Annotated in this window: 56 protein-coding genes, 7 tRNA genes, 1 rRNA gene and 2 riboswitches (1 of these 66 cut by a window edge); of the genes, 23 read left to right on the top strand and 41 right to left on the bottom strand. The window is 50.1% G+C overall.

Translation table 11 applies throughout. The features are described from left to right. Both leuC and leuD read left to right on the top strand, forming a co-directional pair. A protein-coding gene (gene leuC / locus I8U21_RS00320; protein ID WP_198053027.1) for a 3-isopropylmalate dehydratase large subunit crosses the window boundary here: on the top strand, positions 1 to 753 show its 3' portion. 687 nt of this gene lie to the left of the window's left edge; only the last 753 of its 1,440 coding nucleotides appear in the window; its start codon lies off the left edge, out of view; it ends in the stop codon at positions 751 to 753. Continuing rightward, positions 740 to 1,348: a 3-isopropylmalate dehydratase small subunit gene (gene leuD, locus I8U21_RS00315; protein ID WP_181731155.1), complete on the top strand. Its 609-nt coding sequence runs from the start codon at positions 740 to 742 to the stop codon at positions 1,346 to 1,348. Before leuC ends, leuD begins: the two co-directional genes overlap by 14 nt. A 46-nt stretch (positions 1,349 to 1,394) precedes the next feature. Here leuD and I8U21_RS00310 read toward each other — a convergent pair whose 3' ends face one another. Next, entirely contained in the window at positions 1,395 to 1,604 is a 210-nt protein-coding gene (locus tag I8U21_RS00310) for a YqgQ family protein (protein WP_181731156.1), read from the bottom strand. Between the two features lie 63 nt (positions 1,605 to 1,667). On the opposite strand from I8U21_RS00310, the gene I8U21_RS00305 reads away from it, so the two are divergent. Next, the gene (locus tag I8U21_RS00305) at positions 1,668 to 2,048 is read left to right on the top strand and encodes a hypothetical protein (protein ID WP_181731157.1); all 381 of its coding nucleotides are present in this window, start codon (positions 1,668 to 1,670) and stop codon (positions 2,046 to 2,048) included. Between the two features lie 15 nt (positions 2,049 to 2,063). Here the strand turns inward: I8U21_RS00305 and I8U21_RS00300 are convergent, their stop codons facing one another. Further along, the gene (locus tag I8U21_RS00300) at positions 2,064 to 2,642 is read right to left on the bottom strand and encodes a biotin transporter BioY (protein ID WP_181731158.1); all 579 of its coding nucleotides are present in this window, start codon (positions 2,640 to 2,642) and stop codon (positions 2,064 to 2,066) included. A 189-nt stretch (positions 2,643 to 2,831) separates the two neighbouring features. Between I8U21_RS00300 and I8U21_RS00295 the strand changes: the two genes are divergently transcribed. After that, positions 2,832 to 3,560 (top strand): S1C family serine protease, encoded by a 729-nt coding sequence (locus I8U21_RS00295; RefSeq protein ID WP_037994062.1) that lies wholly within the window; start codon positions 2,832 to 2,834, stop codon positions 3,558 to 3,560. An 8-nt stretch (positions 3,561 to 3,568) separates the two neighbouring features. Here the strand turns inward: I8U21_RS00295 and I8U21_RS00290 are convergent, their stop codons facing one another. The 5 genes from I8U21_RS00290 to I8U21_RS00270 all read right to left on the bottom strand — a co-directional run bounded on the left by I8U21_RS00290 (position 3,569) and on the right by I8U21_RS00270 (position 8,417). Further along, positions 3,569 to 4,441: a sulfite exporter TauE/SafE family protein gene (locus I8U21_RS00290; RefSeq protein ID WP_181731159.1), complete on the bottom strand. Its 873-nt coding sequence runs from the start codon at positions 4,439 to 4,441 to the stop codon at positions 3,569 to 3,571. A gap of 80 nt (positions 4,442 to 4,521) precedes the next feature. Further along, positions 4,522 to 5,688 (bottom strand): sulfate adenylyltransferase, encoded by a 1,167-nt coding sequence (gene sat, locus I8U21_RS00285; RefSeq protein ID WP_181731160.1) that lies wholly within the window; start codon positions 5,686 to 5,688, stop codon positions 4,522 to 4,524. A 124-nt stretch (positions 5,689 to 5,812) separates the two neighbouring features. Next, a complete protein-coding gene (locus tag I8U21_RS00280) occupies positions 5,813 to 6,556 on the bottom strand; it encodes a phosphoadenylyl-sulfate reductase (RefSeq protein ID WP_049720487.1) in 744 nt (247 codons plus the stop codon). Then, entirely contained in the window at positions 6,553 to 6,792 is a 240-nt protein-coding gene (locus I8U21_RS00275) for a DUF3906 family protein (RefSeq protein ID WP_037994066.1), read from the bottom strand. The genes I8U21_RS00280 and I8U21_RS00275 overlap by 4 nt, the downstream gene beginning before the upstream one ends. Continuing rightward, on the bottom strand, positions 6,789 to 8,417 hold the full coding sequence (locus I8U21_RS00270) for a nitrite/sulfite reductase (RefSeq protein ID WP_198053026.1): 1,629 nt from the start codon (positions 8,415 to 8,417) through the stop codon (positions 6,789 to 6,791). Before I8U21_RS00270 ends, I8U21_RS00275 begins: the two co-directional genes overlap by 4 nt. An 87-nt stretch (positions 8,418 to 8,504) precedes the next feature. Next, positions 8,505 to 8,607: riboswitch (SAM riboswitch) on the bottom strand. A gap of 237 nt (positions 8,608 to 8,844) precedes the next feature. Here I8U21_RS00270 and I8U21_RS00265 point away from each other — a divergent pair. After that, complete coding sequence (locus I8U21_RS00265) at positions 8,845 to 9,288, top strand: YtoQ family protein (protein ID WP_049720489.1); 444 nt, start codon at positions 8,845 to 8,847, stop codon at positions 9,286 to 9,288. A gap of 65 nt (positions 9,289 to 9,353) precedes the next feature. Here I8U21_RS00265 and I8U21_RS00260 read toward each other — a convergent pair whose 3' ends face one another. Then, on the bottom strand, positions 9,354 to 9,695 hold the full coding sequence (locus I8U21_RS00260) for a spore coat protein GerQ (RefSeq protein WP_049720490.1): 342 nt from the start codon (positions 9,693 to 9,695) through the stop codon (positions 9,354 to 9,356). Positions 9,696 to 9,712: 17 nt separating this feature from the next. Then, positions 9,713 to 10,141 carry a cell wall hydrolase gene (locus I8U21_RS00255; RefSeq protein WP_049720491.1) on the bottom strand — a complete coding sequence of 143 codons (429 nt, stop codon included), beginning with the start codon at positions 10,139 to 10,141 and terminating at the stop codon, positions 9,713 to 9,715. A 130-nt stretch (positions 10,142 to 10,271) separates the two neighbouring features. Between I8U21_RS00255 and I8U21_RS00250 the strand changes: the two genes are divergently transcribed. The 3 genes from I8U21_RS00250 to I8U21_RS00240 all read left to right on the top strand — a co-directional run bounded on the left by I8U21_RS00250 (position 10,272) and on the right by I8U21_RS00240 (position 12,794). Beyond that, on the top strand, positions 10,272 to 10,778 hold the full coding sequence (locus I8U21_RS00250; protein ID WP_198053025.1) for a DUF559 domain-containing protein: 507 nt from the start codon (positions 10,272 to 10,274) through the stop codon (positions 10,776 to 10,778). Positions 10,779 to 10,845: 67 nt separating this feature from the next. Beyond that, a complete protein-coding gene (locus I8U21_RS00245; RefSeq protein WP_181731162.1) occupies positions 10,846 to 11,292 on the top strand; it encodes a VOC family protein in 447 nt (148 codons plus the stop codon). Positions 11,293 to 11,402: 110 nt separating this feature from the next. Beyond that, positions 11,403 to 12,794, top strand: a complete 1,392-nt coding sequence (locus tag I8U21_RS00240) for an NAD-dependent succinate-semialdehyde dehydrogenase (RefSeq protein WP_198053024.1) — start codon at positions 11,403 to 11,405, stop codon at positions 12,792 to 12,794. 137 nt (positions 12,795 to 12,931) lie between these two features. On the opposite strand, the gene hxlB is transcribed toward I8U21_RS00240, so the two are convergent. Genes hxlB through I8U21_RS00210 form a run of 6 tightly spaced genes read right to left on the bottom strand, consistent with a single transcriptional unit; the run spans position 12,932 to position 18,164 of the window. Further along, positions 12,932 to 13,483: a 6-phospho-3-hexuloisomerase gene (gene hxlB, locus I8U21_RS00235; protein ID WP_049720495.1), complete on the bottom strand. Its 552-nt coding sequence runs from the start codon at positions 13,481 to 13,483 to the stop codon at positions 12,932 to 12,934. 3 nt (positions 13,484 to 13,486) lie between these two features. Further along, the gene (hxlA, locus tag I8U21_RS00230) at positions 13,487 to 14,119 is read right to left on the bottom strand and encodes a 3-hexulose-6-phosphate synthase (protein ID WP_181731164.1); all 633 of its coding nucleotides are present in this window, start codon (positions 14,117 to 14,119) and stop codon (positions 13,487 to 13,489) included. A gap of 31 nt (positions 14,120 to 14,150) precedes the next feature. Continuing rightward, entirely contained in the window at positions 14,151 to 15,188 is a 1,038-nt protein-coding gene (locus I8U21_RS00225; protein ID WP_049720497.1) for a LacI family DNA-binding transcriptional regulator, read from the bottom strand. A gap of 31 nt (positions 15,189 to 15,219) precedes the next feature. Further along, entirely contained in the window at positions 15,220 to 15,888 is a 669-nt protein-coding gene (locus I8U21_RS00220; RefSeq protein ID WP_049720498.1) for a bifunctional 4-hydroxy-2-oxoglutarate aldolase/2-dehydro-3-deoxy-phosphogluconate aldolase, read from the bottom strand. A gap of 13 nt (positions 15,889 to 15,901) precedes the next feature. Continuing rightward, entirely contained in the window at positions 15,902 to 17,197 is a 1,296-nt protein-coding gene (locus tag I8U21_RS00215; RefSeq protein ID WP_049720499.1) for an MFS transporter, read from the bottom strand. A 4-nt stretch (positions 17,198 to 17,201) separates the two neighbouring features. Continuing rightward, positions 17,202 to 18,164, bottom strand: a complete 963-nt coding sequence (locus I8U21_RS00210; protein ID WP_181731165.1) for a sugar kinase — start codon at positions 18,162 to 18,164, stop codon at positions 17,202 to 17,204. A gap of 425 nt (positions 18,165 to 18,589) precedes the next feature. Here I8U21_RS00210 and I8U21_RS00205 point away from each other — a divergent pair, with 425 nt between their 5' ends. Together I8U21_RS00205 and I8U21_RS00200 are read left to right on the top strand one after the other, a co-directional pair. Continuing rightward, the gene (locus tag I8U21_RS00205; protein WP_181731166.1) at positions 18,590 to 19,525 is read left to right on the top strand and encodes an AEC family transporter; all 936 of its coding nucleotides are present in this window, start codon (positions 18,590 to 18,592) and stop codon (positions 19,523 to 19,525) included. Between the two features lie 15 nt (positions 19,526 to 19,540). Further along, positions 19,541 to 20,839 carry a CitMHS family transporter gene (locus I8U21_RS00200; protein ID WP_181731167.1) on the top strand — a complete coding sequence of 433 codons (1,299 nt, stop codon included), beginning with the start codon at positions 19,541 to 19,543 and terminating at the stop codon, positions 20,837 to 20,839. 24 nt (positions 20,840 to 20,863) lie between these two features. Here I8U21_RS00200 and I8U21_RS00195 read toward each other — a convergent pair whose 3' ends face one another. Next, on the bottom strand, positions 20,864 to 22,168 hold the full coding sequence (locus I8U21_RS00195; protein WP_370527005.1) for a sigma-54 interaction domain-containing protein: 1,305 nt from the start codon (positions 22,166 to 22,168) through the stop codon (positions 20,864 to 20,866). A gap of 338 nt (positions 22,169 to 22,506) precedes the next feature. Between I8U21_RS00195 and pruA the strand changes: the two genes are divergently transcribed. Beyond that, a complete protein-coding gene (gene pruA / locus I8U21_RS00190; protein ID WP_181731168.1) occupies positions 22,507 to 24,054 on the top strand; it encodes an L-glutamate gamma-semialdehyde dehydrogenase in 1,548 nt (515 codons plus the stop codon). A gap of 35 nt (positions 24,055 to 24,089) precedes the next feature. Continuing rightward, entirely contained in the window at positions 24,090 to 25,010 is a 921-nt protein-coding gene (locus I8U21_RS00185; RefSeq protein ID WP_181731169.1) for a proline dehydrogenase family protein, read from the top strand. Between the two features lie 58 nt (positions 25,011 to 25,068). Here the strand turns inward: I8U21_RS00185 and I8U21_RS00180 are convergent, their stop codons facing one another. After that, positions 25,069 to 26,676 (bottom strand): amidohydrolase, encoded by a 1,608-nt coding sequence (locus I8U21_RS00180; RefSeq protein ID WP_198053023.1) that lies wholly within the window; start codon positions 26,674 to 26,676, stop codon positions 25,069 to 25,071. A 178-nt stretch (positions 26,677 to 26,854) separates the two neighbouring features. On the opposite strand from I8U21_RS00180, the gene I8U21_RS00175 reads away from it, so the two are divergent. Both I8U21_RS00175 and I8U21_RS00170 read left to right on the top strand, forming a co-directional pair. Continuing rightward, positions 26,855 to 28,084, top strand: coding sequence for a DNA polymerase IV (locus I8U21_RS00175; protein WP_181731171.1), 1,230 nt, complete (start codon positions 26,855 to 26,857; stop codon positions 28,082 to 28,084). Continuing rightward, a complete protein-coding gene (locus I8U21_RS00170; RefSeq protein ID WP_198053022.1) occupies positions 28,081 to 28,431 on the top strand; it encodes a YolD-like family protein in 351 nt (116 codons plus the stop codon). The genes I8U21_RS00175 and I8U21_RS00170 overlap by 4 nt, the downstream gene beginning before the upstream one ends. On the opposite strand, the gene I8U21_RS00165 is transcribed toward I8U21_RS00170, so the two are convergent. Next, entirely contained in the window at positions 28,422 to 29,363 is a 942-nt protein-coding gene (locus tag I8U21_RS00165; protein WP_181731173.1) for a nucleoside recognition domain-containing protein, read from the bottom strand. The two genes, I8U21_RS00170 and I8U21_RS00165, sit on opposite strands and share 10 nt — an antisense overlap. Positions 29,364 to 29,816: 453 nt before the next feature. On the opposite strand from I8U21_RS00165, the gene I8U21_RS00160 reads away from it, so the two are divergent. Beyond that, on the top strand, positions 29,817 to 30,407 hold the full coding sequence (locus I8U21_RS00160) for a helix-turn-helix domain-containing protein (RefSeq protein ID WP_181731174.1): 591 nt from the start codon (positions 29,817 to 29,819) through the stop codon (positions 30,405 to 30,407). Positions 30,408 to 30,480: 73 nt separating this feature from the next. On the opposite strand, the gene I8U21_RS00155 is transcribed toward I8U21_RS00160, so the two are convergent. The 3 genes from I8U21_RS00155 to I8U21_RS00145 form a co-directional block, all read right to left on the bottom strand. Continuing rightward, positions 30,481 to 31,773 carry a homoserine dehydrogenase gene (locus tag I8U21_RS00155; protein WP_181731175.1) on the bottom strand — a complete coding sequence of 431 codons (1,293 nt, stop codon included), beginning with the start codon at positions 31,771 to 31,773 and terminating at the stop codon, positions 30,481 to 30,483. A 76-nt stretch (positions 31,774 to 31,849) separates the two neighbouring features. Next, positions 31,850 to 31,964: riboswitch (SAM riboswitch) on the bottom strand. A gap of 79 nt (positions 31,965 to 32,043) precedes the next feature. Next, positions 32,044 to 33,051, bottom strand: coding sequence for a fumarylacetoacetate hydrolase family protein (locus I8U21_RS00150; RefSeq protein ID WP_309544801.1), 1,008 nt, complete (start codon positions 33,049 to 33,051; stop codon positions 32,044 to 32,046). A 54-nt stretch (positions 33,052 to 33,105) separates the two neighbouring features. Continuing rightward, a complete protein-coding gene (locus I8U21_RS00145) occupies positions 33,106 to 34,206 on the bottom strand; it encodes an MGDG synthase family glycosyltransferase (RefSeq protein WP_255516910.1) in 1,101 nt (366 codons plus the stop codon). Positions 34,207 to 34,357: 151 nt separating this feature from the next. Between I8U21_RS00145 and I8U21_RS00140 the strand changes: the two genes are divergently transcribed. Then, entirely contained in the window at positions 34,358 to 34,573 is a 216-nt protein-coding gene (locus tag I8U21_RS00140) for a hypothetical protein (RefSeq protein WP_181731177.1), read from the top strand. A 62-nt stretch (positions 34,574 to 34,635) separates the two neighbouring features. Here the strand turns inward: I8U21_RS00140 and I8U21_RS00135 are convergent, their stop codons facing one another. From I8U21_RS00135 to I8U21_RS00125, 3 genes are all read right to left on the bottom strand, one after another. Continuing rightward, positions 34,636 to 35,358, bottom strand: a complete 723-nt coding sequence (locus tag I8U21_RS00135; protein WP_198053020.1) for a cell wall hydrolase — start codon at positions 35,356 to 35,358, stop codon at positions 34,636 to 34,638. Positions 35,359 to 35,500: 142 nt separating this feature from the next. Continuing rightward, the gene (locus I8U21_RS00130; protein WP_037995878.1) at positions 35,501 to 36,112 is read right to left on the bottom strand and encodes a superoxide dismutase; all 612 of its coding nucleotides are present in this window, start codon (positions 36,110 to 36,112) and stop codon (positions 35,501 to 35,503) included. Positions 36,113 to 36,210: 98 nt separating this feature from the next. Next, positions 36,211 to 37,347, bottom strand: a complete 1,137-nt coding sequence (locus tag I8U21_RS00125; protein ID WP_198053019.1) for an HAD family hydrolase — start codon at positions 37,345 to 37,347, stop codon at positions 36,211 to 36,213. 225 nt (positions 37,348 to 37,572) lie between these two features. Here I8U21_RS00125 and I8U21_RS00120 point away from each other — a divergent pair, with 225 nt between their 5' ends. Together I8U21_RS00120 and I8U21_RS00115 are read left to right on the top strand one after the other, a co-directional pair. Beyond that, positions 37,573 to 38,469 (top strand): SH3 domain-containing protein, encoded by an 897-nt coding sequence (locus I8U21_RS00120; protein ID WP_181731180.1) that lies wholly within the window; start codon positions 37,573 to 37,575, stop codon positions 38,467 to 38,469. Between the two features lie 218 nt (positions 38,470 to 38,687). Then, positions 38,688 to 39,821, top strand: coding sequence for an SH3 domain-containing protein (locus I8U21_RS00115; protein WP_181731181.1), 1,134 nt, complete (start codon positions 38,688 to 38,690; stop codon positions 39,819 to 39,821). A gap of 38 nt (positions 39,822 to 39,859) precedes the next feature. On the opposite strand, the gene nadA is transcribed toward I8U21_RS00115, so the two are convergent. From nadA to I8U21_RS00100, 3 genes are read right to left on the bottom strand one after another with little or no spacing between them, the layout of a single operon-like run. Then, positions 39,860 to 40,972: a quinolinate synthase NadA gene (gene nadA, locus I8U21_RS00110; protein WP_198053184.1), complete on the bottom strand. Its 1,113-nt coding sequence runs from the start codon at positions 40,970 to 40,972 to the stop codon at positions 39,860 to 39,862. Next, entirely contained in the window at positions 40,963 to 41,850 is an 888-nt protein-coding gene (nadC, locus tag I8U21_RS00105) for a carboxylating nicotinate-nucleotide diphosphorylase (protein ID WP_198053018.1), read from the bottom strand. Before nadC ends, nadA begins: the two co-directional genes overlap by 10 nt. Further along, positions 41,805 to 43,343, bottom strand: coding sequence for an L-aspartate oxidase (locus I8U21_RS00100; RefSeq protein ID WP_181731183.1), 1,539 nt, complete (start codon positions 43,341 to 43,343; stop codon positions 41,805 to 41,807). The genes nadC and I8U21_RS00100 overlap by 46 nt, the downstream gene beginning before the upstream one ends. A gap of 180 nt (positions 43,344 to 43,523) precedes the next feature. Here I8U21_RS00100 and I8U21_RS00095 point away from each other — a divergent pair, with 180 nt between their 5' ends. Continuing rightward, positions 43,524 to 44,684: a cysteine desulfurase family protein gene (locus I8U21_RS00095; protein ID WP_181731184.1), complete on the top strand. Its 1,161-nt coding sequence runs from the start codon at positions 43,524 to 43,526 to the stop codon at positions 44,682 to 44,684. A 19-nt stretch (positions 44,685 to 44,703) separates the two neighbouring features. Then, positions 44,704 to 45,348: a hypothetical protein gene (locus I8U21_RS00090; RefSeq protein WP_181731185.1), complete on the top strand. Its 645-nt coding sequence runs from the start codon at positions 44,704 to 44,706 to the stop codon at positions 45,346 to 45,348. Between the two features lie 43 nt (positions 45,349 to 45,391). On the opposite strand, the gene pepV is transcribed toward I8U21_RS00090, so the two are convergent. The 6 genes from pepV to I8U21_RS00060 form a co-directional block, all read right to left on the bottom strand. Next, positions 45,392 to 46,807: a dipeptidase PepV gene (pepV, locus tag I8U21_RS00085; protein WP_198053017.1), complete on the bottom strand. Its 1,416-nt coding sequence runs from the start codon at positions 46,805 to 46,807 to the stop codon at positions 45,392 to 45,394. Positions 46,808 to 47,064: 257 nt separating this feature from the next. After that, a complete protein-coding gene (locus I8U21_RS00080; protein ID WP_181731187.1) occupies positions 47,065 to 48,060 on the bottom strand; it encodes an inorganic phosphate transporter in 996 nt (331 codons plus the stop codon). Next, positions 48,053 to 48,673, bottom strand: a complete 621-nt coding sequence (locus I8U21_RS00075) for a DUF47 domain-containing protein (protein WP_181731188.1) — start codon at positions 48,671 to 48,673, stop codon at positions 48,053 to 48,055. The genes I8U21_RS00080 and I8U21_RS00075 overlap by 8 nt, the downstream gene beginning before the upstream one ends. Before the next feature lie 427 nt (positions 48,674 to 49,100). After that, positions 49,101 to 49,430, bottom strand: coding sequence for a hypothetical protein (locus I8U21_RS00070; RefSeq protein ID WP_181731189.1), 330 nt, complete (start codon positions 49,428 to 49,430; stop codon positions 49,101 to 49,103). A 19-nt stretch (positions 49,431 to 49,449) separates the two neighbouring features. Further along, complete coding sequence (locus I8U21_RS00065) at positions 49,450 to 50,994, bottom strand: vWA domain-containing protein (RefSeq protein ID WP_198053016.1); 1,545 nt, start codon at positions 50,992 to 50,994, stop codon at positions 49,450 to 49,452. Positions 50,995 to 51,139: 145 nt separating this feature from the next. Then, the gene (locus I8U21_RS00060) at positions 51,140 to 52,498 is read right to left on the bottom strand and encodes a TrkH family potassium uptake protein (RefSeq protein WP_370527004.1); all 1,359 of its coding nucleotides are present in this window, start codon (positions 52,496 to 52,498) and stop codon (positions 51,140 to 51,142) included. A gap of 114 nt (positions 52,499 to 52,612) precedes the next feature. On the opposite strand from I8U21_RS00060, the gene mnmA reads away from it, so the two are divergent. Both mnmA and I8U21_RS00050 read left to right on the top strand, forming a co-directional pair. Further along, positions 52,613 to 53,698: a tRNA 2-thiouridine(34) synthase MnmA gene (gene mnmA / locus I8U21_RS00055; protein ID WP_198053015.1), complete on the top strand. Its 1,086-nt coding sequence runs from the start codon at positions 52,613 to 52,615 to the stop codon at positions 53,696 to 53,698. 191 nt (positions 53,699 to 53,889) lie between these two features. Next, complete coding sequence (locus tag I8U21_RS00050; protein WP_198053014.1) at positions 53,890 to 54,825, top strand: hypothetical protein; 936 nt, start codon at positions 53,890 to 53,892, stop codon at positions 54,823 to 54,825. 16 nt (positions 54,826 to 54,841) lie between these two features. Here I8U21_RS00050 and I8U21_RS00045 read toward each other — a convergent pair. The 3 genes from I8U21_RS00045 to I8U21_RS00035 all read right to left on the bottom strand — a co-directional run bounded on the left by I8U21_RS00045 (position 54,842) and on the right by I8U21_RS00035 (position 55,098). After that, positions 54,842 to 54,918: transfer RNA gene (locus tag I8U21_RS00045), tRNA-Arg, on the bottom strand. A gap of 9 nt (positions 54,919 to 54,927) precedes the next feature. Then, positions 54,928 to 55,015: transfer RNA gene (locus I8U21_RS00040), tRNA-Leu, on the bottom strand. 9 nt (positions 55,016 to 55,024) lie between these two features. After that, a tRNA-Cys gene (locus I8U21_RS00035) sits at positions 55,025 to 55,098 on the bottom strand. 54 nt (positions 55,099 to 55,152) lie between these two features. Between I8U21_RS00035 and I8U21_RS00030 the strand changes: the two genes are divergently transcribed. Continuing rightward, positions 55,153 to 55,578 carry a YugN family protein gene (locus I8U21_RS00030; RefSeq protein WP_198053013.1) on the top strand — a complete coding sequence of 142 codons (426 nt, stop codon included), beginning with the start codon at positions 55,153 to 55,155 and terminating at the stop codon, positions 55,576 to 55,578. Between the two features lie 3 nt (positions 55,579 to 55,581). Here the strand turns inward: I8U21_RS00030 and I8U21_RS00025 are convergent. From I8U21_RS00025 to rrf, 5 genes are all read right to left on the bottom strand, one after another. Next, a tRNA-Trp gene (locus I8U21_RS00025) sits at positions 55,582 to 55,655 on the bottom strand. A gap of 4 nt (positions 55,656 to 55,659) precedes the next feature. Beyond that, a tRNA-Thr gene (locus tag I8U21_RS00020) sits at positions 55,660 to 55,735 on the bottom strand. A 3-nt stretch (positions 55,736 to 55,738) separates the two neighbouring features. Next, positions 55,739 to 55,814, bottom strand: a tRNA-Phe gene (locus I8U21_RS00015). Between the two features lie 8 nt (positions 55,815 to 55,822). Beyond that, positions 55,823 to 55,915 (bottom strand) — tRNA-Ser (locus I8U21_RS00010). 277 nt (positions 55,916 to 56,192) lie between these two features. After that, positions 56,193 to 56,290: ribosomal RNA gene (gene rrf, locus I8U21_RS00005) — 5S ribosomal RNA — on the bottom strand; the annotation flags it as partial.

Raw genomic sequence — 56,290 nt, 5'->3', positions numbered from 1 at the left:
CGTGCCGGCATGATCGCTCCGGATGAAACCACTTTTGAATATTTGAAAGGCCGCCCTTACGCCCCCAAAGGGGAAGCCTTTGAAAAAGCGGTCCGAGAATGGCGGCAGCTGTCCAGCGATCCGGGTGCGATGTATGATGCGTACATCGAAATCGACGCCTCTTCCATCGCACCACAGGTGACCTGGGGAACCAGCCCCGGAATGGGGACGGATATCACCGAAGCCGTGCCGGATCCTTCCTCTTTCCCGACAGAGACCGAAGCCAAATCGGCCCGCCGGGCGTTGGAGTACATGGGATTGAAGCCGGGCACGCCGATGACGGAAATTGAGATTGACCAAGTATTCATCGGTTCCTGCACCAATTCACGCATTGAAGATTTGCGGGCGGCGGCCAAAGTGGTCAGAGGGTACAAAGTGGCCCCACAAGTGAAGGCCATGGTGGTTCCCGGTTCCCAACAAGTGAAACTGCAGGCAGAAAAGGAAGGATTGGACAAAATCTTTTTGGAAGCCGGGTTCGAGTGGCGCGAGTCGGGTTGCAGCATGTGCCTGGGAATGAATCCGGATATTTTGAAACCCGGCGAACGATGCGCCTCCACTTCCAACCGGAACTTCGAAGGCCGGCAGGGCCGCGGTGGCAGAACCCATTTGGTCTCCCCGGTCATGGCGGCCGCGGCAGCCATCGCCGGTCATTTTGTCGATGTGCGCAACTGGCAATACCGGGATGAGGAGGGAAAAGTCCATGCAACCACTTAAACAACACAAGGGAATCGTTTGCCCGTTGGACCGGGCCAATGTGGATACCGATGCCATCATTCCCAAACAGTTTTTAAAACGGATCGAACGGACCGGATTTGGCCGGTTCCTGTTCCACGATTGGCGGTTTACCGGTGACGGAAACCCGGATCCGGATTTTGTCCTCAACCGGCCGGAATACAAAGAATCCAGTGTACTATTGGCACGGAAAAACTTCGGATGCGGTTCTTCCCGCGAGCATGCCCCCTGGGCTCTTCAGGATTACGGGTTTCGTGTGATCATCGCGTCCAGTTTTGCGGATATTTTTTACAACAATTGTTTTAAAAACGGAATGCTTCCCGTTTCGCTTCCGGAAGAACAGGTGGACCGGCTCTTTCAAAACACCCTGGAAACAGACGGTTACACCTTGACCATCGATTTGGAAAAACAAGAAGTGCGGGATGATGCGGGGCTTTGCTTCCGCTTTGAAATTGATCCCTATCGCCGCTTCTGTTTAATGAACGGGTTGGACGACATCGGCATCACGCTGCAATATGAAAACCAAATCGCTCAATACGAAAATGAGCTTCCCTCTTATTACAGCGTGAAATCATAAGGGATTGCAAAAGGCATAGGCCGCTTGAACCAGTGGCACTATGCCTTTACTTTTCGGATTGCCGGCGCGAGAAGCGGGCGGATTGTTGAAGGAGCACCGCCATCGCTTTCTGAAACGTTTGCGGATCAATCAGGCCCATCGCCTTTAATTCCCGGACCTCTTCCATCATCAACTCCACATCCCCCAGCTGGTCCCCTGTATAAATGATGGTTCCAAATTGTTTTAACAACTGACGAACCTCAGTCATGCCACGCATCGGATGTATCCTTTCCTCTCTTGTGTTATACTGGATATAACCTCACTGAAAGAGGTGTTCTTTTTGCCTTATACAAACTTTATTCCCGTCAAACGAATGATCGGGCATTTGATCATATCCCAAAAACGGAATCATTGGGCAAGTACACTGACCACCAAAGAACTGATTTTCCAAAAACCACATTTATCCTATCACATCCTTTTAAATGATGTCATCGGCATCATTCCCTGTGAGATAAAAGGACTGCATCCGCAACCGGATCACGATGTATGGATGTCTGTGAAAAATCCGTCCCGTTACTATAAAATCTCGGTCCACAAATTGTTTGTCATCAACCGGAACGGTGTGTTCACCAACGGAGCAACGGATTTGATCGTTCCGTTAAACCATCGTTTCTTAAAACATATAGAGAAATATACAAATTTGACGATGTTATCTTCATAAAAAAAGAGCCTTTTGTCAGGCTCTTTTTTGTTGCACACTGCTTAATTGGGGCAGTGCTTTTCTCACCGCCATCACCACCGGCACGGCCAGGATCGCTTTCATCAAATCTCCCGGCATAAAAACCAACAGGGAAGAGATCCATGTAGTTTGGTTCAGTGGAAGATCAAGCACCGTAACCAGCCACGGAAACCCAATCAAATGAATCAAAATCACTCCACCGACAAGATGGGCCAATCCGATCTTCCAAGCATTGAGTGTGCCCTTTCGGATCCATCTTTCCACCATCCAACCGGTCAATCCGGCCGCAAACACCCAGCTGATGATGTAACCTCCCGTCGGGCCGGCCAAAGCGGCGATTCCGCTTTTACCCCCGCTTAAAACCGGCGCTCCGGCGATGACCAGGGCAATAAAGACAATCATGGAAATCATTCCCCGCCGGGCCCCCAGCACGGACCCCGCCAGCATCACCACAAGGGTTTGCAAGGTAATCGGAGCCGGGCCGATATGAATCGCAAAGGCCCCGCTGACCGCCAGCATGGCAACAAACATGGCCATCCATGTCATATCCCGCACCTTCAAAGCAGATCGACGCATCAGCAAACCTCATTTCGATAAATGATTTTCTACTCATTACAATAGCGATCCCTGCATTTATTGTCAACTTCATTTATCAATAAGGTTTACAATTGGCTTTTGACCGGCACTTGAGTCATCCGCCCTTCCTCCTTCCCGGCTGCAGCCATATGATATACAACCTGGCTTCGCGGATGGGGAGTGAAATGGATGCCTGATGGAAAGTTAAAAAAACAACGTCTGTCGGTCGTTTCGCCTGCACCACACCCGGCGAACATCTTTGTGCCGGTCTACCGCCGTGTCCGGAGAGGGGTGGTTTCCATCATCACCCAGGAAAAAAGCCCGGGGACTTATCTGTCGCTTCCCAGAAATTTGCTTCACCTGTTTGTCCCCGAACTGAACGATCCTCCGGCCCCTCCCAAAAACCATTTTGGTTCCGGGTTTATCATTCACCCGCAAGGCTACATTTTAACCAATGCCCATGTCATCAAAAATGCTTCACGCATTGATGTAAAGTTGGATCACTTCCAAACACCTTTCACCGGAATGCCGGTTTGGACCGATGACAAACGCGATTTGGCCGTCGTCAAAATCAAATCCCCGCGTCCGTTACCCGCATTGTCCCTGGGAACTTCCCGGGATGCCGACATCGGGGAATGGGTATTGGCGGTCGGCAACCCTTTCGGCTTGGAACACACGGTCACGGTTGGGATCATCAGCGGCAAAAACCGGCCGCTTAAAGTCGGGCGGCGTTATTATAAAAACGTGATCCAGACCGATGCCGCCATCAATCCGGGAAACAGCGGCGGCCCTTTGATCAACCTCCAGGGAAAAGTGATCGGAATGAACACACTGATCATTTATCCATCCCAATGTCTCGGATTCGCCATCCCCATGGAAGAGATCCGCCCGCATATCAAGCGCTATTTGCCCCAATGATGCCAGAGTCAAACACTGAGGGTTTGCTCCTTTTTCCCTTTGTTTTTCATATTCCAAAGCACCGAACCGGCCCACAAGACCAAAATGATTGCGTAAACCCCCCATTGTCCGGTGGAGGGAACCTTCAAAAATTTCAACACCGGGCCCACATTGACCAGAACAATGAAACCGCCGACCAACACGCCCAGCAAATGGGACGGGATCACCCGCACCAGCCATGCCGCAATCGGGGCCGCCACGACTCCGCCAATCACGATGGCTGCCACCCAGTAGGCATGAAAGGTTTCCCAACCGAGGAAGAGGAAAAATCCCAAGGAGGCGGAAACAGCCACAATAAATTCGCTGGTATCCACCGTGCCAATCACTTTTCTGGGTGTGACGGCATCTCTGGCCAACAACATAGGGGTGGTAATCGGACCCCATCCCCCGCCTCCGACAGCATCAAAAAATCCTCCCGCCAATCCGAGCGGAATCAAATAAGTATTGGATAAATTAGTTTTTTTGGCTTTCCGCGAGGAAACTGTGATATATCGACAAACAATATAAATCCCCATCAGCATTAAAAACAAAGAGATAAACGGTTTGATCCGGTCTCCCGGTATACCGCTTAAAAAAGCGGCTCCCGCAAAAGCACTGACACCTCCCGGAACAGCCAGTTTGAAGAGGATTTTTTTGTCCACATTTCCAAACCATAAATGGGACGCGCCGGAGACAGCGGTCGTCGCCACTTCCGCCAGATGAATCGAGGCCGAAGCCACTGCAGGAGCCACCCCGAAAAACAAAAGCAAAGAAGCGGAAGTTGCCCCGTAAGCCATTCCCAGCGATCCGTCAATCAACTGGGCGAAAAAACCGACAATGCCAAGAATCAGGAGTTTTTTCATAAATGCCCCCTTAAACAAGCATTCATTTTTGCAATGGATGAAAGGGGAGCGCCGCATCAGGCAAGCTCCCGCCACAAGTTCTACACCCCCACTTTATTCCGGAGCCCCTCAATTAATACTTCCACCACTTCGGGACGGGAAAATTCCGGAGGCGGCGCAATTCCTTCCGACAACATCTTTCTCACTTTCGTTCCGGAAAGAATGACATGATGTTCGTCATCATGCGGACAAGTTTTGTACGAAGCCATGCCCGCACATTTTTTACAGTAAAAGCTGTGTTCAAAAAAAAGCGGGGTGATTCCCAATTCCTCCGCCGTAAAATGGGAGAAAATTTTCTGCGCATCATAGGTGCCGTAATAATCGCCGACACCGGCATGATCCCTGCCCACGATAAAATGGGTGCAGCCGTGGTTTTTGCGCACCAAAGCATGAAGGACGGCTTCGCGGGGACCGGCATAGCGCATGGCCGCCGGGTACGCTCCCAAAAAGACCCGGTTTTCCGGATAGTAATGTTTTAAAATCACTTCATAGCTTTTCATGCGGACATCCACCGGAATATCATCCGTTTTCGTTTGTCCGACCAACGGATGCAAAAACAGTCCGTCCACCGTCTCCAAAGCCGATTTTTGAATGTACTCATGGGCACGGTGCACCGGATTTCTCGTTTGAAACCCGACCACCTTTTTCCACCCGCGCTTTTGGAAAATCTCCCGCGTTTCGGCCGGGTCGAACAGCCGGTCTTCAAACGGATATGCCGGGCGTTTTAACAGCCAGATGTCCCCGCCCAGGTTTAACGGCGATTGACTGTACAGATATCGAACCCCCGGATGGGCTTCTTCTTCCGTCTTGTAAACCAACCGGGCTTCTTCACGCAGATCGACACGGTAAAGCTCTTCCACTTGGACAACCGCAATGATGTTTTGTTCTTCATCGAGCAAGGAAACATATTCCGCCCCGGCAATCTCTTTTTCCCGTTCTTCCGGAACGGGCAAGGTCACCGGGATGCTCCAGACTGTTCCGTCCGACAGCCGCATGGTTTCACAAACCGACCGGTAGTCTTTTTCTTTTAAAAAACCGGTCAACGGCGAGAAAACCCCGGTGGCAATGCAAAACAAATCCGACACGGTGCGGTTGGAAACGGGAAGCTTCGGAAAATGCTCCGCCCGATTCAACCAAACTTGTTTTTCCTCTCCTGTCAAAACGCGGTTTACCAGCACTCCTCCATGTGGTGCGATCAAATCTCCCATGGTAATACTCCTCTCCAATCATTTTCATCGGGCCCTCTCCCCGGGGGCTTCCGGGTCAGAGTGACTGAAAAGATCCCACGGTTCGAATCGCCCCCGGCGCCAAGCGGAACGGAATGAGCAAAAATCAATTGACCGGACTGTTATGAAGCCCGCATTCGATTTTGTCGGTCCCCGACCAGCGTCCGGCACGCGGATCTTCCCCGGGACGGACCGGGCGGGTGCACGGCTGGCAGCCGATGCTTGGATACTGCCGGTCATGCAAGGAATTGTACGGAATTTGATGATCATGAATATAAGTCCAGACTTGTTTGGCGTTCCAGAAAGCCAAGGGATTCAGCTTGAGCAACCCAAACCCCTGATCCCACTCCACCACCTGCGTATGGGCACGGGTGGGGGCTTGTTCGCGCCGGATTCCGGTGATCCATCCCTGGTAGTTTTTCAACACTTTTTTCAAAGGCTCGACTTTGCGGAGCTTACAACATAAATCGGGATTTCTTTTCCACAGTTCGCCGCCGTATTTCTCCGCTTGTTCCTCCAACGTGAGTTCGGGCGAAACGCGGATGAATTCTTTTTGGTATTTCTCAGCCAGCCGGTCCCGGACTTCATAGGTTTCCTGAAAGTGCAGGTCGGTGTCGAGATAAAAAATGTCCAATTCCGGATCGACTTTTAATGCCATATCCACCAAAACCACGTCTTCATATCCGAAACTGCAAGCCAACACCAACCGGGAAACCCCCAGTTGTTCCACTCCCCAACGGATAATTTCCTGAGGATGGAAGTCTTTCAACTCTTCTGCCACGATTTTGATTTGTTCGGGATTCCATCTTTCTTCTCCACTCAATGTCGGCCAATACCGTTCCCGGGTCATTTGTCGTTCTCCTTTCTTTCGGATCCGTTTAATACATATCCGGTTCCTTGGCGAACCCTTTTTTTCTCTTCAATCACCCACTCTTTGACCGCAGGCGTTTTGATCGTGTAACGTTCCAACTCTTTTTCTGCATATTCAAAAGCTTTTTCCTCCGTCGGCGCCAGAACGATGACGTTGTAAGAACCGTCCGGTTCTTTCTCCGCCACCAAGCGGTACAGATACAATTCCCGGCTCATACAGCAGGCACCACCCGCTGGCGGATCTCATCAAACTGTTTCTGAATCGCTTCGATTCCGGCACGTTTCACAAAGTCGCCGAATTTCTCCCCTTCTTTCCGTTCGCGTTTGTAGAAAAGAATGATTTCTTTTAACACCGGCGCCACATATTCTTTGGTGACCCGTCCCTTTAACTGCGTGTTAAACTTTCCTTGTCCGTATAAATGCCCGCCGACCGAGATGGTGTAAGCTTCCACCATTCCTTGGGCCGTTTTCGCCTTCCCGCCCATGAGACCGATGTCGGCGATTTGTTGTTGCCCGCAGGAATTGGGACAACCGTTGATATGAATCCGGATGGGTTCGTCCAACCGGATCTCCTGGTCCAGAAAGTTGACCACTTCTTTCAAAAACCCTTTGGTTTCGGTCAGCGCCAGATTGCAAAATTCAATTCCCGTGCAGGAAACGGCATACCCCTCAAACGTTTTTGGAAACGGGCTCAGCCTTTTTAAGAGAGGCTCTTTCAACAGATCCTCCACTTTGTCATCCGGCACATCGGTCAGAATCACATTTTGCGTGTTGGCGGTGCGCACCGAGCCGGATCCATAGTGGTCCGCCAGATCGGCCAAACCGTCAAACTCGTCTGCCGACGTGCGCCCCAACGGAATGTTTAAACCGACATAGTTCAGCCCCGGCTGTTTTTGCGGATGAACCCCGGTGAAATAACCGGCATTCCAGCCGGCGATTTTATCTTCACCCCGGGCCGGATACTCGCCGATATACTCTTTCAAGATTTCCAAAAACTTCTCCGGCCCCCAATCTGCGACCAAAAACTTCAGGCGCGCTTTATGCCGCTTTTTCCGGTATCCGTAATCGCGGAACACTTTCGTCACGCCGACCGCCACATCGACAACCTGTTCGGGACGGACGAAAAGATCCAGCTGCTGAGCCAAATGCGGCCGGTTGGAAAGGCCTCCCCCCACCCAGACGTGGAAACCGACCGTCTCTTTGCCATCCAACTTTTTCACTGCCGGCGTAAACGACAGATCGTTGATCTGGGCATGAGCCGGATTGTAGACACTGGAGGAGACGGAAATTTTGTATTTTCTCGGCAAGTTGGAAAATTCCCGGTTTAACAGCAACTTTTCATTCAGTTTGGCAACGATGGGACGGGTGTCCACCAACTCATGCGGATCGATCCCGGCCAGCGGGTTGCCGGTAATGTTGCGGGGGCAATCACCACAAGCTTCAAAGGTGTAAAGATCGACCTCTTTCAAACGCCGGAAGATATCCGGAAGATTTTCCACCCGAATCCAATGATATTGAATCGCTTGGCGTGTCGTCACATCGATCAGCCCGCGCCCGTACTCCCTCGACAACTCAGCCACCACCCGCACTTGGCGGCTGTTTAAAATCCCGGAAGGGACACGGATGCGGATCATAAAATAGCCGTCTTTTTTCGGGCGTTGTTGATAGACTCCCGCCCACTTGAACAAAGCAAATTTTTCCTCGGGAATCGATTCAAATCCCTTTTTAGAATAAATATGAATAATCTCGTCGATAATGTCTAAACCGTCCTGCTCCAACTTTTGCAATTCGAACGGATTCAACCGGTCCGGGTTGTTTGCCCAAGGCCAATGTTTTTTCATCCCCGCTTCCACTCCTTCGTTCACCTTGAAAATAAAAAAATCCCTTTTCCATGAGGGAAAAAGGGATCGATGCCACTTGCCTTTTTCTCCTCATATTCGAACAGTGACTGTTCTCTGGATTTGGCACCAAGCCGTACGGCCGGTTGCCGAGGGTTCATCGGGCCAGTCCCTCCGCCTCTCTTTATGAGGATGTTTCTAAACCATAAATACCTATCAAATAACTATGTTTTCAATTGCTTGGGATAAGAATAACAAATTCCGCCCGTTATTGTCAACCATTTCAGAAGAATCCTTTTGTCTTGAAAAATCAAGGCTTTGAACCGCCCCGAAACCTCCTGTTCCGGGCATGCATCCCGGTTTGTCTTTTTCAAAAAACGCACTTTGATTACAATAGAAGAGATCATTCCAAAAAAGGGGGAACCGGATCATGGAACTCGTCGTCTATCTTGCCGGTCAAATTCATGATGACTGGAGGGCAAAACTGCGCCAAAAAGCCGAAGAACGGGGCTTGCCCGTCATTTTTAAAGGGCCGCAGGAAAATCACGACCGTTCGGATGACATCGGCGAACTGATCAAAGGAAAACAGCCCAATGCGGTTTACCGGGATCAAGCCGCTTCGGAACTGAACAATTTGCGCACCCGGGTATGGATGGAAAAAGCCGACATCGTCATCGCCTTGTTTGGCGAAAAATACCGGCAATGGAACACCGCAATGGATGCATCGTTGGCCATCGCTTTAAACAAGCCCCTGATTTTGGTGCGTCCGGAAAGCTTGCACCATCCGTTGAAAGAAATCAGCCAGCGGGCACAAGTGACGGTCGAAACCGTCGATCAGGCCCTGGATGCCCTGGCCTATATCTTTGAAGAATGAAACAGGAAAGGGAGGCGGTTTTCCGCCTCCCTTTTCACGCTTTTTCACACTTTTTCCGCCAGGGGTTACGACCGGGTCAGCCGGGCCGGTGTATCATCAAACACTACAAAATTCAAATTGATATTTAACAACATGACATCTTTTCCGGTTTCCTGATCCCGCAAAACAAAATAATCCCTGCCCACCTGGCGCAACACCCCGGTGAACACCCGGTTCCTCCATTCCTCGCTCCCTTCATAAGTCATATAAGCCGTCACTCGTTTTCCGATATTGCTTTGCAACAAATCTTCCGAGAATCTGCGGTCCTGTCTTTGGGGCTGCCCTTGTTCCGGTTGTTGTCTCTGACTGACCTGCGCGTCGGAATAAAACGGGTATGGAGCATGATATGGATAAGACCAATACACCATTTGTCTCCCTCCAGTTCTTAATATTGATAAACAGCAGGACAATCCGAAGCATCAGGAATATAAAAACAGTGGCTTTTATATCTTCCGGAATGCGTCTGATTAAACCAGGTTGCCGGACATTCCCCTGTCGGCCGGAAAAACCACAAGGCCCGTTTGGCGGGATCAAAACGCTGGCCCTGAATGGCCTTTCGGGCCAACCGGATATCCTGCTGGCGGGCCGGTTGATAAAAATACGGCATTTGCACGGCTTCAAAACCGCCGGGGGATTGGAAAACCATCTGTTGAAGATTGCGGATCCCCTCAAAATCGAGACAGTTGGCAATCACCCGGTTGACACCCACATTGCCAACCAGTAACATCCCCATTTGCCCGTCCCCTTCCGCTTCCGCCCGCATCAACCTGGCCAACAGCTTGACATGCGATTCCGGCGCCTGAATAACCGCCATACCATCCCCCCTGAGACCAACATATGCCCCCCTGCTCAAAAAAAGAACCGGCCAATTCTTTTGAAAATTGGAAATATCTTTTGGAAAGAACACTTCTTTTGGTGTATTCTGAATATAGGAGGTGACCGGCTTGCTTCCCCTGTTCAACAACCGAACCGACGGCTGTCGCCAACTTTCCTGGAAGTTTCGGAAGTTACGCCGCAAGTGGCGTCATCACTGGTTGTGCATCCCCTTTTTCATCCCTGTCTGGATTTACGAACAAGTCCGGCTGAGGTTCTTCCCGTTTATCCATTTCCAACTCCTCCACACTTGCAATCCTTGGGAACGGAAACTGTTTTACGCGCTTTATTCCAAATTCGGGCGTGACGTCAAAATCCACTATCCCATTCACCGCCATCGGGTGGCAATCGCCATCCCCAAATACAAACTGGCTTTGGAATGCGACGGGGACACGGTGATCCGTCCCAAAAAACAACTCCGCTTTCAAACAAAAAAACATGATCTGGGAAAGCAAGGCTGGAAAGTGATGCGCTTTTCACGCCGTCGCCTGTCCGGGCAAATGGACCAGGTCATCCGCGAAATTACAGAATATACAGATATCATGAAAAGAAGAAAATCACCTGGTCAATTCACCTGACAAGCATCCGGTCCGCGGGGACGGAAAACAGGGTCCCGGACGGCTTTTCACAAGGAGGGAAACTTTTATGATTCAAGGCTTGTATGAAGTTCATTTTCAAGTGGAAGATTTGGACCGTTCTGTCGAATTTTATCAAAGACTTGGGCTGACTCCGGCCTGGAGAAATGACAGTGTCGCTTTTCTGTGGATTGAACCTGAAAAAAGCTGGCTGGGCCTCTGGCAAAAGCCCGGCGGGAACCATGTATTTGCCAAACATATCGCCTTTCGCATCCACTTTGAGGATATGCCCGAAGCCATCCGCTGGCTCAAGGAAAAAGGGATCGAACCGGTAAAAGACGGGCGTTTTGAACCGGTCGAGCCCGTGGTGCGCCCGTTTCAAAGAAATGCTTCTTTGTATTTTGAAGATCCGGACGGCCATAATCTGGAACTGATCTGCACCATCCCCGATGACATTTCCCCGGATCTTCCGAAAATGTATTGGAGCGAATGGGAAAAACTCCGCGCAAAAAAATAAACCTCCCGCTGAAACGGCGAAACCCCCTTAAAAATCGACAAGCTTGCACCGGCTGATATCATAGAAGAAGAACCCCCGACCCCGTCCAAAAAAAGGAGGAAAGCAAAAAGATGTCCGAGATGATTGAAGTAAAAAATCCTGCCACCGGGGAATTGATCCAAAAAGTAAAAGCCCATACCGAAGAGGAAATCACCAGAGCCATCCGGAAAGGACACGAAAGTTTTTCCGCTTGGTCCAAAACCAATGCCCATGAGCGCTCCCGCTTGCTCCGGGTATGGTCGGATCGCATTCAAAAAAACAAGGAAAACATCGCGCGGATCATGACGCTGGAAAGCGGAAAACCGCTGACCGAATCCCTCGCGGAGGTCGACTATGCCGTCAGTTATATTGATTGGTACGCCGAAGAAGCCAAACGGCTGTACGGCCGGACCATCCCCGCCCACACCGGATCGAAACGGATTATCGTCACTCGTCAACCCGTCGGGCTGGTGGCGGCCATCACGCCTTGGAATTTTCCCGCGGCCATGATGACCAGAAAAGCCGCACCCGCCTTGGCAGCCGGCTGTACGTTTATTGTGAAACCGGCGGAAGAAACGCCGCTGACCACCATGGAACTGGTTAAACTGGCCCATGAAGCCGGCATACCGGAAGGGGTCATCCAATATGTCAACGGGTTGGGGCCTTTCGTCGGCAAACTCTTTACGGACAGCCCCCTGATTCAAAAAATCTCTTTTACCGGCTCCACTGAAGTCGGAAAGTTGCTGATGAAAAACAGCGCCGCCACCGTCAAACGCATTTCCATGGAACTGGGCGGCCATGCTCCCGTCATTGTGGCCGAAGATGCCGACCTTGATCTTGCCGTCCGGCAAACCATCCTTTCCAAATTCCGAAACGCCGGGCAAACCTGCATTTGCGCCAACCGCCTGCTGGTCCACGAAAGCATCGCCGAAGCCTTCTCCCAAAAGTTGGCGAACAGCGTGCGGAAATTAAAAGTCGGAAACGGCTTGAACCCAGAGACCGACGTCGGTCCGGTCATCAACAAAAAAAGCTTTGACAAAATCATGGAACAAATCGAAGATGCCCTCCAAAAGGGCGCACGCGTGTTGTGCGGAAACACTTACCAAGCCGACCGCGAAAAAGGATATTTTTTTGTCGCTCCGACCATCCTCGGCCAAGCCGGCCTTGACATGAAAATCATGCAGGAAGAAACATTCGGACCGGTTCTTCCCATCCTGTCCTTCAAAAGCCTGGAAGAAGCCGTGGAGATTGCCAACAGCACCCCTTACGGCCTGGCCGCTTATTTCTTCACCAATGATTACCGCACCGGCATTTACTTGAATGAACACTTGGACTTCGGCATTATCGGTTGGAACGACGGAGCGCCGTCTGCCGCACACGCCCCGTTTGGTGGAATGAAAGAAAGCGGCATCGGCCGGGAAGGCGGCTTGGAAGGAATGGAACCGTATTTGGAGACAAAGTACTTATCCATCGGGAATCTGTAAAAGGTCCGCAAAAAAGCCGATTGATTGTTCTTGATCAATCGGCTTTCAGCATGGCGCTTTCTTGAATCGCTCCCGTTCTCATCAAAAAACAAAGAGAACCGAAGAAACAGATGGTCTGTCTCCGGTTCCCCGTTTTATCATGATTCCAAATTGCTGTGGCGGCGGACCGCTTCGTCATGATTCACTTCCTTCAGCCTTCCATATTCCAGGCATACGGCATCCAACAAGATATGGACACTTTGGTCAAACAGCGACCCCAGAGGTTGAATGGTTTTCCATTCATTGGCGCGCCGGTGTTTGGTTGCCGCCGGAACACGGAGGATCTTCACGGCCGTTTGTGCAAGAGGGGACGCCTCATCGGTCGTCACGGCAATCACCTTGCACCCGATGGATTTGGCTTTCTCCGCCGTCCAAACCACTTGGCGGGTGGTTCCCGATCCTGAAACGGCAACCAGCCAGTCTCCTGCTTCAACGGATGGCGTAATCGTTTCGCCTGCCACATACACCTTGGCACCCAAATGCATCAACCGCATGGCAAACGATTTGGCCATCAATCCGGAGCGTCCTTCCCCCACGACAAAGATCCGCCCCGCCTTTTGCAATGCCGCGGCGGTTTCTTTGATCTCTTCTTCTTTCACCTGCCCGATCACCGCTTCCACTTCTCTTAAAATGGCTTGAGCTGTCGACATGGCTTATTCCCCCTTTTCAATGGCTTGTTTCAACTGTCTGGCCGCCTCTTTTGGATTCTCCGCTTTGGTGATGGCGGTACCGACAATCACCACCGAAGGATGGAAAGACTTTCTCACCTTCTCCAAGGAACTTAGCGTAATTCCGCCTGCTGCCGCCCATTTCACCGGCTTCTCCGACGAAACCGCCGCACACTTTTTCCATACAGGCCGCACCCCTTCTTCTTGCTCATCCTTGCTCACATGCACGCAAAAAACGGCCTCGTCATATTTTAATAACTCTCTCACTTGATCTTCTGATACGTTCAACAAATCAATCATCACCGTTTTGCCATGGCGGCGTGCCACGTCCATGCAGGTCTCGATGGTAACCGGCGGCGCCACCCCCATGACAGTGGCCGCATCGGCCCCGGCTTCAAATGCCTTTTCAAATTCATAACGGGCATTGTCCATCGTTTTGGTGTCCGCCACCACCGGCTTGTCGGGAAAAGTCCGCTTCAATTCCCGGACTCCCGCCATTCCAAATTCCTTGATAATGGAAGTCCCCACTTCAATCCAATCGGTGAATTCTTCCGTTTCCCCGGCCAACCGGACTGCTTCGGGGATACTCATCCGATCCAACGCAAGTTGCAGTATCATCCTCCGGTCTCCTTTCCCTCTGCATGAACATTCATTTCCTCTCCGGATCAACACGATTGCCGGGAAGTGCCGGGCCGGCAGGCGGATTTGCCTGAACCATCCGGCTCGGAAAAACATATTCCTCCGGCTCCGGCTTCCCGCCATTTATTTGTTCAAACAACAATTCCGCAGCCTTTCTTCCCATCTCAGCTGCCGGTTGCTCGATAAACGTGATGGGGTGGTCCATCAACCGGGCAAACGGAATATTGTCAAAAACGACCAGATCCACCTCTTCCCCGAGCACGAGCCCTTTTTCTTTTATAAATTCCATGACGGCCAGAAACATCCGGTCATTCCCGGCAAACAAAGCAGTCGGCCGCTCTTTGGAAGCAAAAAGGCTTTCCAGCCGGCTTTTCACCTCATCCACCGGGGATTCGACGATATAGTCGGGATCCACGGGCAAACCGGCATCCTCCATGGCTTTTCGGTAACCTTCCAATCTGCCTTTTCTGGTGCTTACCATCAGTGGCTGCACGACAAAAGCAATTCGTTGGTGCCCTTGTCCGATCAACTGTTTGATCGCTTGGCAAGTGGCCGCGGCATTATCGGTCACCACCGAATAAGCATGATCCAACCCGGTCTGGCGATCCACGAAAACCACCGGATAGCCTTCCCGGACCATCTGTTCATACAAATCCCGATTCTTTCCGGTCGGAAAGATAATCATGCCATCCACTTGCTTTGCCCTCAGCATTTCAATATACCGTCGTTCCTGATCCGGCTGGTCATCCGCATTGCAAACAATCGCGTGCAAATCATGATCCCGGCAAAAATCTTCAATTGCACGAATGATTCCGGTGGAAAAATAATGAAGGATATTCGCTACAATAATCGCAATCATTGAAGTGCGCTTTTGTTTTAGACTCCTGGCAATGAAATTGGGTTGATAACCCAGTTTTTCAATGGCTTCTTCGATTCTTTTTTTTGTGTTTTCCCCCATGTATTCAAAGCGCTTGTTTAAAAATTGCGAAACGGTGCTCTTGGAAACACCCGCTTCTTTGGCGACATCCGCCATGGTCACTTTCTTCATTGCTGTTCCCTCTTTCAATCGTTCGATGACTTTATTGTAGCGACTCCTTTTCCTTTTTCCCAGCTTCAATCCGTTCCGACTGCACCGCGGCCATCAGCTTTTCGGCCTGTTTTGTCACTTCCCGCAAATATTCGTCCGTCAATGCCCGTGACGGATCGACGAGGGACGATCCCACCCCGACGGCCACCGCACCGGCCCGGATGTAATCTTTGGCGTTCGTTTGGTCAATGCCGCCGGTCGGCATGAGCGGAATGTGGGGCAAAGGAGCCGAAATGCTTTTTAAATAGCCCGGTCCGGCAATCCCTGCCGGAAACACTTTCACCACATCCGCCCCCTGTTCAAACGCATGTAAAATTTCCGTTGGGGTGAATGCTCCCGGCACACTGATCACCCCGTACCGTTTCGCCATTTGAATGATCTTTTCATTCACCGTCGGCGAAACAATGAATCGGGCTCCCGCCAAGATGGCCAGACGTGCGGTTTCGGCATCGAGAACGGTTCCGGCCCCGACCAGCATTGCATCGCCAAACACCTCGCATGCTTTTTCAAGCACGGACAGCGCTTGCGGGGTTTCCATCGTGATTTCAAGCGCGGTCACGCCTCCGTCCAGCAACGCTTGGCCGATTTTTACCGCCGATTCCACAGAAGCCCCGCGGACAACGGCAACCACCGATCTTTTTTTGATTTCTTCCGCTCCCATGACAACTCCCCCTTTATCCTTCTTCCGACGCATAAACAACATCCGGGCGGCGGCCGGAAAGCTTGTCCTTTCGGGCTGCACGGACCGCCCAAAGTGTGAGGGCCGCGGCCAAAAGCAAAGATCCCGCCATGAAGATATAGGAAGCACCAAATCCTCCCGTCACACCGTTTAAATACCCGACCACATAAGCGCCGACAAACGACCCCAAGGCTCCCATGCTGTTGATCAGTGCCATCGCTCCCCCCGCCACATTTCTGGGGAGAATTTCCGGAATAATTGCAAAGAACGGTCCGTACGGGGCATACATCGCGCCGCCGGCAATCACCAGCAGGATGAAAGAAAGCAAGAAGTGGTCGGTTCCCAAGGCATATGAAAGGTAAAAAGCGACGGCGCCAACCAGTAAAAACGGCCACACAAACGCACTGCGATTTAACATTTTGTCAGAGAAGTATGAAGCCAGAAGCATCATGGCCGTGGCCAGGATGTAAGGGACAGACGACAACCAACCGGTCTCCACCAGCCCCATGTCCGGCGCGGCTTTGATGATTGACGGCAGCCACATTACAAATCCATACACGCCGATACTCCACAAAGCATATTGGATGCTGAGCAAAATCACCGGCTTGGATCGAAACGCCTCCCGGTAATTTTTAACCGGTTTTAAATCCTCCTGTTCCTTTTGTAACCGTTGATTCAATTCCCCTTTTTGTTGTCCGGTCAGCCAACGGGCCTCCCCGGGTTTATCTTCCACAACGCACCACCACACAAAGGCCCATAAAACGGCGGGAATCCCTTCCAAAACAAACATCCAACGCCAGCCGAACGCTTCCAACAGATAGCCGGAAACAATGGACATCCACAGCACCGTGACCGGATTTCCCAAGATCAAAAATGTATTGGCGCGGGAACGCTCTTCTTTGGTGAACCAGTGGCTCAAGAAGACAAGCATCGCCGGCATTACAGCGCTTTCAACCACTCCCAAAGCAAACCGGATGACAAATAATAAAGAAAGATTGCTGACCAGTCCGGTCAAGGAAGCCAACAAGCCCCATAAAATCAACGACCAGAAAATCAACCTTTTGGCACTTTTCTTTTCCGCATAATGCGCGCCGGGAATTTGGAAAAAGAAATACCCCAGAAAGAACAGGGCACCGAGCAAGGAGGAAGTGCCTTCCGTAATGTTCAGATCTTCCGCCAAACCGCCGGCGGCCCCAAATCCATAATTGGCACGGTCCAGATAAGCAAGACTGTAAGTGATAAAAACAACGGGAATCAAACGCATCCATCTTTGATCGGCCCAAGTTTTCATGTGATCACTCCTTGCGGGGCTCCCCATTTTTTTCAAGATAATCATCCAGCTCCGTCTTGGTTGGATAACCGTCATGGTCTCCGGGAGATTGCACCGCCAGAGCCCCCATCGCATTGGCCCGGATCACGGCCTCCCGGATCGCGAGTCCTTCCAGGAGTCCGCTGATCAATCCGGCGGCAAACCCGTCGCCGGCCCCAACGGTATCCACCACTTTACGGACCTTAAAGCCGGAAACCGTCCCTTCTTCCGATGCCGTTTTGTAATAGGCTCCCTCTTCCCCCAGCTTGACGACAACAAGCTTTACTCCTTTTTCCAAGTAAAAATCGGCAATCTCCCCCGGTTTGTCCGAACCGGTCAGAACCGCTCCCTCCCGGATGCCGGGCAGCACCCAGTCGCATTGAAAAGCGGATTGATTGACTTGCCGGATCATCTCATGAACGGACGGCCAAAGGGAAGGTCGCAAATTTGGGTCAAAAGAAACCGTTTTTCCGTTTTCCTTCATAAACGCCAAAGCCTGACGGGCAAAAGACCGGAATGACCCGGACACCGCCAGGGGGATCCCCGTCATGTGCAGGTGGCGCGCTTTGAGAAAATACGCTTTGTCAAAGTCGCCGGGCACCCAACGGCTTGCCGCCGATCCCTTTCGGAAATATTGAACTTCCGGATCCCCTTCTTTCACTTTCGACTTCAACTGGAAACCGGTCGGATGCTTGTCATCCATCCGGACTCTGCTGATGTCAACGCTTTCATTTTTGAGCCGCTTCATGATAAACTTGCCAAACGCATCCTTCCCCACTTTACTCACCCAACCGGTCCGGACATTCAGCCGGGCCAGGCCGATGGCCACATTGGCTTCGGCACCGGCAAGCCCAAGCGTGAACCGGCCGGCTTCATGCAATGGCCCCGGACGATCCGCCATAAACATGGCCATGGCTTCCCCAAATGTCACAACATCCAACTTCTGCATGTCACCACCCCGCCTGTTCGGTTGTTACCCGCCTTTTTCAACAGAAGCCAAAGACAACGCTTTCAAAATCATAGATAAACCGATTTAGTAAAACGGTTTATCTCAGTATAAAACCCATCCCCAAAGAGATCAATACAAAATTTCAAAAATACCACATTTTTTCTTGTGTATTCTGCATTGATCCTGTGTATTGTATGGATTTTTTATCGATTTTATATATTTTTCATTCCATTTTTTATTGTTATAATTAACTAAATTGTTGTTTTTTTATTTTTCGCCGTGTGAAAAGAAACCGGAAAACATCCAGCCCGCCTTCTGTGTCTTCCACAGATCCGGACAGGGTTCTGCTCATTCCCAATGCTGCCCGGAGGGTTCACCGGATGCAATGATCGGAGTCTCAAACGGAAGGAACAGGAGGAGAACAGATGGCCGTTTTGTCCTTGATATTTTTGCAAATCATTCTGCCACTGTTGATTCTGCTGGCCGTTGGTGCGATTTTGCATAAAGTCTTTGCTTTGCATTTAAAATCCTTTTCCAAACTGTTAACGTATTGCCTCTTGCCGGCCAACACCTTCGTCAATATTTATCAAAGCCGCATGCCGCTGGCGATTTTCGGGCAAATTATCTTGTTTTTGCTGTTGTTTTCCACCTTTTCCATCTCCTTTACCGAAATCATCAGCCGGGTCACGAAAATGGACCGGAAAACGGCGGCCACCTACAAGAACAGTGTGGTTTTGATGAATTCGGCCAACTATGGGATTCCGGTCAGCCAGATGGTTTTCCATGCCAATCCGCTGGGGGTTTCCATTCAATTGTTTGTGATGATTTTTCAAAACCTGCTCACCTTCACTTACGGGATTTTTAACTTGGTGAGTGCCAAAAGCGGAGGGCGTTCCGTAATCAAAGAGCTGTTCAAACTTCCCATGTTGTATGCGCTCCTGCTCGGCCTCATCTGTGCCGGTTTTCGGATCGAAATTCCCCCCATCCTGTGGAAGCCGGTCGAGAACATGGCCGACGCGTTTCTGGCGGTCGCTTTGATCACGCTCGGTGCGCAAATCGCCACCATCCGGCCCGGTAAACCCCATCCGGTCTTGTACCTGAGCACGTTCTCCCGGTTGGTGATCGGGCCCGGTGCCGCACTCGGCATCATCTTCCTGCTGGGGTTGGACGGCACGGTCGCACAATCCTTGTTTATCGCCAGTTCCTTCCCCACTTCACGAAACAGCTCTATTTTGGCTTTGGAATACAACAACCATCCCGATCTGGCTGCACAGGCCGTCTTGATCAGCACCCTGTTCAGCACGGTGACGGTCACGCTGGTGGTTTGGCTTGCCGGAATCCTTTTTCCGGTCACCACTTGACAGGAGGGTCAACAGATGCTTGCACTCACGGGTTACCTGATGGTCTTTTTGTTTATGTACCTGATTATGTCGAAAAAGATGCCCACACTGATTGCCCTGATGATCATCCCGGTCCTTTTTGCCGTATTCACCGGACATGCTTCCGAAATGGGACAGATGGCATTGGAGGGAATCAAAGATTTGGCCCCGACCGGGATCATGCTTTTGTTTGCGATTCTTTATTTTGGCATCATGATTGATGCCGGCTTGTTTGACCCCATCGTAACCAGAATCTTAAAGGCGGTGAAAGGAGATCCGGCAAAGATCGTCATGGGAACGGCCGTCCTTGCACTGGTCGTTTCCCTGGACGGGGACGGCACCACCAGTTACATGATCACCGTTTCCGCCTTTCTTCCGCTGTACCGGCGTTTGAACATGAATCCGCTGATTCTGCCGGGGATCACTGTGATGTCGGTCAGTTTGACCAATATGGTGCCATGGGGCGGACCGACTGCCCGTGCAGCCGCCGCATTGGGCGTGGACGCCGGCGATGTGTTCGTCCCTTTGATTCCTTCCATGATCGGTGGGGCCGTTTGGATCCTCTTCACCGCATTTTGGTTGGGACGGCGGGAAAGAAAACGGCTGGGAGTGATTCCCCTGGATGAACAGAGCATCCAAAACCTGCAAAAAGAAGCCTCCCCTGAAGGGGACGCTTCCTTGAAACGCCCGAAACTGCTTTGGGCCAACACCATCTTGACCGCTCTTTTGCTCATCGGCCTGATCAAAGGCATCATGCCGCTGCCGGTGTTGTTTATGCTCGCTTTTTCCCTTGCCGTCATGATCAACTATCCCAATCCCGAACAACAAAAAAAGCGGATCGCATCCCATGCCGGAAACGCCCTTGCCGTCGTCTCCCTGGTTTTTGCCGCCGGCATTTTCACCGGGATCCTCTCAGGCACCAAAATGGTGGACGCCATGGCTTCCAGCCTGATCTCCATCATTCCGGACTCCTGGGGACCGGCCTTTCATCTCATCATCGCGGTAACCAGCATCCCATTCACCTTTTTCATGTCCAATGATGCTTACTATTTCGGCGTGGTTCCCATTTTGGCTGAAGCTGCCGCTTCCTACGGTTATACTGCCGTCGAGATCGCCCGGGCATCGTTGCTGGGACAGCCGGTCCATTTGTTAAGCCCGCTCGTGCCTGCCACTTACCTGCTGGTGGGAATGTCGAAAGTCGACTTCGGGGAATTCCAGCGCTTTACAATCCTTTGGGCCACCGGCACCGCAATGGCTGTGATCATCACGGCTCTGGCCACCAAAGTCATCTTTTGAGCCGGGGACCGGGACGGCCGGCCTCTACAGACGGATCTGGTATTTTTTCAGCTTTTTGTAGAGGGTCACCCGGGATATCCTTAATTTTCTGGCAGCTTGGGATTTGTTGCCGGCCGTCTCTTTTAATGCCTGTTCAATCAACTGTTTCTCCATGTGATCTTTTTCACCGGACAAGCTGCGGCGATTTTCCGCACCGGGCTCTGAAAAAGACGATGCAGCAGCCGGGTGTTGGAAAAAGCTGACCAAATCTTCTTTTTGGATCACCGGTTTTTCGGACAGGATCACGACCCGTTCCATCAGGTTGCGCAGTTCCCGCACATTTCCCGGCCATGGATGCTGAAGCAAAACCGGCATGGCATCCGGCTGGATTTCGGGAACCGGCACTTGATACCGGCTGGCAAATTGCTCCAAAAAATATTGCGCCAACAAGGGAATGTCCTCCACCCGCTCTCTCAAGGGAGGCATGGTCAGCTGAATGACGTTTAACCGGTAATACAAATCGGAACGGAACTTTTTTTCTTCCATCAATTTGATGAGATCCTGATTGGTCGCGGCGATAAACCGGACATCCACTTTTCTCCCTTTGGAATCCCCGATGCGGTAAAGGACTTGTTCTTGCAACACCCTGAGCAGCTTCACCTGCATCTCCGGCGGAAGCTCTCCCACTTCATCCAAAAACAGGGTGCCGCCGTGCGCCATTTCGATTTTTCCGGGTTTTCCTTCTTTCTGTGCCCCGGTGAAGGAACCGCCTTCATACCCGAACAATTCACTTTCAAACAAAGCGTGTGGAATCGCCCCGCAATTCACGGGGATAAACGGCCCCTTTCTCCGCGCGCTGGCTTCGTGGATGGCCCTGGCGCAAATTTCTTTTCCGGTTCCGCTTTCCCCCAGAATCAATGTGGTTGCGTCCGTTTTGGCGCTTTTATTGGCAATGGCAATCGTTTTGCGGAGGGCTTTGCTTTTTCCGATCAATTTGGAAAAGGGAAGGATCTCCTGATCCGTGTGGACGCGTTGCTTCAGTTCCTGCAGCTCCCGGGATGTCATGATCAGGTTTTCATTCAATTTCACCAACTGGGTGATGTCCCGTTCGACCGACACCGCTCCGATCAATTCCCCGTTCCCGTCAAAAATGGGGCTGGTATTGATGACAACATGTTTGTCATGGCGCGGGCGATGATATTTATTTTTCACTTTTTTCTTTGTTTTCAGCACCTTCAAAACCATTAAATCGTCATGAAGGAAAAAATCCGTGATTTTTTTGCCCAGAATCTCCTCTTTTTGAATGTTGTAAGTCTCTTCCGCCGCCTCATTCCAAAAAATCACATTCATCTTTTGATCCACAATCGTAATCGCATCATCTTCCGTCGACAAGACCGCCTGCAAATAAAAGTGATGAGGATCCGTCACTTTCCCCGCCCCTTTCGGCTTAATGTGGATGCATCCGACTGTAAACAGATGTTAACCCTGTTTACAATATTGTTAATAATATTTTACACATTAACAAGATTATCAGCAAATGAAATCGCTTCCAGAAAAAATAAAAACAACATATTTAAACCGGTTTCATTTGGTTGGCACATTCCTTGCATATAAACAGGGCAAAGGATTTTTTACTTGAGGCATTGACTCATTTTTAAAAGCATTGATCTTTCAAAGGAGGTTTTTCCATGGTTGTCCCTTACAAACATGAACCTTTTACCGATTTCAAGGATCCGGCCCATCGCGAGGCGTTTGAAAAAGCTTTGCAAAAGGTCCGCAGCGAACTTGGAAAAGAATATCCGCTGGTCATCAACGGCGAACGGATTTACACCGAAGATAAATTGGTTTCCGTCAACCCCGCCGACAAAGAACAAGTGATCGGAAAGGTTTCAAAAGCAACCAAAAAACACATTGACCAGGCATTTGCAGCAGCAAACGAAGCCTTTAAAACATGGCGGAGAATGTCTCCGGAAGCCCGTGCCAACGTGCTCTTTAAAGCCGCCGCCATCACCCGGCGCAGAAAGCATGAAATTTCCGCATGGCTTGTCTACGATGCCGGAAAGCCCTGGGATCAAGCCGATGCGGATACGGCCGAAGGCATTGACTTTTTGGAATACTACGGAAGACAAATGCTGGAAATCGCCAAAGGGGAAAAAGTGAACAGCCGTCCGATTGAACAAAACACTTTGTTCTATCAGCCGATGGGACCGGGCGTCACGATTCCGCCGTGGAACTTCGCCTTTGCCATTGTATGCGGAACGACCGTTGCTCCCATTGTTGCCGGAAACCCGGTTCTGATGAAACCGTCGGAAAACACCCCCGTCGTCGCTTACAAAGTCGTGGAAATTTTGGAGGAAGCCGGCCTCCCCAAAGGCGTACTCAACTTTGTCCCGGGAGATCCCGCGGAAATCGGGGATTATCTGGTTGACCACAAAGACACGCACTTCATCAACTTTACCGGTTCCCGAGCCACCGGCGTCCGCATCTATGAACGCGCCGCCAAAGTGCAGGAAGGGCAAACCCACCTGAAACGGGTGATTGCAGAAATGGGCGGAAAGGACACGATTATTGTGGATAAAGATGCAGACTTGGAATTGGCTGCCGATGCCATCGTCCAGTCCGCCTTCGGATTCTCCGGACAAAAATGCTCCGCCTGCTCCCGGGTTGTGGTTCATGAAGATGTTTACGACGAAGTGATCGAGAAAACGGTTCAGCGCACCAAAACGTTGACAGTGGGAAATCCGGCGGAAGAAGATGTATACATGGGTGCCGTGATCAATCAAAAACAATTCGACAAAATCAAAAGCTACATTGAAATTGGCAAAACGGAAGGAACCCTCGTCTACGGCGGACAAACGGATGATTCCAAAGGATATTTTGTCTACCCGACGATCTTTAAAGATGTGGATCCCAAAGCCCGCATCATGCAGGAAGAAATTTTCGGCCCGGTGGTTGCGTTCACCAAAGCCCGCGATTTTGATGAAATGCTGGAAATTGCAAACAACACGGAATACGGTTTGACCGGGGCCGTGATTTCGAATAACCGGGAACATCTGGAACGGGCCAGATATGAATTCCATGTCGGAAACCTTTACTTTAACAGAGGATGCACCGCGGCCATTGTCGGTTATCAGCCTTTCGGCGGATTCAAAATGTCCGGTACCGATTCCAAAGCAGGAGGCCCTGACCACCTGAAATTATTCATGGAAGCAAAAACGGTTTCCGAAACGTATTGATTGCGGACCGGAAACAGTGAAAGGGGTTGGGGATTGTGCAGAAGTTGTTGCGAAATTTTTTCATCCGCTTATCCACCAATAAATTTTTAAACCAAAGTGCCCGGAAATGGGGATTTCGCCTGGGGGCCGAACGGTTTGTGGCCGGCACGGACATTGAAAGCGTCACACGCACCATCAAAAAGATGAATCAACAAGGCATCAGCTGTACGGTGGATAACTTGGGGGAATTTGTTTTTCACAAAGAAGAATCCATCCAAGCCAAAAACCAAATCATCGCGATGCTCAATAAAATCAACGAAGAAAATCTGGATTGCCATGTCTCGGTCAAATTAACCCAGTTGGGGCTGGATATCGATCAGGACTTTTGCATTGAAAACATGAAAGAGATCTTGGACGTTGCCGCCCGATACGACATTTTCATCAACATTGACATGGAAGACTACATTCATTTCCAACCGACCATCGACGTCTTAAAAACGTTGCTGAAAGACTACAACAATGTGGGAACCGTGATCCAAAGCTATCTGCGGTGCGCGGAAGAAGTGACGGATGAACTCCGGGATGTCCGCCTCCGGATCGTCAAAGGAGCGTATAAAGAAAGTCCGGATGTCGCCTTTCAATCCAAAGAGGAGATTGACCGGAACTTTTTGAAACTGGCCAAAAAAAGACTGGCCGGACCGGCTTTCACTTCCATTGCCACGCATGATCACCGGATCATCGGCGAACTGAAGAAATTTGTTGCCGAAAACGGGATTCCGACGGACCGGTTTGAGTTTCAAATGCTCTATGGATTCCGGCAAGAGATGCAATATGATTTGGCCAAAGAGGGATACCGGATGACCACTTACATGCCTTTCGGCCATGACTGGTTCGGCTATTACATGCGCCGGTTGGCCGAACGTCCGCAAAACCTGAATCTGATTTTCAAAGACGTTTTCAACCGGAAATCCTCCTGAGCCGAAAAGGCGGTGTCACCAGTGGATTGGTGACACCGCCTTCTTCTTTGCCATCCGTTCAGGTTTGCCGGAATGCCACTTGCCCGTTGACAATGGTCATTCGCGTCTTCGTCTTTCCCCACTCCCCGGGGTCTGTGGCAAACAAATCCCGGTCATAAACCGTCATGTCTGCATAATAACCCACCTGCAGGCGTCCCCGCTCTTTTTCCTCCCCGGCTGCATAAGCACTGCCTTGGGAAAACAAGGCCAAAGCTTCGCTCAAACTCAACTTTTCCCGGGGAAAATAGCCCGGATGATCTTCTTCCGGCGGACGCCGGGTAACCGCCGCGTGAAGTCCCCACACGGGATGAAGCGGCTCGATCGGCGCATCGCTTCCACCGGCCAAGTGAACACCGGATTGAAGCAATGTTTTCCAAGCATAAGCATACGCCATCAAATCTTCTTCAACGCGTTCCAGCACCCAAGGAAAATCGCTGGCCACAAACCGGGGTTGGATATCCACAGCCATCGGCATGGCTTTCAGTTTCGAAATGAGATCCGGCCGCAAAAACTGTCCGTGAATGAGACGATGGCGAAGTGTGCGGCCTGTTTTGCCGTGAACCACCGGGCAGGACTGCATGGCCTGCAACACATATTCGGCGGCTTGATCGCCAATGGCGTGGACCGCCACCGGCATCCGTTGTTCCGCTGCCACCTGCGTCAACCGGATCAATTCTTCCGGCTCGTGAATCAAAAGTCCGTAATGATCCGGTTCATCCCGGTACGGCCTGGAAAGAAACGCCGTCTTTCCGCCCAGCGATCCGTCCGCAAAAATTTTCATCGCGCCGATCCGGAACCACTCGTCCCCATCCCCGGCATTCCACGGACTTTCTTTGAGCTCTTCCAAATAAGGATGATAAATCAATTGATGAGTCCGCAACCATACGCCTTCTTCCCTGAGCTCCTGGCAGATCCGGATCAACTCGTACAAGCTTTCGACATAACGCAGGTCTTCGGTATGGACGGCAGTCAACCCGCAAGCCAACGCCTCTTGCATCGCCAGGCGGATGGTCTCTTTTTTTTCCGTGTAATCCGGTTTCGGTTGGACATCATAAAAAAACCGGGTGGCATTTTCATAAACCCGGCCGTTGAACCGCCCCTTTTCATCCCTTCCCCATTTTCCCTGCTCCGGATCTGTTTCCCCTTCCCGGATGCCGGCTGTTTGGTAAGCCAGGCGGTTGACCAGACCGGCATGATGGCAGATGCGGATCAGAAAAAGGGGATGGTCCCCGCTTGCCTCATCCAGCTCTTCCAAAGTCGGGATTTCGCCCTGCATTTGGTTTTCATCCCATCCCATTCCCAAAATCCATTGCTGCGGTTTTAACGACCGGGCCCGGGCGCGGATGGCTTGCAACAATTCTTCTTTGGAACGGCAGGAACTCACATCCATCCACCGCCTTTTTTGCCCGACCCCCGACAAATGCACATGGCTGTCGGCCAGCCCCGGATATATGTAGCCGCCTTCCAGATCCACTTTCCTCACATCCGGACGCCCGTACTCCAGAAGAATGGAATCATTCCCGCCAATGGCCGCAATCCGCCCGTCCCGCACCACCACGGCTTCCATGGAAGAAGCGCCGGTGGCCGGACGAATGTGTCCATGGTGAAAAATCACCGTCCCCTTCATCATTCTTCTCCCCCGTTTCCTGTATGATACATGTTTACTCCCATCATAGCGTCTGAATATTCAGTCGTAAAGCACAGGGACACGCACTGGAAATATTTTGAGGTATAAAAAGAATGCATGTTCGCATATAATGAGAACAAAGCCGATCGTTTGTTCGTGCCTTAAGGGAGGAAAAAGCATGGAAAAAGTGATCTTTCTCGTTGACATGCAATCCTTTTATGCAAATATCGAAAAATCACTTCATCCTGAATGGCGCGACCGCCCGGTGGTTGTCTCCGGCGATCCCAAGCGGCGCCACGGCGTGATTTTGGCCGCTTGTCCCCTTGCCAAAAAATATGGCATTCAAAATGCCGACACGTTGCAAGAAGCGCAAAAACGATGCCCGGATCTGGTGGTCGCCCGTCCCCGCATGAGCTTGTATCTGGAATTTTCCCTGCGCATCACGGAAATTCTGGAACGTTTCAGCGATTTGGTCGAACCTTACTCCGTGGATGAACAGTTTATCTCGATCCACGGAAGTGAAAAGCTGTTCGGGCCTCCCGAAACCATTGCCCGCAAGATCCAAAAGACCATCCGGGATGAACTTCACCTGTATGCCCGGATCGGGATCGGGCCGAACAAGGTGCTCAGCAAAATGGCTTGTGACAATTTTGCCAAGAAAAACAAGGAAGGCATTTATTGGCTGGACCGAAAAAAATTGAAAACCGATTTATGGCCCCTGCCGGTGCAAAACATGTTCGGGGTGGGCAAACGGATGGGGCATCATTTGAACAAGATGGGGATCCGCACCATCGGAGATCTCGCCCGCTTTCCGCTGAAACGCCTGCAAAAACGGTGGGGGATCCCCGGGCAAGTCTTGTGGATGACCGCCAACGGACATGATTTGTCCCCGGTTTCTCCCGACACCTTCGAACACCAAAAAGCAATCGGCCATCAGATGACCTTGCCCCGCGATTACCGGACTGCCGAAGAAATCCGGGTCGTCCTGTTGGAACTGTGTGAAGAGGTCTGCCGCCGGACCCGGCGTCACCATCTTCTCGGACAAACGGTCAGCGTCGGATGCCGGGGGGGCGATTTTCAAAATCCGTCAGGATTTCACCGCCAATGCAAGCTCCCGGAAGCAACCAATCAAACCATGGAAGTTTTTCAATCGGCCTGGCAACTGTTTTTGCGTTTTTGGGAAGGGCAGCCGATCCGTTCGCTGGGGGTCAGCTTAAGCCGGTTCCAAACCGATCAAGCCCTGCAACTCAGCCTCTTCGAAGACCGGAACAAAAAAACGGAGCTCGGCTATGTGATGGACGAAATCAAGGAACGCTTCGGCCCGACAGCCATCTTGCGCGCCATCTCCCTGACGCATGCCGGACAAGCGCTCAGCCGGGCACAAAAGATTGGAGGGCATGACCGATGAGCTCTGTATTAAACCGCAAAAATCTCCTGTGGGAAGGAAGTCGCATGTTCCTGCCTGAGCATCGCGAAGCCTTGTTGGCCCGGCGAAAAAGGCAAGAAGAATGGAGCCCGCCTGAACTGGCGGAAGACGCGCTCGAAGAAATCAACCAGATTCTTCTGGAGGCATTGCACGGCGATTTCCCCGTCCTGGTCCGCTATGTGAAAAACCGGCACCCCTGTCAACTGTGCGGATTTGTCGAAAAACTGAATCCGCAGGAGCGCCGGATGAAAATAGCCAATGGCCGCTATGAGGAGATCATCCCTTTTTCCGCCATTTACAGCGTCCAAAAAGTATCCGGTCACCCGTGATGGCTCGTTGCATAGCGGGCAGCGGGCCGCCGCCAAAATCTGGCCACCGCCAACGTCAGCAGGACCGCGGCGCCAAAGCGGACCAACAGCAAATATTGGACCGGGATTCCCAAAGGAATAAAAATGACGGTATCTTCAATCACGGCATGACAAGCGGCCAGGAAAATGATGATGAGCGTAATGTCCCGTTTTGACAAATTGTGTTCCTGGGCTTGCTGGATAATCAATCCGGCCCCGAGAAACAAGCCGGCCAGCAAACCGCTTACCATGGTGACGGACCCTTCTTTGGCAATGCCGAACGGCTTTAAGAAAGGAGAAATCCAAACCGCAATCTTGTCCAACACTTTTAAATCTTTCAGTGCCTGCAAAAACAACGTCAACGGAATCAAAATGGCGGCAAATTGAAGAACCCCCGTCGTGGCGGTCCAAAACGCCGATCCGATGATTTCATCCCATCCGGAATAAACCGTTTCCCCGCCGGAAACCAAATTCACGGAAGCTTTGCTGTTTCCGCCCGGCCAGAACAGATGGATCAAAATCCCCGATAAAGCGGCAAGCCCCCCGCGCACCGCCAGAGGCACCCAAACCGCCACCCCCACTTTCCGGCACAGGGCCGATTCAATGAACATATTGTGGGAAAAACTCAACATCACCGCCAATATAAACACTTGTTTCACCGTCAGATCCAACGCTCCGATCGCTCCCAGAGCGGCATACAGATTCAGCACATTTCCAAGCACCAACGGAATGGCCGCTTCCCCGTTCAATCCGAACAAGGACATAAACGGAGCAAGGAGGTTGGCAAACCATGTCAAAAGAAAAGTATGTTTGGCGATATGCACAAAAAAAGCAATCGGAAAAACCACTTTCGCCAGCTCCAAAGAGGTTTTCCAACCGGACTGAAGTCCCTGTTTCCAATGAATCTTCTGCACAAACGTCCCCTTCTTTCTCTTTTTGCTCTTCCGCTAAACAAATCTGTCTCCTGTGTAAACGGAGGATCTCCGCCATTTAAAAAATCCCCTTTTTCTCCTGGCCCGCTTCTTTTCATCCTCCGTCTGGTGCCGGTGAAACAACGCCCCCAAACCTTCCGCTGTCCGGGAATCCAACCGATCAACTTCGACGCATAATAAAAACACGCTCTGATAATCTACTTTTCTATCACATCATAAAATAATTCTCTCGGAACCTTCAATAAAGGCAACCGGGAATGAAACAAAATGACGGAGCCCGAAACTCCACGGAGCGTGGATGACGTTTCAGCAGTCCGGAGAGATATAATAAAACCCGGGGTGAAGCGAATGGATCAAGCAAGAAAAAAGCACTCCGCAGGAATTTTGGAACCATCCAAAAACCGGGCGATGCATATAAAAAATGGAGGCAAGAATATGGATGCTGAAAAAATCGGCAAGTTGATTGCCAGACTGCGCAAAGAAAAAAACCTGACCCAAAAAAATATTGCCGATGCGTTGGGGGTGCAAAGCAAAACCGTTTCGAAATGGGAATGCGGGGCCGGATGCCCGGATTTGTCCCTGTGGCCGAAACTGTCCGCCGTTTTGGGTGCGGATATCGCACAAATGATGGAAGGGGAAATCGTTCGCAACCGGCCGGATGCCGGAAATATGGACAAAGTACGCTTTTATGTTTGTCCGAGCTGCAGAAATATGTTGGCCGGCACCGGAAATGCCTCTGTCTTCTGCTGCGGCAGAAAGCTGGAGAAGCTCCAACCGGCAAAAACCCTTCACGAAACGGAAATCAAGATGGAAGAAACGGACACGGATTACTTCTTTACCCTGGACCACCCGATGACCAAAGAACATTATCTTTCTTTTGCCGCCTTGGTCAAAAGCGACAAAGTTTACCTGAACCGGTTATACCCCGAGCAAGATCCTTCTTTCCGGTTCCCTGCCGTCAAAGGCGCAAAATTGTATGTCCATTGCATCCAGCATGGTTTGATGATGTATTCCGGCAAATGGTAACCCCTCCCCGAACCCTTCGGCAATCAAACAGCCGCCGCTCAAGGAGTCCTGCTCCTTGCCCGGCGGCCTTTTTTCACATCGTCCGGGCAAGCGGAAGGGATCGTTTGCTGCCCGTTGCTTCACCGCTTAACACCGGACGGATCCGAATGCCGTCCACTTTCCCGTCCCACGTGGAAACCAGGGCATCTGTTTTCTCTTGTGTCCATCCCCGGAGAATCAACCCGATAAACGTGTGTTCTTCCGCCGGGAGCAAAGCCAGGGACGAAGCTTCTTTGCAGAAAGACGGCGAAAGCATGGATTCTGTTACCTGTCCGCGCACTTTGAGCAACAAAAAACGGGTGGGGAACAAATCATCCCCGGAGAGCATCCAAGGCTCTTTCACCGGAAGGGGATTTTGTTCCGCAAAGCCGTTTGTGTTCAGCAAGTCTTCCACCACTGCGCTGGCTGTCGGTTTCTGTCCCGCACCTTGTCCGACCAGCGTCAAATCCTGAACATAATCGCCTTCGACCGTCATGGCGTTATAAACATCCCGGACTGAGGCCAACGGGTGTTCCTTGGGAACCAGCGTCGGTAAAACCGAACCGGAAACCGGGCCGTTTTCGCCGAATTTTTCGGCCTGTGCCAGCAATTTGACCGAATACCCCAATTTCCCTGCCAATTGAAGCTCTCCCGAAAGTATATCGGTGATTCCCTGATAAAAAATGTCTGAAACGGATACCCGGGCCTGAAAAGCAAGCCGCATCAAAATCGTCAATTTATAGACCGCATCCAATCCTTCCACATCGGAGGAAGGATCGCTTTCCGCATACCCTTTCTCCTGGGCTTTTTTTAAAACCTCCGCAAACGAATGACCTTTCTCTTGCATTTGGGTCAGGATATAATTGGTCGTCCCGTTTAAAATGCCCTGGATCCGGTCGATGCGGTTGGCCTTCAGAAAATGGCGTAGGGTGCTGATGACCGGAATACCTCCCCCGACACTGGCTTCATACCGCAATTGAACTTGGCATTGTTTAGCCAGTTGTTCCAATTCCATGCCGTGTTTGGCGATCAGCTCTTTGTTGGCGGTCACCACATGGCATCCTTTTTTCATCGCCTGTTTGATGTATGAATAAGCCGGTTCCACTCCCCCCATCACTTCCACCAACACATCGGTCTCTTCGGTCAGAACTTGGGAAAAATCCGTTGTGATCCGTGCATCCGTGATTTCCAGATCCCGCTTTTTCCCGGGATCTTTCACCAAAATCGCATGAACTTGATACCACTTCCCGGTTTTGCGGGCAATCACATCCTGGTTTTCCTTGAGCATTTTCCATACTCCGCTTCCCACTGTTCCCAAACCAAGCAAAGCAACATTCACTTTTTCCATTGTTCCACCTCTGCCTCCCAAAATAAAAACCCCCTTCCATAAAGATAAGAAGAGGGTTGTCATCCGAAAAACGTTCTTCTTATCTTTCAGCGGTTGAAACCGCTGCAGGAATTGGCACCTTCCGGTGATTGGCTGATCACCGAGGTTGCCGGGCTTCATCGGGCCAGTCCCTCCGCCACTCTGGATAAGAATGAATCCACTTTGTATTCAGTTCCAAAATATTTCTGTATATTATGAAGTTCAACTCCTTCTTTGTCAAGGGCCACTCCTTCAGATAATCATGTTTTTCAAGATGCCGAGCCGCTCGACTTCCAGTTCCACCACGTCCCCCGGTTCCAAATAGCGGTGCACATCGGTGCCCAATTCCAGAATGCAGCCGGTTCCGACCGTCCCGGAACCGATCACGTCGCCCGGGAAAAGCTCACAATCCCGCGAAGCCCGCTCAATCATCCGGGCAAAACTCCAGTAAAGCGATTTTACATTTCCCGATGAAACCTCTTTGCCGTTGATTCTGGCCCGCATCTTTAAATCCCAGTGTTCACCGGACCGACGGTCTTCCAATTCTTCCGGCGTCACCAGATAAGGACCCATCGAGGTGGCAAAATCTTTCCCTTTAGCCGGCCCCAACCCGACCGCCATTTCTTTTCGTTGCTCATCCCTTGCACTCCAGTCATTTAAAATCGTAAAGCCGGCAATATATTCCAACGCCCGTTCGTGCGGAATGTTTTTTCCTTTCTTTTTGATGATACAGGCCACTTCCAGTTCAAAGTCAAGCTCGTTGGTGTATTCCGGCTTCTTGACCCGTGACTCGTGCCCGACAATTGACCGATGATTCGAAAAATAAAAAACAGGAATTTCATACCACTCCGGCGCCATGGGAAGCCCCCGCTTTTGACGGCAGGTCTTGACATGCTGCTCAAACGCATAAAAATCGCGAAAACTGTTCGGCACAGGAACAGGAGCAAACAGCTTGGCTTCCTCCAGGCGGATCGCAACGGGCTCCCCTTCGATCTGCAACGTTCCGATGTCCTCCTGCGCAAGCTGCCTTTCCATCTCTCTGAGGGCGTTGAATTCCGCATCCCCTCTGGCCAGACATTGCCCCATCTCCGTTGCGATTTCATGGGAAAAAACCAAACGTTTTTCAATTTCCAGCCATCTTTGGGCAAGTCCCACATCGATGATCCATGCCCCTGACACCAGTCCCAGGCGGGCACCGGCAATCTCTTCCGTCTGGATGTTCAATTCATCGGCTTTGACGCAATACGTGACCAGTTTCAAAAGCAGATCCCCCTTTATATAAAAGAAACAGACTTTGTAGCTGCTCCATGTTAGCTATAAAGTCTGCATCATCTTTGTCTGGATTCGAAGCGTCTCGTGAACAATCCACTCTCCCGCATTCGGCGACATCAGCCCGGTAAACCGTTCGACCATGCGATCTCTTTTATAATCCGGCGAAAAAAACTTTTCCAATTGCAACCGGATCGTCTGCGGTCTCGTGATCATGGCCACACGATGGTGCAACAAATATTGTTGATTGGCTTTTTCCTGTCCCGGTAAAGCTTCAAACAAAAACATCGGCAATTTTTTGGCAATGGCCTCGCTGATGGTCAATCCGCCGGGTTTGGTGACCAACAAGTCGGCAGCCGCCATCCTCAGCGGGATGTCGCAACGAAAGGGTTCAATCCGGATGTGTGGTTGATTCACTTTCTTTTGAAGCCGGTGATACAACTGGTCGTTTTTCCCGGTCAACACAACAAATTGCATGGAACGGAGATGCCGGATTTCATCCACCAACTGCTCCAGCGGTCCGAGACCGGTACCTCCGCCCATGATCAACACCACCGGTTCGTCGCTTTTTAAATTCAATTGTCGGCGCGCTTCTTCCTTCGGTATTTCTTCATAAAAAGCTTCATTGACCGGTATGCCTGTTTCATGGATTTCAAGCCCTGTTGTCCACTGAATTTGTTCCAACTGGCATTGATTCAGCAAACGCTTGGGCACAAAAAGCGCATGCGGCAACCGCATCAGCCAGATGGGATGCAATTCATAATCGGTAATCACTCCGACGGCCGGGACTTCCTCCCATTGGGTCGGACACAAAAGCAACGCAAAAGGATGGGTGGAAACTATTCGTGTCGGCTGCACTTGTTCAAAGAGTTGCGCCATTTTCTTCCGAATGGACCAGCCCATCTTTTCAATGAGTTCGCTTGAGACATAACGAAACATTTTATTGTGATGAGTCCAGTCATATAAATAATGATAAAGGGTTGGAAACTTGTTCAACATTCCGTGATATCCAGATTGCAACAGGGGATGGAAGGTGCCAGGGATCAAATCCAGTAAATCAACCACCTCCGCTGTTACTGCAGGCATTTTTTCAAATTGACACTTCAGTGCCTTGGCGGCAGCATTATGTCCGGTACCGAAGCCCATGGTCAGCAGTAATATGCGTTCGATGGCGCTTCCCTCCTTTGCAAACCCGTTACCCCTATATACTGTTCCCAAAACTGCCCGGATTTAAATCCGTAATCTCGCAATGAAACCAAACACGCAAAGTGCAGCAACCACTCGGAAAACTCTTTGGATGCCGTGCTGCGGGCCGTTTCCCCCGTTTCCTTTCGCCTTCGGCACGATCCGTCCGGCACCTCCGGCTCTTCCCATTGAACAAAAACGGCTTGGCTACTTCCATCTTTACGTCATCCGGATGGCGAATATGCTTTCCCGCCCGATGAAGGTTGTCCCGTTGAACCAGTCTTCATCCTCCCGCTTCTCCCTCACTTCAGGGAAGCGGAAAAAATGACACAGGGCCGCTGTATCTCTATATTCTACACTTTTTTGAAACAGGGAGCAAAAACACGGACGCTATTTAAAGAAGACGTGTTCACCAATGCGCATTTTCTTGCTGTTCGACGCTTTTTTCTCCATCCATTCGGAGGTGGCGATTTCCGGATTGTAATAATAAACGGCTCCTTGTGTCGGATCCTCCCCTTGGATCGCCATTTCCACCGCTCTTACCGCCTTGGCGTCCGGCTCCAGTTGAATTTGTCCGTCACTGACCGCCGTAAAAGCATTTTTCTGATAAATCACTCCACGGATGCTGTCCGGGAAAGCCGCATGTTCCGTCCGGTTTAAAATCACCGCGGCCACGGCCACCTGCCCCTTGAACGATTCTCCGCAGGCTTCTCCGTAAACCGCTTTGGCCAACAGCCTTTTTTCCGCAGGCGTGACATCAAATCTTTTTTTCCCCGGCCCATCGCCGGCCATTTTTCCTTTTATTTCATTTTTACCGGGTTGCGCGGTGTTGCCCGTTTCTTTCTTTTGCATGGATTTCCCGGCCAAGCGAACCGGACGGGTTTTCCGTTTATCTTGTTTCACATGGGAAACCGCCAAGCCCTCGCTCAATGCTTCTTCATTTCTCTCTTCCCATAAGCGGGTATATGCACTGTCATCCACTGCCGCGGATGCTTTTTTCAATATTTTCCGGTCTGTCATTTTTGCATGCCCTTGATGGGCGGATTTATACAAAACCACCACAGCCATGGCAAGAATCGCAATGGCCGCCGTCAGATTTTTCACTGTCTTCATTCAATCCCCTCCCTTTTTGACCGGGCAGAGCTACACAACCGCTATTGTAGGAGAAGGGATATTTCGACTCAATAGTGATTTATTGGGAATCAAAAGACGCAAAAAAAGACACAGCATTCTTGCTGTGCCTTTTTTACCGGGATTAACCGCGGGCGGCGAGGTAACGTTTGTTTACTTCTTCCCAGTTCACAACGTTCCAGAATGCTTCAATGTATTCCGGACGTTTGTTTTGGTATTTGAGATAGTAAGCGTGCTCCCAAACATCCAATCCCAAGATCGGGGTTGCCCCTTCCATCAACGGGCTGTCTTGGTTCGGCGTGCTGGTGACGGCCAGCTTTCCGTCTTTCACAACCAGCCATGCCCAGCCGCTTCCAAAGCGTCCTTTGGCTGCATTGGAGAACTCTTCTTTAAAGGCATCGAAGCTTCCGAATTCAGCATTGATCGCTTCTGCCACTTCACCCGTCGGAGCGCCTCCTCCGTTCGGGCTCAAAATTTGCCAGAACAAGCTGTGGTTTGCATGTCCGCCTCCGTTGTTGCGGACAGCCGTGCGGATGCTTTCCGGCAAAGCATTCAGGTCCGAGATCAATTCTTCCACGCTTTTGGCGCCAACATCATGCCCTTCCAGCGCGGCATTCAAGTTGTTGACATAAGTCGCATGATGGCGGTCATGGTGAATTTCCATGGTGGTTGCATCAATATGCGGTTCCAAAGCATCTTTTGCATATGGCAGTGGCGGCAATTCATATTTGGCCATAGTTTTTACCTCCTATGTAATGAAAATCAATGGCTTTTTGGGACATTGGAAACAAAACCAACATCTATATTTATTATGCTTGAAAATTTAGTGTTTAGTCAACCGATACGTTGAAGGAGAGGAAGGAAATGCGTAATGTCTTCCAAAATATAATCCGCCCCCAGCTCTTCAAACTTCGCCCGGGCTGCTTTCCCGGTCAGGCCGGTCAAAGTTGCAGCAAAATCACAGCCCATTTTCCGGGCCGCAATCAAATCGGCCACCGAATCGCCCACAATCAAAATCTCTTTACCATTGTCAAACGGCAACGGATGATCCAGACAATCACGGATGTCTGCCTCCCTTCCCAAGTAAGCCCGGACATAGGTAAACGGCTCGGGTTTTCCGAGCGGGGCGCGGTTTGGATAGGCTTTTTCCGCTTCCATCACATCACTGGCCGTGGCAATATGGTTCTCATCCAGCAAGGAAAACCAGCCGAACGAGCGAAAAGGAACTTCCGTTTCCAAAAATGAGCGCCCGGTTCCGATCCCGGCTTGGATCCCCTTTTCTTTTAACATTGTCAGCAATTGCCTGATCTTTTCCGGTTCGGCCAAGGGAATTTCATTTTCAAGGAATCCCTTTTTCCCTTTTTGTCTTACCGGTTTGCCCTCGGTTTCCTCAAATCGTTGCTCACCCAAATACCATTCCTGATAAACCGAGTAAGCCAATTTCCACAAGGACGAATTCCGGGAAAACACATCCACCGCGATACCAAACCATTCATATGCCAGTTCATTGAAATAAACCAACAATTGATGCTTGTCCAGGTTTTCTTTCCGGTCAAACAGGGAGATAAAGCCGGAAAACCGCGGTTGAAAGCCGTTTGCCTCGTTTTGGACCGCTTGGAGCGCCTCCGCCGTCACCGGTTCACTCAATAATTGTTTTACCCTCTCCGGTTTTGCTTCATACACTGCCTTCAAAAAGAGCATCAGCTGCCCCGAAAAGACAAGATACACCATATCCCAGTTGGAATTGAGCCCTTTTTGTTTCATCCAGTCCAAAACCTGATCGTTCACAAAAACCTCTTTCCGGATCCGGCGGATTTGCTCTTCGGAAGGCCGGACCACATGTTTTTGGTCATCCAGCCCCAGATATCGCGGCGAATGGAGCAATTCCCACACGGACAGCGCCGATGCGTCAAAACATCTTTCCTCGCTTAAAAACACACCATCCACATCAAATAAAACCGCTTTATACAATCGGAACACCCCTTTTGAGAAAAACATCACATGCTGCCTTTCGCTTCATTGTAATAAAGCACTCCTTGTCCCGCAAGAAAAGAATCGGCTTCTTTTTGTGTCTTTGAATGAAATCCCTGCCGCAACCCCTTGAAATGCGACTCTCTTCTTCACAAATCATTTAACATCCATTATTATCTAAATAGACAGAAAAAAACAAATTCACCTGACGAGGAGGCATGCCGATTGCGTTTTTTCAAATGGTCCTCTCTTTTGATCACGACCATTGCCTTCACACTCATTTTTTCATTTTGGCCGACGGTTTCTGATGCCGCTTCCTTCGGTTACAAAATAGAAGTCAACAAAGCCACCAACCGGCTCTATTTGTATCAAGGCAATCAATTGAAAAAAGTATATCCGGTGGCCACCGGGCGTCAGCCGGGGTTGACCCCGGAAGGCACGTTTCCCGTGGTCATCAAAATCAACAAGCCGGGCTGGAAAGGCATCCCGGGAGGAGATCCGAAAAACCCGCTGGGCGAACGCTGGCTGGGCCTTCGCGTAAACGGAGACCGTGGCAGAACTTACGGCATCCACGGCACCAATCAGCCCGGGTCGATTGGGAAATATGTTTCCAACGGCTGTATCCGTATGCGGAACCAGGATGTCATCGAATTATCGAAGCTGATTCCGACAGGCACACCGGTTTGGATTCACAGCGGCAAAAGCCGTCAAAAGCCACAGGGAAAACCTGACGGACAACCCGTTTTGCAAACCGCCACCATCACGGGCAACCACGTTCATCTGCGGACCGCTCCGTCCCTCAGAGCCGCGATCATCGGGAAATTAAACAAAGGCGCCCGTCTTTCGGCCACGGGCAAAACGAAAGATTGGGTGCAAGTAAAACTGGCAGACGGACGCACTGCTTATGTCCATCAAGACTATATCCGGGTCAAAGGGAACACGATCCGGGTCGGCGTCTTTTTGGCCAACCTCCGGTCCCGTCCTTCTTTGTCGGCAACCATTGTTCAACGCGTCCCCAAAGGCATGGCCTTGACCGCCATCGGGAAGGAAGGAAACTTTTACAAACTGCGCCTGAAAGACGGATCGACCGCATACATTCACGAAATTTGCATCAGCCGGTAAACGGATGTGCCAATGCCTCTGACGAGGCATTTTTTTCTGTGCGAAATTCAAATAATGGTAAAATTCCTCCTGCTCTCTCCCCCGATTTTTCCGGTATAGTTAATTTCAGTTGATGATTCGCAAGCAAGGAGGGGGAAACGATTGCATGATCCGATCGGGCTTCATTCCGGTTAAACTCCTGCTGCTTTCACAATAACATGTAGGAGGGAAAAGAAGCGTTGAAACATATAAAATGGATTTTCTCATCCATTTTGGCCATCGTTTTGGTCTTCGGTTTTTACTTTGGAACCGCAGGAGCTGCGGCCCATTATCAAATCGAGGTCAATAAATCGACGAATACACTCTATTTATATAAAGACGGAACCTTGGAAAAAACATACCGGGTGGCTACCGGCCGCACAAAAGAATTGACTCCCGAAGGAACCTTCACCATGGTGGTCAAAATCAACAAACCCGGCTGGAAAAACATCCCGGGAGGAGATCCGAAGAATCCGTTGGGAGATAAATGGATGGGAATCAGCGTCAATGAAGACAATGGACGTACGTACGGCATTCACGGAACCAATCAACCGGAAAGCATCGGAAGCCACGCTTCGAGCGGATGTGTACGGATGAAAAATGAAGATGTGAATGAATTGTACAACATCGTCCCGGAAGGCACCCCCGTGTGGATTCACAGCGGAAAATCAACGGGGAAATGGGCCGGAGATCCTTCCTTTGCCGTTCAACCGACAAGCGGCGAATTGAAAGTGACGGTCAACCTGGCCAATATCCGGACAGGCCCTTCACTGGGAGCCTTTGTCATGGAACAGGCTGAAACAGGGACGGTTCTGGAAATGACCGGCTTTGTCAAGGATTGGTATCAAATCAAAACACCGGGCGGCAAAACCGGGTTTATCCATTCATCTACCGTGACGAAAAACACCGGTTCTTCCAATCAGAATAACTTTACCGATGCCACCGGTTCCATCAAAGTCACCGGTTCCGTGACCAACATCCGGTCCAATCCGTCTTTGTCCGCTCCGATTGTGCAAAAAGTAAACAAAGGCACCCAACTTGTGCTGACCGGAGAAAATGCGGAATGGTACCGGGTCCGGTTATCCAGCGGTTACACCGCATACGTCCATAAAAGTGTCGCCGAAAAAACAGAAGCCAAAACACCCGATGCCCAAACGATCAAAGTAACGGTCTTTCTTGCCAACATTCGTAATTCCCCTTCGGAAAATGCAACCATTATCATGCGAGTGGCTCAAGGAACGGAACTGAAAAAAATCGGAAACAACGGTGATTGGCATATCATCCAATTAAAAGACGGGCGCACCGGATTTATTCATCACAGTGTTGCCCAATAAAAAAGAAGGAGAAACACCAGTTTCTCCTTCTTTTTTTATCAAACGGTCAACATCCGGTCCAACGCAACCTTGGACCAATGTTTGGTTTCCTCATCCACTTTGATGACATGAATCGGGTTTCCCTCCAAGATACTTTCCAGCGCCCACAATACATGGGGACGGTCAATCCGGTTCATGGTCAGGCAGGGACACATCGTCGTGCTCAACAATTCAATATGCTTGTCGGGATGTTCCTGGGCCAGCCGTTGCACCAAATTGACCTCGGTGCCGATGGCCCAGCGGCTTCCGGCCGGTGCTTCTTCAATCACTTTGATGATATAGCTGGTCGAACCGGAATCATCTGCCAGTTGCACCACATCAAAAGAACATTCCGGATGGACGATCACTTTCATTTCCGGATCCCGTTTGCGAATGCGGTGCACTTGTTCAGGAGTGAACTTTTGGTGCACGGAACAATATCCTTTCCATAAGATCATGCGCACCGAATCCAACGGCCCTCTTTGCTCCTCAAACTTTCCATCTTTTGGATTCCAAACCACCATTTCTTCCAAGGGAATGCCCAATTGGTCATAAGCGGTGTTGCGCCCCAGATGTTGATCCGGCAGGAAAAACACGCGTTTCTTTTGGCGGAAGGCCCAGTCCAACACCTGCTTCGCATTGGAAGACGTACAGGTGGTTCCGCCGTGCTTTCCGACAAAAGCCTTGATCGCGGCCGTGGAGTTGACATAAGTGACCGGAATCACCGTGTCTTGAAACGTTTCCTGCAAAACATCCCATGCTTCTTCCACTTCTTCAATATCCGCCATATCCGCCATGGAACAACCGGCACGCAGATCCGGCAAAATCACGGTTTGCCCCGGGGCCGCCAACGTATCGGCCGTCTCGGCCATAAAATGCACCCCGCAAAACACGATATATTTGGCGTTTTTCTGCTTCGCGCCCGTCTTGGCCAATTGCAAGGAATCCCCGCGGTAATCGGCATATTGAATCACATCATCCCGCTGGTAGTGATGGCCGAGGATCACCAAATCATCCCCCAGCGCTTTTTTTGCCTTTTGAATCCGTTCGTCCAGTTCCCGCCCGGACATGGAGCGGTAAACCTCCGGCAAATCTTGATCCAAGTAATTCAACATGGTATCCATCATCGAGATGCCTCCTCCCCAAAATCCAAACTGATGTCAAGTGCAGAAACCGAATGCGTCAGCCAACCGAGCGACACCGCATCCACCCCGGTTTCCGCAATCGGGCGGATCGTTTCCGGCGTGATCCCTCCGGATGCCTCGGTCCATACCCGGCCGTCGATCAAACGAACGGCTTCCCGCAGTGTGTCCAAATCCATATTGTCCAGCAAAATCGCATCCACATCATGCTTTAAAATTTCTTCCACTTGTTCCAAGGTATCGGCTTCCACTTCGATTTTCACCATGTGCCCGACATGTTTGCGGGCCCGTTCAATCGCCGCCGCCAGACTTCCAGCCATCGCAATGTGATTGTCTTTGATCATCACGCCGTGGCTTAATCCAAACCGGTGATTGGTACCGCCGCCGACACGGACAGCATACTTCTCCAACTGCCGCAGCCCCGGTGTCGTTTTCCTTGTGTCCAGCATCTGGCACGAAAGGCCTTCCAACCGGTCCACCAACTGCCGGGTCATCGTGGCAATGCCCGACATCCGTTGCAAGAGGTTCAGCGCCACCCGTTCACCCGTCAGGATGGCGCGGGTCGGTCCGGTGATCCGGGCGATCGCCGTTCCTTTTTTCACCCGTTCCCCTTCCCGGACCAGCCATTCCCACTTCATTTTGGGATCCAACTCCCGGTACACGGCTTCCGCCACCGGCAAACCGGCAATCACCCCATCTTGTTTGGCAATAAACAAACAAGAACTTTGATGATCCTCCGGCACCAGCGCCTCTGTTGTGAGATCGCCGACACCGATGTCTTCGTTCAATACTTCACGAATCCATTGCTTTAATGCTATCCAATTCACGATGAAATCCCCCCTTGGATCACTTTGTGTTTTTCCGCCCATTCCGGAATGGTTTGCGGAAAATCACGACGGTAATGCCCCCCTCTGCTCTCTTCGCGCCACCGGGCTGCCTTCATCACCAATTGTGCAGTTGTTAACATATTTCTCAATTCAAACATCCCCGGCAAAACGTGTCCCGAATCCGACAACCGGTTCAGCTTGGAAAGCCCTTCAGCCAAGCCTTCCGATGTGCGGACAATGCCTGCGTGATCCCACATGACCTGCCGGATTTCCTTTTTGATTTTTTCTTCCGTTTGTTTATCTTGGCACAAACGAGGATATTGCGAAGGAAGTTGCATCGTTGTGGACTGCTCTTCGTAAGATGACAGCTTTTTCGCCACCCGCTGCGCAAAAACCGTTCCTTCCAGCAAAGAATTGCTCGCCAGGCGGTTGGCGCCGTGAACACCCGTGCAAGCCACTTCCCCACATGCAAACAGCCGCGGGAGGGAAGTCCGTCCGTAAGAATCGGTTTTGATGCCTCCCATGATAAAGTGCGCGGCCGGCCGGACGGGAATCCATTCACGCTCCGGATCGATCCCGGCTTTGCGGCATTCTTTGTAAATGGCAGGAAACCGTCGGGCAAATTTCCCTTTCAAATGTCTGGCATCCAAATACACTTGTTTCCCTTGCTGCATTTCGGTGTAAATGGCCCTGGACACCACATCCCGGGGAGCCAGATCTTTTAATTCGTGATACCGCTCCATGAACCGGTCTCCCGACTCCGTCACCAAAACGGCGCCTTCGCCCCGCACGGCTTCCGAAATGAGAAACATCGGATTTTGGTCGACAGCCAGTGCCGTCGGATGAAACTGGATAAACTCCATGTCCGTCAATTGCACGCCGGCACGATGCGCCATCGCAAAACCGTCACCGGTGGTCACCAAGTCATTGGTCGTATACTTGAAGACTTGGCCGCATCCTCCCGTCGCCAACACCACCCCTTTCCGGGCCAGATAACACGTCGGCTCCTGATCGGTATCCAGCGCAATCACCCCGCGGCAAGTATCGTTTTCCACCAATAAATCGGCCACCATTGTATGCGTTTGCATATGAATGGATTTCTGCCGCTCAGCTTGCCGCAGTAAGGTGGAAGTAATCCCGGCTCCGGTTGAATCCCCGTGCACCCGCAAAATCCGGGAAGCCGAGTGGGCCCCTTCTTTGGCCAGCAAATAGGCATTCCCCTTTTTATCAAAAGGCGTTCCCCAATCGGCCAGCAACCGGATTGTATCGGGAGCCATCTTCACCATCAAACGCACGGTATCCTCATCACACAAATCCACTCCCGCCCGCAGCGTGTCCTGCCAATGCAGGTTGGGAGAGTCTGCTTCGCCGATGGCCGCGGCGATCCCGCCTTGGGCCCGGTAAGAATTGCTCGCATCTTCACATGCTTTGGTCAAAACCTTCACTTCTCCGGTTTCAGACAAAAAAAGCGCTGTCATTAAACCGGCAATCCCGCTCCCTACGACAATGTAATCGGTCGTGACTTGTCTCATCATGATAAGGTCCTTTCAAAAAACGTTAACAATTTGTTCATATTCATTTTCTCAATAACAAAAGGAATGTCAATAGCAAATTTTTTCTTTTTATGTTTTGAACACTTCACGAAAAAAGGTCTGTTGTACTTTTTTTTCGCTATAATAGGTGAAGAAAGCTTTACAAATGCGGAGGTTTAATCGATGAAACCCATTTATTTGGATTACGGGGCCACCAGTCCCGTACGGCCGGAAGTGATGGAAATCCTTCTTCCTTTTTTCCAAACAGAATATGCCAATGCCGGCAGCATCCATGATTTCGGACAACGAAGCCGGGATGCGATCGAGCGGGCAAGAAAACAGGTGGCTGACTCGCTGGACGCTTCATCCCCGCGGGAAATCATCTTTACCGGAAGCGGCACCGAAGCCAATAACCTGGCCATCTTGGGAGCAGCCAGAAAACACCGGAACCGGGGAAATCATGTGATTACGACATCCATCGAGCACCCTTCGATCCTGGAAACATGCAAACAATTGGAAAGAGAAGGGTTTGAGGTAACGTACCTTCCGGTCGATCCATACGGCCAAATTTCTGTGGACCAAGTCAAAGAAGCCCTGACGGAGCAAACCATTCTGGTCAGTGTCATGGCCGCCAACAATGAAGTGGGAACGCTTCAACCGATCCAAGAAATCGGCCGGCTCCTTCGCCACACACCGGTTTTGTTTCATACCGATGCAGTGCAATTTTACGGCAAAATCCCCTTTTCCGTTCAGGAACTGGGCGTGGACCTGCTTTCCGTCAGCGGACATAAAATTTACGGTCCCAAAGGAATCGGCGCCCTGTATATCAAAAAAGGAATCCGGATTGAACCGGTTCTCTTCGGCGGGGGCCAAGAAAGAGGCCTGCGTCCTGCGACCCAAAACACGCCCGGAATCATCGGTCTCGGAGCGGCCGCTTATTTGATGAGCCGGGAAGTGGAACAAGAACGGCAGCGGTTGACCCGGTTGCGCGATCTGTGCCTGAAGCGGATCCAAAAGGAAATCGGCCGGGTGGAATTAAACGGCCATCCAAGCAACCGGTTGCCCAACAATCTGAATCTCAGCTTTCACGGGGTCGAAGGACAAGCCGTTTTGTTGGAACTCAACCGCAAACAAATTTATGTTTCCAGCGGTTCCGCTTGCAGTGCAGGGAAACATGCCCCTTCCCATGTCCTGATGGCCATGGGCAAAAGTGAAGAACAAGCCTATCAAAGCCTTCGCATCACCTTTGGCAGGGAAACCACCGAATCGGATGTCCATCAACTGGTGGATCATTTAAAAGAAATTCTTGAGGACTTGCGAACCTTCTTGCGAAACAAACCTTAATACGTGGAGGCTGTTTCCATTGCAAAAATATCTCAAAGGATGCTTGAAGTTATTGTCCGGTTTGCTGATTGCCATTTTGTTTTGGATTTTGTTTGTCTTTTTGCAACAAATGAATTACCGGGATCCGGAGCAGATTTACTTAATGGGAACTCCCGTCGCCTACGGGTTTGTCTTTTTCTTTTTATGTATCTCTGTCGGTTTTATCTTTTCCTTTTTCAAAAACCGGTTCCATCCCGCCCGATTAAAAAGGCGTTTCTTTGTGTTTGCTTTTTTCTATTTGGTCAGCAGCCCGCTTGTGATTTTAAGCTTTGACAATTATTTGCTCGTGACTCCCCAAGGTCTTGGTTACAGCCGCTTTTTCAGCATCGAAGACATGCATTTTTACCGCTGGCAGGACATCAATCACGTGGTTTTGGACTACAAGCCGGAACAACTTCCGTTTATGAAAGAAAAACTCCGCCTTCAATATCACATCCATTTTAAGGATGGAACAGCCTACAACCTGAACAGTTACAATTCACCGCTTTATGATGCCGGCCAATTTAAGGCGATCCATCGCACGTTGCTCCGGAAACAAGTTCCGGTGATGATTGAACGTCCCCTGCCTGCGGATGTTTCCCCTGATTCATTCATTTATCAGATGTTCCATTTTCACTCGCAATAAAACATCCCCTCACCAGGCTGACAACCCGGGTGAGGGGATGTTTTCATTTCGCCAATTCATACATGGCTTGGGCATAAATCGCAGTGGCCTTCAGCAATTCATCCACATCGATATATTCATCACGCTGGTGAGCGGTTTCGGCACTGCCCGGAAACAACGGACCAAAGGCAACGCCGGTGTCCAGAACCCTGGCATACGTTCCTCCGCCGATGGCGAGAATCTCCGCTTTTTCTCCGGTTTGTTCTTCATAAACATTCGTCAGCGTCCGGATCAAGGGATGATCGGGATCCACAAAATGAACCGGCTTATGGTCGGCCTCCGGAATTTGGAAACCGTATTCAGCCAATTTTTTCTCTGCCGTTTGCAAAATCTGTTCGGCATCGCCGTTTTTGGGATAGCGGATATTGATGCGGACTGATTGTTTTTCCCCGGCTTCAAAGCGGAAAACCCCGGCATTGACGGTAAGAGGTCCCATCCATTCATCGGACACCTGGATACCCAATTTCTCGCCAAAGAAACTGTCCACAAAAAGATCATTGATCATGCGGACATAATTCTCCCCTTCCGGATCCAAAGGAACTTCCGCGAGGAAACGGGCCATAAACAGCGCTGCGTTCTTCCCTTTGTCCGGTTCCATGCCATGATGGGCTTTCCCTTCCATCACAATGGTGACACCCTCATTGCTTTCTTCGGCGTATCCCTGGATTTGGCGGGTAAGCAGATAGTCTTGAACCTTTTCTTTCAATGCGAAGACATCCCCGTCTCCGCTCAGCCGGACGGTGGCCACGTCCGGAACCATGTTGACGCGTTGCCCGGATTCAAACCGTTCCAACGTCCATGCGTCATCCTGGTGCGCCGGTTTTTGGCCGGATCTTACCGCCTGGATATCCAAAAAACCTTTTTCGGCCGCAATGATCGGAAAATCGGCATCCGGGCTGAATCCCATCACCGGCATCTCTTCTTTCTCGAAATAATGAGACATGCAGCGCCAGCGGGACTCTTCATCCCCTCCCACAATCAGCCGGATCCTTTTGGACAGGTTAAGCCCCAGATCCTTGATGATCTTCAGCGCAAAATAAGCCGCCATGGTCGGGCCCTTGTCATCCAGGGCACCACGGGCATATAATTTGCCATCGCGGATTTCGGGTTGAAACGGAGGACTCGTCCATCCATCTCCGGCCGGAACCACATCCACATGGGACAAAACCCCGATGATGTCCTCCCCGTCGCCGTATTCAATATGCCCGGCATAACCGTCCACATTTTTGGTTTGAAAGCCGTCTTTTTTGCCCAATTCCAACATATAATGAAGTGCTTCCGCCACTTTTTCCCCAAACGGAGCCTGAGCGGAAGCCGTGGATTCATCCAAAACACTTTCAATGGACAACAAGTTTTTTAATTCTGATAACAATTCATCTTTCCGTTTTAACACTTCTTCCTGCCATGCCACTTGGTTCATAACCGACTCCTCCTGTTTCACGTTCATGACATTTCTCCTTTCCGTTATGTATATTCAGCGATGATGGAGCAAAACGTGAATATATCCTCCTTAAAATGGAATAAGTCTCTTTTAATGGAATTTATTAGATGCATGACTTATTTCTAATTAATATACCACGTTTGGGTAAAAAGAGTAAATGAAGCAAGCTTCACCCCGTTTCAGATTGTTCCTATTTTTTAATAAAAAAGAAAAGACTTGTGTCGCCACAAGCCTCATCAACCTTCCAAAAATTTCAAGACATGGTAAAAGAGAAAGCCCATCACAGCCGTCCCCGGAAGGGTCAGCACCCAGGCATAAATGATTTTTCCGGCCACACTCCAACGCACGCTGCGGACACGTTCCGCCGCACCGACGCCAATGATTGATCCCGTAATGGTATGTGTCGTACTGACCGGAATCCCAATTTTTGCCACCGTCGTCAACAAGATAGCCGACCCGGTCTCGGCGGCAAAACCTTGCGGCGTTTCCAAACGGCTCAACCGGGAACCGATGGTATGAATGATTTTTTGTCCGCCCATTGCGGTTCCCAAACCCATGGACAAACCGGCAGCCACTTTGACCCAGCTTGGAACCGTCAAATCACTGTATGAACCGTACGCCACCAAAGCCATGGCCACGATCCCCATCGCTTTTTGCGCATCGGATGCTCCGTGGCTGAACGCCATAAACGCAGACGAAACAATCTGCAACGGTTTAAAAATCCGTTTCACCCGGGAGCGGGGCATGTTTTGGAAAAGTTTCCGGATCAATTTGATCAGACTTCCCGAGAAAAGTGCTCCCAATACGGGAGAAATCAACATGGCAACAAGAATCATAATAATTCCATGAACTTTAAGAACGCCAAAACCTTTATATGCAATCACCGCCCCGATCAAACTGCCGATCAAGGCATGGGATGAACTGGTGGGAAGTCCCAACAACACGGTGATGATATTCCACATGATCACTGCCAATAAAGCCGATATCAACAAAACCAATGTCACATTTTCCGGATCCACAATATCTTTTCCGATCGCTTTGGCAACCGCCGTGGAAAAAAAGGCCCCGGCCAGGTTTAATCCCGCGGCCATGAAAATGGCTGCCCACGGGGATAACGTGCGTGTCCCCACCACCGTCGCAATCGCGTTGGCGGTGTCATGCCATCCGTTAGTAAAATCAAAGATCAATGCCAATACCACAACTGCCACCAATAACCAAAACGGATCAAGCATACTTCATTACCACACTTTCCATCACGTCCATCACATCTTCAAAGGAATCCGTGACACCTTCCAGTTTTTGATAGATCTCTTTCATTTTGATTAATTCAATCGGGTCAATCGACTCTTCAAACAACGCACTGATGCTTTCCCGCATCAATTTGTCGCCTTCGTTTTCCAACGAATTGATTTCGACGGAAATCCGGCGAATGGTGTCAAAATCCCGTTTTTCCAGTGCGACAAATGCTTCCTGCAACTGGCGCGCCGATTTTTCCAGGATTTCGCCATACTGGATCAGGTAAGGCGTCGTTTTGTTGACGTGCATATAAACAAACCGTGCGGCGCATGCTTCAATCCCGTCCAAAACATCATCCAGATAATAAACCAATTTCAAGATGTCTTCATGATCAAGAGGAGTGACAAACGCCTTGTTGAGTTCCTGGATCACCAGATGAGTGTAATCATCCCCCTTATGCTCCAGTTCTTTCAATCTTTCCGCATATTGTTCCTTTTCTTCCAAGGTTTCCACGTTTTCGCGGAACAGCTGTACGGCCTCGATGATGTTGGTGGTGGCATCCACCATGGTTTGGTAAAAAATCTTGTCCTTTGACCGGTTAAAGAGCACAATCGTTTCCTCCCAATCAACCATTTTTTAACCAAAAATTATCATATTCTTAAAAAAGAAATTTTGAAATACCACAGCCTGAGACTTAACCAATTATTTATCTCCGGTTTAAAAAAACTTAACAAAAACTTTACATTGGGAACACAAAACACAGAACACCCTTTGCAGAACCAATGCGGTTTGGCGGTGCGGAAGAAAAGGAACAACGGGCACCACGGGCTTTTAGAGGATTTGGAAGGACCCAATTATTTATTTTAACACAGAAGCAAATGGCTGAATCAAAGGAAGAATCTTCTTTTCACCTGGCTGAATCGTCCCGACGACAGAAATAAACTCTGTTTTATCTATTTCCCAAATGAAAAGATTATATAAATGCACGAAAAAAGACACCCTTTGCAGGTGTCTTCAAAGCGGGTCCGATGAGCCGTCACATATGAACATTGCTGTGCAAATAGGTTCCTTCGATCTGTAAGTAAAGCAAATTGATCTCACTGATTTTTTTGGACAGCTCGTTCATTTCCTCATTGGTTTGAAAAAAGAGCTCTTCATCTTCTGTATCCTTCAATTTTTCATAAAGCTCCATATAAGTTTGTTCAAGTTGTTGGAGACGGTCCGGAATTTTGTCACACACTTGTTGGCAAGCCCATTCGAATTCCTGCTTCTTTTCCGGGGGCAAACTTTCATATTCCACGTGCAAAACCGGCCGCATCAATTCCAACTCTTCGTCATAGCGAAGCTCAAAAGCAGGTTTTGTCATCTTCTTCACCTTCACCTTTTCAGGGTTGCGGCTTTTCTCCCGTATTTATCTGCATATTGCGTTTCACTTGATCTTGCAAGTCCTCTTTGATCAATTGCTCCGTTTTCATCTCGATCTGATCCGGATCCCCTCCGGCTTCTTTCCAATCTTTAAGCAATCCGGACACTTCTTTGCGGTAATCTTCATCCAGTTTGTTGCCCACTTCATCGAATTGCTGTCTCATATAATTTTGCAGCTGTTCATTCCTTTGTTCAATCCAGGAACGGATTTGTTGAAAGGTTCGCTGGTCGATTTTTTGATCATCTTTGATAAAGTGGTTGGCTTTTTTCAGTCGATCCGATTCCCGGTCCACTTTGGTTTGCATATCGGCATAATATTGTTGCAGGCGTTCTTCATCATAGTGATGGGCTTTTTGCACCGAATTGATGGCTCGGATCGCCCACGGTTGCCGGCTTTCTTTCAAGCGGTCCGTTTCGGATGCCAAAACCTTTTCCAATTCCTTTTCATTTTTGACGGTGGCATAATCCCCGCCGGTTTGATCGGCAATGTTTCGCAGTTGCTGTTCGGTTTTCGCTTCCACATCCAACCCGATCACGTGAACATTGGCAGCGGTGTCGGACAAATGCAGCGCTTGCGCCATTTTTTCCGGATTGCCGTCACAGTTGTCATAACCGTCCGTGATTAAAATGACGTGGTTTTCCACCTGACCGGGAGCCCCTTTTTTCATATCCGGTTGGGATTTAAACAAGGCCAGGGCCAAGGGATTGTAGCCCGTCGGTTGAACCCCGCTCAAAGCTTGTTCCAGCTGCTTTTGATCATACTTGGAACCTGCATAAATTTTTTGGGTGCTGTTGCATGACCGGTCCCGGTCCTTCAACTCCGGACTCCCTTCATGTCCGTAAATGCGCAACTGGAAATCCACCGTATTTTGCGGAAGCCGTTTGGCCAATTGTTGCAGTGATTTTTTCACCGCATCCATCTTCGGTTGTTCTTCCAATTTTCCTCCCATGCTTCCGCTGGTATCCAGTAAAACCACATAGTTCATTTTTTTGTTTTCCGGCGTCTTCGATTTCTTCGCTGCCTGTTCCGCTTGCAGCCAGCGGTCTTTCACATTGCGCCATGCTTCACTTTTGGCTTTATAGGATTGACGGGTGAGTGCATCAAACGCTTCGACATCCTCTTTATAATTTTCGCCGACCAACCCCAGCAAATAAGCATAAGCTTTGTCATCCGACAAGCCTTTAGGCATTTGCTGCAAAGCGTTGATCACTTCATTCCGCTCATAATTTTTCCCGGCGTATCTTCCTTGCCCGTCATCATTCAATATCGCCTGCAACTCGGTATGGGGAGCCGGGCTTTTGGGAATGCTCCGGTCCTTTTCCCCTTCGTCCGGATTCTCTTCTTTGGCTTGTTCCTGTTGTTGCAGCGTTAAGTTGTCCACTTTCTCGATTTCATTGCCTGTGGTTTGTTGGATTTTTTGAATCACTGACGCGCAACCGGTTGACATCCCGGCCGTCAACAACAGGAAGCCGGCCAGCAGGACTCGACTTTTGCTGATACGCATAAGCCCTCCTTATCCTATCCTCTTCATTGATCTATATATATCCAACCTGAGAGAAAAACATCCCAATTTGATTTTAGCTTACTTGATGCACTTTGATTTCGCAATAGGAACAGCCTGCCTTCATTCGACAATATCGGGAAAGATTTCATCCGATCAAAGGGCGTTCTTCCGGATACCGGTAAGGAGGCGGATCAATGTCGCGGGCAATGGCCAGTGCCAGCGTGATCGGGCCGAGGCGCCCGGCAAACATGCTGAAAATGAGAATGACTTTGCCCACCTCGCTCAAATGGGGGGTCAGCCCGGTGGACAACCCCACGGTCCCCACGGCGGAAACCGCTTCGAACAATGCAGACAGGATGTCGGTTTGTTCCGTGATCGCCAAGAGCATGGTGACGATGATCACCAACGTTAAGGAAGCCACGGTAATTGTCAACGCTTTATACACATGACTCGTGGGAATCCGGCGCCGGTAAGCCACCACATCCTGACGTCCCCTCATCATGGTCCAAACGGCCAGCAAAATCACGGCCAGCGTGGTGGTTTTGATTCCTCCCCCGATGGAGCTGGGAGACGCCCCCACAAACATCAGCAGGATGGTGAAAAACAATGTGGCCGGATACATGTGGCTTAACTCCAGGGTTTGAAATCCTCCGGATCTGGGTGTGACCGCATGGAAAAAAGAAGCCAGCAGCTTTTCCTGCAAAGAAAAAGATTGCATGGTTTGGGGATTGTTCCATTCCGTAAACAAAATGACAAGCATTCCGATGCCAAGGAGCAGGCCGGTCATGGTCAACACCAATTTGGTATGTAAACTGAGCCGTTTTGTCTTTGGATAATGGATCAGCTCCAGGATCACGATAAAACCGATGCCACCCAAAATCACGAGGAAGCCGACAATCAGATTGACCCAGGGATCGTGCACATAAGCTGTCAAACCGGCAAATGCCCGGGTCTCCCCAAACAGATCAAAACCTCCCTGGTTAAAAGCGGAGACTGCATGAAAAAGTGCATAATACAATCCTTTCTTTATCCCCCAATCCGGGACGAAACAAAAACTCAAAGCGACAAACCCGGCCCCCTCGACAATCAGGGTGATGAGAAACACTTTCAGAACGAGGTTGACCACGCCTTGCAAATCCAATTGATTGAATGCTTCCCGCAAGACCAACCGCTCCTGCACGCCGATTTTTCTCCCCAGAATCATGGCAAACAAAGTAGTGAGGGTCATGATGCCCAATCCGCCGGTCTGAATGAGCAGGAGAATCACCATTTCGCCAAATGTGCTGAACGTTTGCGCCGTGTCCACCACCACCAGTCCGGTGACACAAACGGCAGAGGTTGCCGTAAACAAAGCATCGATCCATGGAAGCGGCTGTCCGCTTTCGGTGGCAATAGGCAAGGAAAGGAGAAGGCTCCCGGCCAAAATCGCCACCATAAAACCAATGGCAAGCACTTGAGCCGGATTCAATCTTCTCTTTTGAAAAAGATTGTTTTTCTTGTACAACACACGACATCATTTCCTTCTGTAAAATTTGTTCAATGTGTTTGGATTGGTTATAATGAGATCACTGGGTAAAATAGCATTATACATCAATTTTTAGCATGGGACGGATTCATTATGACCAGAAAACCTCGAGTTGTCGTTGGCATGTCCGGTGGCGTGGACTCTTCGGTTACGGCCTGGTTACTGAAAGAGCAAGGATATGAAGTGATCGGCCTGTTTATGAAAAACTGGGATGACACCGATGAATTCGGTCATTGTACCGCCACGGAAGATTATGAAGATGTGCGGAGGGTGTGCGCACAAATCGGTATCCCTTATTATTCGGTTAACTTCGAGAAAGAATATTACCAAAAAGTGTTCCAATATTTCCTGGATGAATACCGGAAAGGCCGCACCCCCAATCCGGATGTAATGTGTAACCGGGAAATCAAGTTTGGCGATTTCCTCAAAAAAGCCAAACAACTGGGAGCAGACTTGATCGCCACCGGACACTATGCACAAATCAAAGAAGAAAATGGCACCAAATATTTGGTTCGCGGTGCCGATCCCAATAAAGACCAAACTTACTTTTTATATGCAGTTCCGAAACAACAATTGATGCAAGCCATCTTCCCGATTGGCCACATGCAAAAAAAAGAAGTGCGTGCACTGGCTGAAAAAGCGGGACTTGCCACTGCCAAAAAGAAAGACAGCACCGGAATCTGTTTTATTGGCGAACGCAATTTCCGCGAATTCCTCAGTCAGTATTTGCCGGCACAACCAGGCAAAATTTGCACGCTGGACGGCCGGGAAATCGGCGAGCATCACGGCCTGATGTATTACACATTGGGACAACGCCAGGGATTGGGCATTGGCGGTTCCGGAACCGGTGAGCCTTGGTTCGTTGCCAAAAAAGATTTGGAGAAAAATATTTTGTATGTGGTCCAAGGGCATGACCATGAAGCACTCTACTCCAACGGTTTGTCGGCAACCGACGTCAACTGGCTGGGAGAAGGAAATTTGCCGGACCGGCCGTTTGAATGCACTGCCAAATTCCGTTACCGCCAACAAGACCAAAAAGTGCTTGTCCATCCGCAAGCTGACGGTTGCCTGCATGTCGAATTTGAAAAACCGCAACGTGCGATAACCCCCGGACAATCGGTCGTGCTGTATCGCGATGAAAAATGTCTGGGCGGCGGCATTATCGATCACACGTTTTAAACTTGCCCATAAAAAGCTCGGGGACGGGGAATCTCCCCGCCCTCCGCTTTCCTTTTAATTACTTGAATAATTATATTTAACCTAAAAAAACCATTTTATATATTATATAAAAATAGAACTTTGGTCGACTGTTCAAAAACTGGAAAATAGAGTAGCATATAAACGAGTTTTCATAAAGGAGGACTCATTGCGTGAAAAATACATATCGCGGTAAACCTGAACGCAAAGAGGATTTTTCCATCGACGAATTCGGCTTGCAAGTCAAACGAAAAGCCCTGGTGTTTACCAGTGCCGGCATTGCTTGCTTGATCATGACTTTTTCCGCATATGTGATCGGAATGGAAGGAACCTATCCGACAGCATCCGAGCTTGAAAAACCATTGATGTCGAAGAAAAAGTCAAATATCTCAGAACATGCAGTCAACGAATCCGGGCGGCTGGCATCAGCGGATCCGTCCAACCAGCCGGCCACCACAAAGAACAACGGGGTAACTGCGGACACATCCATTCAGCCTGACACCAATTTAAACAACCCGGCACCGGCTGCTTCCAACCCTTCTCCGAAGAAAGATCCGGCGACACAGGAACCAAAAAATCATGACTTGTCGGATATTGTGGCCATTGCCGATCCGGTTGGAGAAACGCCGGTTTACGAAAAGGATGATCCGGTACCATCCAACGATCAAAAACCGAAGTTTCCGCCACCAAAGTTTGAATGGAATCAACCAGGTTTCCTTGATCACTTGATTCCTTGCAAGCCTGAACCGTCCAAAGACTCCACAAAATCAATCATTAAAAAACCGAAAACCAACAACGATCTCAAATGGATTCATTTAAACCCCCGTCACAAGGATGAAGATGACAAACAATCCAATCAGCTCAACCAATCTGATTCATCTGATGTGAAAAACCAAGAAAGCCAACGACGGAGCCAAAATAAACAGACCATTTCAAGCAAAGAAAAACCTGATCAAGACTTCAAACGGTTTCAAAAGCAGGCCTTGCTTTTCGAAAAGAAAGACAAGCATCCACACAGCAAAAGTAAAAGCCAACCTGTGATGAAAGAGCCGTTCTTTTTGAAATCAATACCAAAATGGAATCATAAAAAAGCAGCTAATTCAAATTGAATTAGCTGCTTTTTTATGGCGTGCCCTGGAAGATTCGAACTCCCGACCTTCTGATCCGTAGTCAGACGCTCTATCCAGCTGAGCTAAGGGCACATATTTAGCTGGTGCGGACGAAGGGACTTGAACCCCCACGGTCTAAATGACCACAAGAACCTGAATCTTGCGCGTCTGCCAATTCCGCCACGTCCGCACAACATCATGGAGGCGGCACCCGGATTCGAACCGGGGATAAAGGTTTTGCAGACCTCTGCCTTACCACTTGGCTATGCCGCCATGTTGAATGAAATAAATCAGATCATCAAACAATAACTTTGAAAGGAGGAATCAATGGTGATTACCATTTCATCAAAAATTGAAGGTTTGCAAATTCCCTACGGAATTCTTCAAGAACAATTGGAACCTGAAGATTTTCATCTGGGCGGTGGTTATGATTACGACCACGGCTATCTCGACAAGCCTTTGGATTGGGAATCTGATCAAGGTTACCGTTACTATTTGCGCATTCCCCTTTACACGGTCAAAGGAGAATTGGAATCACGCGACGCCATCGTCAAAATCGGTAAACCTTTTATCATAAAACATGAATTCCTGACAAAAAACGACCAATCCGGAGATATCGGCCTTGTCAGCTCTTTGGTGAATCAATTCTCCAAACCCGTCCCTTCAGCAGATGAACCCATCGATGAAAAATGGATTCAGCGGGCTGAAAAAGTGATTCAAACCATCGAATCCAAACTTGCAACCGTAAGTTGAAGATGGCAGGGGCGGTAGGAATCGAACCCACACTGGAGGTTTTGGAGACCTCTGTTCTGCCATTAAACTACGCCCCTACGATGGTGCTGGTGGAGGGACTTGAACCCCCAACCTACTGATTACAAGTCAGTTGCTCTACCAATTGAGCCACACCAGCCAGTGGTGGCTCGGGACGGAATCGAACCGCCGACACGAGGATTTTCAGTCCTCTGCTCTACCGACTGAGCTACCGAGCCTCATAAAATGGCGGAGAGAGAGGGATTCGAACCCTCGAGGCGGGGTTTGCCCGCCTACACGATTTCCAATCGTGCTCCTTCGACCACTCGGACATCTCTCCGTGTCAAGTCATCCAAAAATAAGTTACTTACTTATTTCGTATTGTTTATCGTGCTGACAAATAATATGATACACAGCCCCTGTCTTCATGTCAAGACAAAAATTACTTTACTTTTTTTCAGAAAACTCCCCTCTTTGCCCTCTCACCTCGGAAGACGGTGAAAAGATTGAGCCCATTCCCATCAAGGAACAGGATACACGCGAGGAACAAAACTGAAAGATCAGGGACATGATATTTGAAAACAATTCCCCCTGTCTGAAATCAGGGGGGATTGTTTGCCTGGCAACGACCTACTCTCCCAGGGGTCATCCCCAAGTACCATCGGCGCTGGAGGGCTTAACTTCCGTGTTCGGGATGGGAACGGGTGGATCCCCT

It is taken from the genome of Thermoactinomyces sp. CICC 23799 (assembly GCF_016055145.1).
Classification (GTDB): Bacteria; Bacillota; Bacilli; order Thermoactinomycetales; family Thermoactinomycetaceae; genus Thermoactinomyces; species Thermoactinomyces intermedius.
The sequence above is the reverse complement of the archived record's forward strand: the minus strand, read 5'-3'. Positions and strand labels throughout refer to the sequence as shown.

Excerpts from the sequence above, each read along its gene's own strand:
- I8U21_RS00205 (WP_181731166.1), top strand. The coding sequence starts at position 18,590 with ATGGCCGTTTTGTCCTTGATATTTTTGCAAATCATTCTGCCACTGTTG.
- nadC (WP_198053018.1), bottom strand. The coding sequence starts at position 41,850 with ATGGGCGGAAAAACACAAAGTGATCCAAGGGGGGATTTCATCGTGAAT.
- I8U21_RS00070 (WP_181731189.1), bottom strand. The coding sequence starts at position 49,430 with ATGACAAAACCTGCTTTTGAGCTTCGCTATGACGAAGAGTTGGAATTG.
- I8U21_RS00245 (WP_181731162.1), top strand. The coding sequence starts at position 10,846 with ATGATTCAAGGCTTGTATGAAGTTCATTTTCAAGTGGAAGATTTGGAC.
- I8U21_RS00200 (WP_181731167.1), top strand. The coding sequence starts at position 19,541 with ATGCTTGCACTCACGGGTTACCTGATGGTCTTTTTGTTTATGTACCTG.
- I8U21_RS00310 (WP_181731156.1), bottom strand. The coding sequence starts at position 1,604 with ATGCGTGGCATGACTGAGGTTCGTCAGTTGTTAAAACAATTTGGAACC.
- hxlA (WP_181731164.1), bottom strand. The coding sequence starts at position 14,119 with ATGATACTGCAACTTGCGTTGGATCGGATGAGTATCCCCGAAGCAGTC.
- I8U21_RS00170 (WP_198053022.1), top strand. The coding sequence starts at position 28,081 with ATGAGCTCTGTATTAAACCGCAAAAATCTCCTGTGGGAAGGAAGTCGC.
- I8U21_RS00225 (WP_049720497.1), bottom strand. The coding sequence starts at position 15,188 with ATGAAGAAAGTGACCATGGCGGATGTCGCCAAAGAAGCGGGTGTTTCC.
- pruA (WP_181731168.1), top strand. The coding sequence starts at position 22,507 with ATGGTTGTCCCTTACAAACATGAACCTTTTACCGATTTCAAGGATCCG.
- I8U21_RS00180 (WP_198053023.1), bottom strand. The coding sequence starts at position 26,676 with ATGAAGGGGACGGTGATTTTTCACCATGGACACATTCGTCCGGCCACC.
- I8U21_RS00080 (WP_181731187.1), bottom strand. The coding sequence starts at position 48,060 with ATGCTTGATCCGTTTTGGTTATTGGTGGCAGTTGTGGTATTGGCATTG.
- I8U21_RS00265 (WP_049720489.1), top strand. The coding sequence starts at position 8,845 with ATGGAACTCGTCGTCTATCTTGCCGGTCAAATTCATGATGACTGGAGG.
- hxlB (WP_049720495.1), bottom strand. The coding sequence starts at position 13,483 with ATGTCGACAGCTCAAGCCATTTTAAGAGAAGTGGAAGCGGTGATCGGG.
- I8U21_RS00300 (WP_181731158.1), bottom strand. The coding sequence starts at position 2,642 with ATGCGTCGATCTGCTTTGAAGGTGCGGGATATGACATGGATGGCCATG.
- I8U21_RS00220 (WP_049720498.1), bottom strand. The coding sequence starts at position 15,888 with ATGGGAGCGGAAGAAATCAAAAAAAGATCGGTGGTTGCCGTTGTCCGC.
- I8U21_RS00095 (WP_181731184.1), top strand. The coding sequence starts at position 43,524 with ATGAAACCCATTTATTTGGATTACGGGGCCACCAGTCCCGTACGGCCG.
- sat (WP_181731160.1), bottom strand. The coding sequence starts at position 5,688 with ATGGGAGATTTGATCGCACCACATGGAGGAGTGCTGGTAAACCGCGTT.
- pepV (WP_198053017.1), bottom strand. The coding sequence starts at position 46,807 with ATGAACCAAGTGGCATGGCAGGAAGAAGTGTTAAAACGGAAAGATGAA.
- I8U21_RS00100 (WP_181731183.1), bottom strand. The coding sequence starts at position 43,343 with ATGATGAGACAAGTCACGACCGATTACATTGTCGTAGGGAGCGGGATT.
- I8U21_RS00290 (WP_181731159.1), bottom strand. The coding sequence starts at position 4,441 with ATGAAAAAACTCCTGATTCTTGGCATTGTCGGTTTTTTCGCCCAGTTG.
- I8U21_RS00135 (WP_198053020.1), bottom strand. The coding sequence starts at position 35,358 with ATGAAGACAGTGAAAAATCTGACGGCGGCCATTGCGATTCTTGCCATG.
- I8U21_RS00260 (WP_049720490.1), bottom strand. The coding sequence starts at position 9,695 with ATGGTGTATTGGTCTTATCCATATCATGCTCCATACCCGTTTTATTCC.
- leuD (WP_181731155.1), top strand. The coding sequence starts at position 740 with ATGCAACCACTTAAACAACACAAGGGAATCGTTTGCCCGTTGGACCGG.
- I8U21_RS00145 (WP_255516910.1), bottom strand. The coding sequence starts at position 34,206 with ATGGGCTTCGGTACCGGACATAATGCTGCCGCCAAGGCACTGAAGTGT.
- I8U21_RS00160 (WP_181731174.1), top strand. The coding sequence starts at position 29,817 with ATGGATGCTGAAAAAATCGGCAAGTTGATTGCCAGACTGCGCAAAGAA.
- I8U21_RS00195 (WP_370527005.1), bottom strand. The coding sequence starts at position 22,168 with ATGAATGTGATTTTTTGGAATGAGGCGGCGGAAGAGACTTACAACATT.
- I8U21_RS00280 (WP_049720487.1), bottom strand. The coding sequence starts at position 6,556 with ATGACCCGGGAACGGTATTGGCCGACATTGAGTGGAGAAGAAAGATGG.
- I8U21_RS00240 (WP_198053024.1), top strand. The coding sequence starts at position 11,403 with ATGTCCGAGATGATTGAAGTAAAAAATCCTGCCACCGGGGAATTGATC.
- I8U21_RS00275 (WP_037994066.1), bottom strand. The coding sequence starts at position 6,792 with ATGAGCCGGGAATTGTATCTGTACCGCTTGGTGGCGGAGAAAGAACCG.
- I8U21_RS00065 (WP_198053016.1), bottom strand. The coding sequence starts at position 50,994 with ATGCGTATCAGCAAAAGTCGAGTCCTGCTGGCCGGCTTCCTGTTGTTG.
- I8U21_RS00270 (WP_198053026.1), bottom strand. The coding sequence starts at position 8,417 with ATGAAAAAACATTGGCCTTGGGCAAACAACCCGGACCGGTTGAATCCG.
- I8U21_RS00030 (WP_198053013.1), top strand. The coding sequence starts at position 55,153 with ATGGTGATTACCATTTCATCAAAAATTGAAGGTTTGCAAATTCCCTAC.
- I8U21_RS00295 (WP_037994062.1), top strand. The coding sequence starts at position 2,832 with ATGCCTGATGGAAAGTTAAAAAAACAACGTCTGTCGGTCGTTTCGCCT.
- I8U21_RS00255 (WP_049720491.1), bottom strand. The coding sequence starts at position 10,141 with ATGGCGGTTATTCAGGCGCCGGAATCGCATGTCAAGCTGTTGGCCAGG.
- I8U21_RS00155 (WP_181731175.1), bottom strand. The coding sequence starts at position 31,773 with ATGGAAAAAGTGAATGTTGCTTTGCTTGGTTTGGGAACAGTGGGAAGC.
- I8U21_RS00215 (WP_049720499.1), bottom strand. The coding sequence starts at position 17,197 with ATGAAAACTTGGGCCGATCAAAGATGGATGCGTTTGATTCCCGTTGTT.
- I8U21_RS00130 (WP_037995878.1), bottom strand. The coding sequence starts at position 36,112 with ATGGCCAAATATGAATTGCCGCCACTGCCATATGCAAAAGATGCTTTG.
- I8U21_RS00140 (WP_181731177.1), top strand. The coding sequence starts at position 34,358 with ATGCCGTGCTGCGGGCCGTTTCCCCCGTTTCCTTTCGCCTTCGGCACG.
- I8U21_RS00210 (WP_181731165.1), bottom strand. The coding sequence starts at position 18,164 with ATGCAGAAGTTGGATGTTGTGACATTTGGGGAAGCCATGGCCATGTTT.
- I8U21_RS00175 (WP_181731171.1), top strand. The coding sequence starts at position 26,855 with ATGGAAAAAGTGATCTTTCTCGTTGACATGCAATCCTTTTATGCAAAT.
- mnmA (WP_198053015.1), top strand. The coding sequence starts at position 52,613 with ATGACCAGAAAACCTCGAGTTGTCGTTGGCATGTCCGGTGGCGTGGAC.